General features: G+C 64.6%; 52 protein-coding genes and 2 pseudogenes. 25 read left to right on the top strand and 29 right to left on the bottom strand.

Annotated elements, in window-relative coordinates:
- The first annotated feature begins 96 nt into the window (after positions 1-96).
- The 11 genes and pseudogenes from ubiE (at position 97) to V0R59_RS32010 (ending at position 8,154) form a co-directional block, all read left to right on the top strand.
- A complete protein-coding gene (ubiE, locus tag V0R59_RS19715) occupies positions 97-867 on the top strand; it encodes a bifunctional demethylmenaquinone methyltransferase/2-methoxy-6-polyprenyl-1,4-benzoquinol methylase UbiE (RefSeq protein ID WP_330076054.1) in 771 nt (256 codons plus the stop codon).
- Complete coding sequence (locus tag V0R59_RS19710; RefSeq protein ID WP_330076053.1) at positions 867-1,490, top strand: ubiquinone biosynthesis accessory factor UbiJ; 624 nt, start codon at positions 867-869, stop codon at positions 1,488-1,490. The genes ubiE and V0R59_RS19710 overlap by 1 nt, the downstream gene beginning before the upstream one ends.
- Complete coding sequence (gene ubiB, locus V0R59_RS19705; RefSeq protein WP_330076052.1) at positions 1,487-3,091, top strand: ubiquinone biosynthesis regulatory protein kinase UbiB; 1,605 nt, start codon at positions 1,487-1,489, stop codon at positions 3,089-3,091. Before V0R59_RS19710 ends, ubiB begins: the two co-directional genes overlap by 4 nt.
- Positions 3,092-3,164: 73 nt before the next feature.
- Positions 3,165-3,557 carry a phosphoribosyl-AMP cyclohydrolase gene (hisI, locus tag V0R59_RS19700; RefSeq protein WP_330076051.1) on the top strand — a complete coding sequence of 131 codons (393 nt, stop codon included), beginning with the start codon at positions 3,165-3,167 and terminating at the stop codon, positions 3,555-3,557.
- Between the two features lies 1 nt (position 3,558).
- Positions 3,559-3,894, top strand: a complete 336-nt coding sequence (locus tag V0R59_RS19695) for a phosphoribosyl-ATP diphosphatase (RefSeq protein WP_330076050.1) — start codon at positions 3,559-3,561, stop codon at positions 3,892-3,894.
- A gap of 25 nt (positions 3,895-3,919) precedes the next feature.
- On the top strand, positions 3,920-4,192 hold the full coding sequence (locus V0R59_RS19690; protein WP_330076049.1) for a twin-arginine translocase TatA/TatE family subunit: 273 nt from the start codon (positions 3,920-3,922) through the stop codon (positions 4,190-4,192).
- Between the two features lie 4 nt (positions 4,193-4,196).
- Positions 4,197-4,598, top strand: a complete 402-nt coding sequence (gene tatB / locus V0R59_RS19685) for a Sec-independent protein translocase protein TatB (RefSeq protein WP_330076048.1) — start codon at positions 4,197-4,199, stop codon at positions 4,596-4,598.
- A complete protein-coding gene (gene tatC / locus V0R59_RS19680) occupies positions 4,595-5,386 on the top strand; it encodes a twin-arginine translocase subunit TatC (RefSeq protein ID WP_330076047.1) in 792 nt (263 codons plus the stop codon). Before tatB ends, tatC begins: the two co-directional genes overlap by 4 nt.
- Complete coding sequence (locus V0R59_RS19675; protein ID WP_330076046.1) at positions 5,383-6,090, top strand: 16S rRNA (uracil(1498)-N(3))-methyltransferase; 708 nt, start codon at positions 5,383-5,385, stop codon at positions 6,088-6,090. Before tatC ends, V0R59_RS19675 begins: the two co-directional genes overlap by 4 nt.
- Positions 6,091-6,237: 147 nt before the next feature.
- A pseudogene (locus V0R59_RS32015) lies at positions 6,238-7,299 on the top strand (methyl-accepting chemotaxis protein); the annotation flags it as partial.
- Positions 7,282-8,154 (top strand): methyl-accepting chemotaxis protein, encoded by an 873-nt coding sequence (locus tag V0R59_RS32010; protein WP_375547393.1) that lies wholly within the window; start codon positions 7,282-7,284, stop codon positions 8,152-8,154. The pseudogene V0R59_RS32015 and the gene V0R59_RS32010, both read left to right, overlap by 18 nt.
- Before the next feature lie 90 nt (positions 8,155-8,244).
- Here the strand turns inward: V0R59_RS32010 and V0R59_RS19665 are convergent, their stop codons facing one another.
- The 17 genes from V0R59_RS19665 to hutC form a co-directional block, all read right to left on the bottom strand.
- Complete coding sequence (locus tag V0R59_RS19665) at positions 8,245-8,979, bottom strand: amino acid ABC transporter ATP-binding protein (RefSeq protein ID WP_330076092.1); 735 nt, start codon at positions 8,977-8,979, stop codon at positions 8,245-8,247.
- The gene (locus tag V0R59_RS19660) at positions 8,972-9,934 is read right to left on the bottom strand and encodes an amino acid ABC transporter permease (protein ID WP_330076044.1); all 963 of its coding nucleotides are present in this window, start codon (positions 9,932-9,934) and stop codon (positions 8,972-8,974) included. The genes V0R59_RS19665 and V0R59_RS19660 overlap by 8 nt, the downstream gene beginning before the upstream one ends.
- A gap of 77 nt (positions 9,935-10,011) precedes the next feature.
- Entirely contained in the window at positions 10,012-10,812 is an 801-nt protein-coding gene (locus V0R59_RS19655) for a transporter substrate-binding domain-containing protein (protein WP_330076043.1), read from the bottom strand.
- A 187-nt stretch (positions 10,813-10,999) separates the two neighbouring features.
- On the bottom strand, positions 11,000-13,570 hold the full coding sequence (mdoH, locus tag V0R59_RS19650) for a glucans biosynthesis glucosyltransferase MdoH (protein WP_330076042.1): 2,571 nt from the start codon (positions 13,568-13,570) through the stop codon (positions 11,000-11,002).
- On the bottom strand, positions 13,563-15,302 hold the full coding sequence (locus V0R59_RS19645) for a glucan biosynthesis protein G (RefSeq protein WP_330076041.1): 1,740 nt from the start codon (positions 15,300-15,302) through the stop codon (positions 13,563-13,565). The genes mdoH and V0R59_RS19645 overlap by 8 nt, the downstream gene beginning before the upstream one ends.
- 265 nt (positions 15,303-15,567) lie before the next feature.
- Entirely contained in the window at positions 15,568-16,005 is a 438-nt protein-coding gene (dtd, locus tag V0R59_RS19640; protein ID WP_330076040.1) for a D-aminoacyl-tRNA deacylase, read from the bottom strand.
- Positions 16,002-16,976, bottom strand: a complete 975-nt coding sequence (gene pip, locus V0R59_RS19635) for a prolyl aminopeptidase (RefSeq protein WP_330076039.1) — start codon at positions 16,974-16,976, stop codon at positions 16,002-16,004. Before pip ends, dtd begins: the two co-directional genes overlap by 4 nt.
- Positions 16,977-17,087: 111 nt before the next feature.
- Positions 17,088-17,888: an N-formylglutamate deformylase gene (gene hutG / locus V0R59_RS19630; RefSeq protein ID WP_330076038.1), complete on the bottom strand. Its 801-nt coding sequence runs from the start codon at positions 17,886-17,888 to the stop codon at positions 17,088-17,090.
- A 10-nt stretch (positions 17,889-17,898) separates the two neighbouring features.
- Positions 17,899-19,104 (bottom strand): imidazolonepropionase, encoded by a 1,206-nt coding sequence (hutI, locus tag V0R59_RS19625; RefSeq protein WP_330076037.1) that lies wholly within the window; start codon positions 19,102-19,104, stop codon positions 17,899-17,901.
- A gap of 14 nt (positions 19,105-19,118) precedes the next feature.
- On the bottom strand, positions 19,119-20,654 hold the full coding sequence (gene hutH / locus V0R59_RS19620) for a histidine ammonia-lyase (RefSeq protein ID WP_330076036.1): 1,536 nt from the start codon (positions 20,652-20,654) through the stop codon (positions 19,119-19,121).
- Positions 20,655-20,675: 21 nt separating this feature from the next.
- Complete coding sequence (gene hutH, locus V0R59_RS19615) at positions 20,676-22,196, bottom strand: histidine ammonia-lyase (RefSeq protein WP_330076035.1); 1,521 nt, start codon at positions 22,194-22,196, stop codon at positions 20,676-20,678.
- An 8-nt stretch (positions 22,197-22,204) separates the two neighbouring features.
- Positions 22,205-23,035, bottom strand: a complete 831-nt coding sequence (locus V0R59_RS19610) for a quaternary amine ABC transporter ATP-binding protein (protein WP_330076034.1) — start codon at positions 23,033-23,035, stop codon at positions 22,205-22,207.
- Positions 23,032-23,883 (bottom strand): ABC transporter permease, encoded by an 852-nt coding sequence (locus V0R59_RS19605; RefSeq protein ID WP_330076033.1) that lies wholly within the window; start codon positions 23,881-23,883, stop codon positions 23,032-23,034. Before V0R59_RS19605 ends, V0R59_RS19610 begins: the two co-directional genes overlap by 4 nt.
- Positions 23,884-23,919: 36 nt before the next feature.
- Positions 23,920-24,888 carry an ABC transporter substrate-binding protein gene (locus V0R59_RS19600; RefSeq protein ID WP_330076032.1) on the bottom strand — a complete coding sequence of 323 codons (969 nt, stop codon included), beginning with the start codon at positions 24,886-24,888 and terminating at the stop codon, positions 23,920-23,922.
- Positions 24,889-25,014: 126 nt separating this feature from the next.
- On the bottom strand, positions 25,015-26,694 hold the full coding sequence (gene hutU / locus V0R59_RS19595; protein WP_330076031.1) for a urocanate hydratase: 1,680 nt from the start codon (positions 26,692-26,694) through the stop codon (positions 25,015-25,017).
- Positions 26,695-27,008: 314 nt separating this feature from the next.
- A complete protein-coding gene (locus V0R59_RS19590; protein ID WP_330076030.1) occupies positions 27,009-27,587 on the bottom strand; it encodes a HutD/Ves family protein in 579 nt (192 codons plus the stop codon).
- Positions 27,584-28,294, bottom strand: a complete 711-nt coding sequence (gene hutC / locus V0R59_RS19585) for a histidine utilization repressor (protein ID WP_330076091.1) — start codon at positions 28,292-28,294, stop codon at positions 27,584-27,586. Before hutC ends, V0R59_RS19590 begins: the two co-directional genes overlap by 4 nt.
- 143 nt (positions 28,295-28,437) lie before the next feature.
- Between hutC and V0R59_RS19580 the strand changes: the two genes are divergently transcribed.
- Positions 28,438-29,802 (top strand): formimidoylglutamate deiminase, encoded by a 1,365-nt coding sequence (locus tag V0R59_RS19580; RefSeq protein WP_330076029.1) that lies wholly within the window; start codon positions 28,438-28,440, stop codon positions 29,800-29,802.
- Positions 29,803-29,904: 102 nt separating this feature from the next.
- On the opposite strand, the gene V0R59_RS19575 is transcribed toward V0R59_RS19580, so the two are convergent.
- Together V0R59_RS19575 and bamE are read right to left on the bottom strand one after the other, a co-directional pair.
- Complete coding sequence (locus V0R59_RS19575; RefSeq protein ID WP_330076090.1) at positions 29,905-30,468, bottom strand: lipocalin family protein; 564 nt, start codon at positions 30,466-30,468, stop codon at positions 29,905-29,907.
- Entirely contained in the window at positions 30,468-30,722 is a 255-nt protein-coding gene (gene bamE, locus V0R59_RS19570; RefSeq protein WP_330076028.1) for an outer membrane protein assembly factor BamE domain-containing protein, read from the bottom strand. The genes V0R59_RS19575 and bamE overlap by 1 nt, the downstream gene beginning before the upstream one ends.
- 226 nt (positions 30,723-30,948) lie before the next feature.
- On the opposite strand from bamE, the pseudogene V0R59_RS32005 reads away from it, so the two are divergent.
- Together V0R59_RS32005 and V0R59_RS32000 are read left to right on the top strand one after the other, a co-directional pair.
- Positions 30,949-31,986 (top strand): annotated as a pseudogene (locus V0R59_RS32005) (HAMP domain-containing protein); the annotation flags it as partial.
- Positions 31,987-32,010: 24 nt separating this feature from the next.
- On the top strand, positions 32,011-32,841 hold the full coding sequence (locus tag V0R59_RS32000; protein ID WP_375547392.1) for a methyl-accepting chemotaxis protein: 831 nt from the start codon (positions 32,011-32,013) through the stop codon (positions 32,839-32,841).
- 102 nt (positions 32,842-32,943) lie between these two features.
- On the opposite strand, the gene V0R59_RS19560 is transcribed toward V0R59_RS32000, so the two are convergent.
- From V0R59_RS19560 to V0R59_RS19550, 3 genes are all read right to left on the bottom strand, one after another.
- Positions 32,944-33,540 (bottom strand): DUF924 family protein, encoded by a 597-nt coding sequence (locus tag V0R59_RS19560; RefSeq protein WP_330076026.1) that lies wholly within the window; start codon positions 33,538-33,540, stop codon positions 32,944-32,946.
- Between the two features lie 6 nt (positions 33,541-33,546).
- Positions 33,547-34,557 (bottom strand): class 1 fructose-bisphosphatase, encoded by a 1,011-nt coding sequence (locus V0R59_RS19555; RefSeq protein WP_330076025.1) that lies wholly within the window; start codon positions 34,555-34,557, stop codon positions 33,547-33,549.
- Positions 34,558-34,685: 128 nt separating this feature from the next.
- Entirely contained in the window at positions 34,686-37,136 is a 2,451-nt protein-coding gene (locus V0R59_RS19550; protein WP_330076024.1) for a glycogen/starch/alpha-glucan phosphorylase, read from the bottom strand.
- Between the two features lie 198 nt (positions 37,137-37,334).
- Between V0R59_RS19550 and V0R59_RS19545 the strand changes: the two genes are divergently transcribed.
- Complete coding sequence (locus V0R59_RS19545; protein ID WP_330076023.1) at positions 37,335-37,739, top strand: YkgJ family cysteine cluster protein; 405 nt, start codon at positions 37,335-37,337, stop codon at positions 37,737-37,739.
- Positions 37,740-37,835: 96 nt separating this feature from the next.
- Here V0R59_RS19545 and typA read toward each other — a convergent pair whose 3' ends face one another.
- A complete protein-coding gene (gene typA / locus V0R59_RS19540) occupies positions 37,836-39,659 on the bottom strand; it encodes a translational GTPase TypA (RefSeq protein ID WP_330076022.1) in 1,824 nt (607 codons plus the stop codon).
- 115 nt (positions 39,660-39,774) lie between these two features.
- A complete protein-coding gene (gene thiI, locus V0R59_RS19535; RefSeq protein ID WP_330076021.1) occupies positions 39,775-41,229 on the bottom strand; it encodes a tRNA uracil 4-sulfurtransferase ThiI in 1,455 nt (484 codons plus the stop codon).
- Positions 41,230-41,559: 330 nt separating this feature from the next.
- On the opposite strand from thiI, the gene glnA reads away from it, so the two are divergent.
- The 5 genes from glnA to ntrC all read left to right on the top strand — a co-directional run bounded on the left by glnA (position 41,560) and on the right by ntrC (position 46,942).
- Positions 41,560-42,966 (top strand): type I glutamate--ammonia ligase, encoded by a 1,407-nt coding sequence (gene glnA / locus V0R59_RS19530; RefSeq protein WP_330076020.1) that lies wholly within the window; start codon positions 41,560-41,562, stop codon positions 42,964-42,966.
- A gap of 146 nt (positions 42,967-43,112) precedes the next feature.
- Positions 43,113-43,562, top strand: a complete 450-nt coding sequence (locus V0R59_RS19525; protein ID WP_330076019.1) for a cupin domain-containing protein — start codon at positions 43,113-43,115, stop codon at positions 43,560-43,562.
- 15 nt (positions 43,563-43,577) lie between these two features.
- Positions 43,578-44,063 (top strand): YkgB family protein, encoded by a 486-nt coding sequence (locus tag V0R59_RS19520; protein WP_330076018.1) that lies wholly within the window; start codon positions 43,578-43,580, stop codon positions 44,061-44,063.
- A 360-nt stretch (positions 44,064-44,423) separates the two neighbouring features.
- Entirely contained in the window at positions 44,424-45,509 is a 1,086-nt protein-coding gene (glnL, locus tag V0R59_RS19515) for a nitrogen regulation protein NR(II) (protein ID WP_330076017.1), read from the top strand.
- Complete coding sequence (ntrC, locus tag V0R59_RS19510; RefSeq protein ID WP_330076016.1) at positions 45,506-46,942, top strand: nitrogen regulation protein NR(I); 1,437 nt, start codon at positions 45,506-45,508, stop codon at positions 46,940-46,942. Before glnL ends, ntrC begins: the two co-directional genes overlap by 4 nt.
- A 294-nt stretch (positions 46,943-47,236) precedes the next feature.
- On the opposite strand, the gene V0R59_RS19505 is transcribed toward ntrC, so the two are convergent.
- Positions 47,237-47,677, bottom strand: coding sequence for a hypothetical protein (locus V0R59_RS19505; RefSeq protein ID WP_330076015.1), 441 nt, complete (start codon positions 47,675-47,677; stop codon positions 47,237-47,239).
- Between V0R59_RS19505 and trmL the strand changes: the two genes are divergently transcribed.
- Entirely contained in the window at positions 47,676-48,131 is a 456-nt protein-coding gene (trmL, locus tag V0R59_RS19500; RefSeq protein WP_330076014.1) for a tRNA (uridine(34)/cytosine(34)/5-carboxymethylaminomethyluridine(34)-2'-O)-methyltransferase TrmL, read from the top strand. The genes V0R59_RS19505 and trmL overlap by 2 nt on opposite strands.
- Before the next feature lie 146 nt (positions 48,132-48,277).
- On the opposite strand, the gene secB is transcribed toward trmL, so the two are convergent.
- Genes secB through V0R59_RS19485 form a run of 3 tightly spaced genes read right to left on the bottom strand, consistent with a single transcriptional unit; the run spans position 48,278 to position 49,471 of the window.
- Entirely contained in the window at positions 48,278-48,757 is a 480-nt protein-coding gene (gene secB, locus V0R59_RS19495; RefSeq protein ID WP_330076013.1) for a protein-export chaperone SecB, read from the bottom strand.
- A 41-nt stretch (positions 48,758-48,798) separates the two neighbouring features.
- Positions 48,799-49,053, bottom strand: coding sequence for a glutaredoxin 3 (gene grxC / locus V0R59_RS19490; protein WP_330076012.1), 255 nt, complete (start codon positions 49,051-49,053; stop codon positions 48,799-48,801).
- Position 49,054: 1 nt separating this feature from the next.
- Positions 49,055-49,471, bottom strand: a complete 417-nt coding sequence (locus V0R59_RS19485; RefSeq protein WP_330076011.1) for a rhodanese-like domain-containing protein — start codon at positions 49,469-49,471, stop codon at positions 49,055-49,057.
- A gap of 204 nt (positions 49,472-49,675) precedes the next feature.
- On the opposite strand from V0R59_RS19485, the gene gpmI reads away from it, so the two are divergent.
- The 4 genes from gpmI (at position 49,676) to V0R59_RS19465 (ending at position 54,941) form a co-directional block, all read left to right on the top strand.
- Entirely contained in the window at positions 49,676-51,211 is a 1,536-nt protein-coding gene (gene gpmI / locus V0R59_RS19480; RefSeq protein ID WP_330076010.1) for a 2,3-bisphosphoglycerate-independent phosphoglycerate mutase, read from the top strand.
- 236 nt (positions 51,212-51,447) lie between these two features.
- Entirely contained in the window at positions 51,448-52,758 is a 1,311-nt protein-coding gene (locus V0R59_RS19475) for a murein hydrolase activator EnvC family protein (protein ID WP_330076009.1), read from the top strand.
- Positions 52,759-52,842: 84 nt separating this feature from the next.
- Positions 52,843-54,174, top strand: coding sequence for a S41 family peptidase (locus tag V0R59_RS19470; RefSeq protein ID WP_330076008.1), 1,332 nt, complete (start codon positions 52,843-52,845; stop codon positions 54,172-54,174).
- On the top strand, positions 54,174-54,941 hold the full coding sequence (locus V0R59_RS19465) for a divergent polysaccharide deacetylase family protein (protein WP_330076007.1): 768 nt from the start codon (positions 54,174-54,176) through the stop codon (positions 54,939-54,941). The genes V0R59_RS19470 and V0R59_RS19465 overlap by 1 nt, the downstream gene beginning before the upstream one ends.
- Here the strand turns inward: V0R59_RS19465 and V0R59_RS19460 are convergent.
- Positions 54,932-55,660 carry a substrate-binding periplasmic protein gene (locus V0R59_RS19460; RefSeq protein ID WP_330076006.1) on the bottom strand — a complete coding sequence of 243 codons (729 nt, stop codon included), beginning with the start codon at positions 55,658-55,660 and terminating at the stop codon, positions 54,932-54,934. The two genes, V0R59_RS19465 and V0R59_RS19460, sit on opposite strands and share 10 nt — an antisense overlap.
- Positions 55,661-55,832: the final 172 nt, after the last annotated feature.

The following is a 55,832-nucleotide window of genomic DNA, read 5'->3' as shown; positions in this document are numbered from 1 at the left end:
CGCATTATGCCCCCGCCTCCAGCCGCGACAACCCCGCCAAAGACAAATGCAGCCGCACGCCCTAGAATGGCCAGTAATTTTTCCCGGTGAAGCGATATGAACGAGCAGCGCAAAGGCGATAACGCCGAACCCACCACTCATTTCGGCTACAAGAGCGTCCCGGAAAGCCAGAAGGCCGACAAGGTCGCCGAGGTCTTCCACTCGGTAGCCGCCAAGTACGACCTGATGAACGACGTGCTGTCCGGCGGCATGCACCGCCTGTGGAAACGCTTCGCCATCGAGCTGTCCGGTGTGCGCAGCGGTAACCGGGTCCTGGACATCGCCGGCGGCACCGGCGACCTGACCCGCAAGTTCTCCCACCTGGTCGGCCCCACCGGCCAGGTCGTGCTGGCCGACATCAACGCCTCGATGCTCAAGGTCGGCCGTGACCGCCTGCTCGACCTGGGTGTTGCCGGCAACGTCGAGTTCGTCCAGGCCGACGCGGAAAAGCTGCCGTTCCCGGACAACCATTTCGACTGCGTGACCATCGCCTTCGGCCTGCGCAACGTGACCCACAAGGACGAGGCCCTGCGCTCCATGCTGCGCGTCCTCAAGCCGGGCGGCCGCCTGCTGGTGCTGGAATTCTCCAAGCCGACCAGCAAGCTGATGTCCAAGGTCTACGACGCCTACTCCTTCGCCTTCATGCCGTTGGCCGGCAAGCTGATCACCAACGACTCGGAAAGCTACCGCTACCTGGCCGAATCGATCCGCATGCACCCCGACCAGGAAACCCTCAAGGCCATGATGGTCGACGCCGGCTTCGACCGCGTCACCTACCACAACATGACCAACGGCATCGTCGCCCTGCACCGCGGTATCAAGCCCTGATGCTGCTGGCCGGCCTTCTCGCCAGCGTCGAGCACGGCCTCAACCGTGTCCTGCGCCTGGACAGCACCGCGCTGCCGCGCCTGGCCCCGCTCGACGGCAAGGTAATCGCCATCGACTGCCGCCAGCCGGCCCTGCAACTGTTCGTCCTGCCCAGCGATGAAGGCCTGCTGCTGGCCAGCCAGTGGGCCACGGACGCCGACTGCACCCTGCGCGCCCCGGCCAGCAGCCTGGTGCAACTGGCCCTGAGCCAGGACAAGACCGCCGTGCTGCACAGCCCGCAGGTCGAGCTGGACGGCGACAGCACCGTGCTGCTGGACCTGGTCGGCGTGCTGCAGGACCTGGAGCTGGACTGGGAGTACGAAGTCTCCCGCTGGTTCGGCCCGGTAGCCACCCAGTTGCTCAGCGGCCACCTGCGCAGCCGCGCGCGCTGGACCCGGCAGAGCCTGGCCAGCCTGAGCCGCACCGCCTCCGAATACCTGGCCGAGGAATCCCGGACCCTGGTGGGCCTGCGCGAAGCCGAGGCCCGCTTCGGCGAGCTCGACAGCCTGAAACTCGACATTGAACGCCTTGAGGCGCGCATCGAGCGCCTTGCCCGATCCCTTGAATCCAGCGATAACGCATGAAGCTGCTTGCCGTCCGCCGTCTGTTGCGCATCCAGCGCGTCGTGATCCGCTACCGTCTCGATGACCTGCTGTTCGACCTGCCCCTTCCTTGGTGGCTGGCTTCGTTGCGGCTGCTCATGCCATGGCGCTGGCTGCCCCGGAAAAAGCTCGACCTGAGCCGCGGCGCGCGACTGCGCCTGGCCCTGCAGGACCTCGGGCCGATCTTCATCAAGTTCGGCCAGTTGCTCTCGACCCGCCGCGACCTGCTGCCGGCGGACATCGCCGACGAGCTGATGCTGCTGCAGGACCGCGTGCCGCCCTTCGATCCACAAAAGGCCGTGGCCCTGATCGAAGAGCAGCTCGGCGCCAGGGTCGGGGAAATCTTCTCGCGCTTCGACGTCGAGCCGCTGGCCTCGGCCTCGGTGGCTCAGGTTCACGCCGCACGCCTGAAGAGCGGCGAGGAAGTGGTGGTCAAGGTGGTGCGCCCGGGCCTCAAGCCGGTGATCGCCCAGGACCTGGCCTGGCTATTCCTCATCGCCCGCGGCGCCGAGCGGGTCTCCGCCGACGCCCGCCTGCTGCACCCGGTGGACGTGGTCAGCGACTACGAAAAGACCATCTACGACGAACTCGACCTGCTCCGCGAGGCGGCCAACGCCAGCCAGCTGCGGCGCAACTTCGAAGGCTCGGACATGATGTACGTGCCCCAGGTCTACTGGGACTGGTGCCGGCCCAAGGTACTGGTGATGGAGCGCATCTACGGCATCCAGGTCACCGACCTGGAAACCCTCGCCGACCAGCGCACCGACATGAAGATGCTGGCCGAGCGCGGCGTCGAGATCTTCTTCACCCAGGTGTTCCGCGACAGCTTCTTCCACGCCGACATGCACCCCGGCAACATCTTCGTCAGCACGGTCAAGCCGTGGAGCCCGCAGTACATCGCCATCGACTGCGGCATCGTCGGCAGCCTGACCCCGGAAGACCAGGACTACCTGGCACGCAACCTGTTCGCCTTCTTCAAGCGCGACTACCGTCGCGTGGCGCAGTTGCACATCGATTCCGGCTGGGTGCCGGCGCAGACCAAGCTCAACGAGTTCGAAGCGGCGATCCGCACCGTGTGCGAGCCGATCTTCGAAAAGCCGCTCAAGGACATCTCCTTCGGCCAGGTGCTCATGCGCCTGTTCCAGACTGCACGGCGCTTCAACATGGAAGTCCAGCCGCAACTCGTGCTGCTGCAGAAGACCTTGCTGAACATCGAGGGCCTGGGCCGCCAGTTGTATCCCGACCTCGACCTGTGGAGCACCGCGCAGCCGTTCCTGGAACGCTGGATGCGCGACCGGGTCAGCCCCAAGACACTGTTGCAGAACCTGCACAGCCAGGTCGAGCAAGTCCCGCACCTGGCCAACATGACCCGCGACCTGCTCGAACGCATGTCGCAGCCGCACCTGAGCGACCCTCCGGCGCCGTGGAAGCAGCAGGACCATTGGGCCCTGCGCCTGCTCGGTGCCGCCCTGCTCGGCGGTGGCGCGGTCCTCGCGACCGGTGCGGAGAACTTCGTCGCCACCAGCGTCTGGCCGGCCTGGCTGATGCTGGCGGCGGGGCTCTACCTGGTGGTTCGCCGATAGCCATGGACGCTGGCGGCTGGCACACTAGCCGCCGGCATCGGCGCGGGGCCGTGGCCTGAATTGGGAGTCGAACATGAAAGACTGGCTGGACGAGATCAAGTGGGACAGCAACGGCCTGGTACCGGCCATCGCCCAGGACCACAAGACCGGGCGCGTGCTGATGATGGCCTGGATGAACCGCGAGTCCCTGGCCCTGACCGCCGCCGAGCAGCGCGCCATCTACTGGTCGCGCTCCCGTGGCAAACTGTGGCGCAAGGGCGAGGAGTCCGGCCACGTGCAGAAACTGCATGAGCTGCGCCTGGACTGCGACGCCGACGTGATCATCCTGATGGTCGAGCAACTGGGCCACATCGCCTGCCACACCGGCCGCGAAAGCTGCTTCTACCGCGTCTTCGAAGACGGCCAGTGGAAGATCGTCGACCCGGTCCTGAAGGACCCGAACGCCATCTACAACGCAGGACACTGACATGAGCGACACCCTGGCCCGCCTGGCCGAAGTACTGGAAGCCCGCAAGGGCGCGGCCCCCGACAGCTCCTACGTGGCAAGCCTGTATCACAAGGGCCTGAACAAGATCCTGGAGAAGGTCGGCGAGGAGTCGGTCGAAACCATCATTGCCGCCAAGGACGCCGCCGTCAGCGGCGACTGCAGCGATGTCATCTATGAAACCGCCGACCTGTGGTTCCATAGCCTGGTCATGCTTTCAGCCCTGGGCCAGCACCCACAAGCCGTGCTGGACGAGCTGGAGCGCCGCTTCGGACTTTCGGGCCACGACGAAAAGGCCGCCCGCCAGCCATCGGCGTAACTGAATTCATTCGAGGAATCGCACCATGGGTATTTTTGACTGGAAACACTGGATCGTCCTGCTGGTCGTCGTGGTACTGGTGTTCGGCACCAAGAAGCTGAAGAACTTCGGCAGCGACCTGGGCGAGTCCATCAAGGGCTTCAAGAAGGCCATGAACGAAGACGAAAAGCCGGCGGAGCCAACCGCTCCCACCGCGCAACCGTCCCAGCCGGTCCCACCGCAGTCCGCCCCGCTGAACCAGCCGCACACCTATGACGGCGAGGTCCAGAAGGTCCAGGAACCTGCAAGGAAAGAGTGATCCCATGTTCGGCATCAGCTTCAGCGAGTTGCTGCTCGTCGGCCTGGTCGCCCTGGTGGTGCTCGGCCCCGAGCGCCTGCCCGGCGCGGCACGCACCGCCGGCTTGTGGATCGGGCGGCTCAAGCGCAGCTTCAATTCCATCAAGCAGGAAGTCGAACGCGAGATCGGCGCCGACGAGATTCGCCGGCAACTGCACAACGAGCACATTCTCTCGATGGAGCAGGAAGCCCGGCGCATCCTCAATCCACAGAGCGTGACCCCAGATCCGGCCACCACGCCGGGCAGCCAGCCCGTCGTCGAGCCCGCCCCCGTTGCGCAAGCCACGCCCGTGCCTCCCGTCGCGCCTGAGACAGCACCCGTCACCCCGCCGCCCACCGAACCGAGCCAACCGCCGCGAGCCCCATGAGCGAGATTCCGGAACACGACCAGCCCATGCCGCTGGTGTCGCACCTCACCGAACTGCGGACCCGCCTGCTGCGCTGCGTGGCGGCGGTCTTCCTGATCTTCGCCGGGCTGTTCTCCTTCGCCCAGCAGATCTACACCCTGGTCTCGGCGCCGCTGCGTGCGCACCTGCCGGCCAACGCAACGATGATCGCCACCGACGTGGCCTCGCCGTTCCTGACGCCGTTCAAGCTGACCATGATCGTCTCGCTGTTCCTGGCGATCCCGTTCATTCTCTACCAGATCTGGGGCTTCATCGCGCCGGGGCTGTACCGCCATGAAAAGCGCGTGGCCATTCCCCTGCTGGTCTCCAGCATCCTGTTGTTCTACGCCGGCATGGCCTTCGCCTACTTCCTGGTGTTCCCGCTGATCTTCGGTTTCTTCGCCAGCGCCACCCCCGAGGGCGTGTCGATGATGACCGACATCGCCAGCTACCTCGATTTCGTCATGACCCTGTTCTTCGCCTTCGGCGTGGCCTTCGAGATCCCGGTGGCCGTGGTGCTGCTGGTGTGGATCGGCGTGGTGGACGTGCAGTACCTGCGCAAGATCCGTCCGTACGTGATCATCGGCTGCTTCGTGGTCGGCATGATCCTCACCCCGCCGGACATCTTCTCGCAGACCCTGCTGGCCGTGCCGATGTGGATGCTGTTCGAGATCGGCGTGCTGTTCGGCGGCCTGGTGCGCAAGCGCAGCCAGGAACACGACAGCAGCAACGACACCCCTGACGACCAGCCGCCAGCGACCCAGGCGTGAACCTGCTGCTGCTCGAGGAGGCCGACTTCATCGCGGCCGACCGTGCGGTCCTGAGCGACCGCCGCTTTACCCACATGCAGGAAATCCATCGCGTCGCCGTGGGTGACAGCCTGCGGGTCGGCCGCCTCGGCGGCCTGATGGGCCAGGCCCGGGTCGAGCGCCTGGAGGGTCATGAGGCCGAGTTGTCGCTGAGCTTCGACCAAGCACCGCCGGCCAAGCTGCCGCTGACCCTGGTCCTCGCCCTGCCGCGGCCGAAGATGCTCCGCCGGGTGTTCCAGACCATCGCCACCATGGGCGTGGCCAGGCTGGTGCTGGTCAACAGCTATCGGGTGGAAAAGAGCTTCTGGCAAACCCCCTTCCTCGACCCCGACAACATCCGCGAGAACCTTATCCTCGGCCTGGAACAGGCCCGCGATACGGTGCTGCCGGAAGTCGTCATCGAAAAGCGCTTCAAGCCGTTCGTCGAAGACCGCCTGCCGGCCATCGCCGCCGGCACCCTCGGCCTGGTCGGCCACCCCGGCAACCATCCCCCCTGCCCGCGTGGCGTCGATACGCCGGTGACCCTGGCCATCGGTCCGGAAGGTGGCTGGATCCCCTACGAAGTCGACTTGTTGGGCAAGGCCGGCCTCAACCCCGTGCAGCTGGGCGATCGGATCCTGCGCGTGGAAACCGCTGTCACTGCGCTGCTTGCCCGCCTTTTCTGAGCCAATTCCCATACGGTCTATAAGACTATTGGCTAGCCCCCCAGCCCCGGATTAGACGCATTTGCCATCTTCAGTTTTGTAACGCCGGGCCGATTCAGGAAGACAGCATAAAAAATCTGCCTCGCCTGACAGAACCGGAGTTACCGCATGTACCGTTGGATGGCCCAGCACCTGGGGAATGTGAGCGTCAATCGCAAATTGGGAATCGGCTTCAGCATCGTCCTGCTGCTGACACTGGTCATCACTTTCACCGGCTGGCAAGGCCTTTCCGGCGTGATCAACCGGGGCGACAAGCTCGGCGAGATCTCCGAGGTGTACCAGGCCACCCAGACCCTGCGCATCGCCCGGCAAACCTACGAACACAATCGCGATGCCGCCTCCACGGCCCAGGTGGAAAAGGCCCTGGCGGCGCTGGACGCGACCCTGGAAAAGGTCCGCAAGCGCGTCAGCGAACCGCAGGACAGCCAGCGCCTGACCCAGCAAAGCCAGGCGGTACGCGCCTATGAAAGCGCCTTCGCCGACCTCAAGCGCGCCGCCGACGCCCGCGAGGCGGCTCGCGCCATCCTCGGCAGCAGCGCCGACAAGGCCGCCGCCCTGCTCGACCAGGTCCAGCAGGCGCTGTTGCAGAACGGCGATATCGTCGTGTTCAACAATGCCGTGGAGGCCGCCCGGCTCCTGCAGCAGGCACGCTTCCAGGTCCGCGGCTACACCTACAGCGGCAAGGACGAATACCAGGCCACTGCGCTGACTGCCATCGATGAAGCCCTGGCCCTGATCAAGGTACTCCCGGCAAAAGTCCCGGCGGAACATCAAGGCAACCTGTCCGCGGCGGGCGAAGCGCTCACGGCCTATCGTGGCGCTGTGGTCCAGGTCGGCACGGCCCAGGAATCCAGCGATAAATCCCTGGCCGAGATGGGCAAGCTGGGCACCCGCCTGCTCGACCTGAGCATGGAACTGACCCAGTCGCAGACCCAGCTTCGCGACAGCGAAACCCAGCATGCCAAGTCCATGCTCGGCCTGGCCACCCTGCTCGCCCTGCTCTTCGGCATCGTCGCCGCCTGGGCCATCACCCGGCAGATCGTCGTGCCGCTGCGCCACACCCTGACTGCCGTGGACCGCATCGCCAGCGGCGACCTCAGCCACGACCTCCTCGACCAGCGCCGCGACGAACTGGGCCAGTTGCAACGCAGCATGCAGCGCATGACCGTCAGCCTGCGCGAGCTGATCGGTGGTATAGGCGATGGCGTCACCCAGATCGCCAGCGCCGCCGAGGAACTGTCGGCGGTGACCGAGCAGACCAGCGCCGGGGTCAACAACCAGAAGGTCGAGACCGACCAGGTGGCCACCGCCATGAACGAAATGGCCGCCACCGTGCACGAAGTCGCGCGCAATGCCGAAGAAGCTTCCGAAGCGGCGAAGATGGCCGACAACCAGGCCCGCGAAGGTGATCGCGTGGTCGCCGAGGCGATTGCCCAGATCGAACGACTGGCCAAGGAAGTGGGCAACTCCAGCGAAGCCATGGGCAGGCTCAAGACCGAGAGCGACAAGATCGGCAGCGTACTGGACGTGATCAAGTCGGTGGCCGAGCAGACCAACCTGCTGGCCCTCAACGCCGCCATCGAAGCGGCCCGGGCCGGTGAAGCCGGACGGGGCTTTGCCGTGGTCGCCGATGAAGTGCGCAGCCTGGCCCAGCGCACGCAGCAATCCACCGAGGAAATCGAACAGCTGATCGCCGGGCTGCAAAGCGGCACCCAGCAGGTGGCCGCGGTGATGGACAACAGCCGTAGCCTGACCGACAACAGCGTGCAACTGACCCGCAGCGCCGGGGTGTCGCTGGAGACCATCACCAAAACCGTGTCGTCGATCCAGTCGATGAACCAGCAGATCGCGGCGGCGGCGGAGCAGCAGAGCGCGGTGGCGGAAGAGATCAACCGCAGCGTGATGAACGTGCGGGATGTGTCGGACCAGACGGCGTCGGCGAGTGAGGAGACAGCGGCGTCCAGCGTCGAGCTGGCGCGGTTGGGGACGCATTTGCAGGGGTTGGTGTCGAAGTTCCGGCTGTAACCCTGTGGGAGCGGGTTTACCCGCGATTGCAGCAGTGAATTCACTGACGCAATCGCGGGTGAACCCGCTCCCACAGGGTATGCGTCGCTCTTACAAGACCTGCCGCAGGAACGCCTGGGCCCGCAGGTCCTTCGGGGCAGTGAAGAACTGCTCCGGCGGCGAATCTTCCAGCAACTTGCCGTGATCGAAGAACAGCACCCGGTCCGCCACTTCCCGGGCGAAGCCCATTTCGTGGGTGACGCAGACCATGGTCATGCCTTCCTGGGCCAGGGTCTTCATCACATCCAGCACCTCGCCCACCATCTCCGGGTCCAGCGCCGAGGTCGGCTCGTCGAACAGCATCACCTTCGGATCCATCGCCAACGCCCGGGCGATCGCCACGCGCTGCTGCTGGCCACCGGACAGCCGCGACGGGTATTCATTGGCCTTCTGGCCAATCCCCACCTTCTCCAGCAGTGCCCTGGCCTTGGCCTCGCGCTCGGCCTTACCACGCTTGCGCACGACCTTCTGCGCCAGGCAAAGGTTCTCCAGCACGGTCATGTGCGGGAACAGGTTGAAATGCTGGAACACCATGCCGACTTCGCGGCGATAGGCGTTGATATCGGTCTTCGGGTCCGCCAGCTGCAAACCGTCGATGGCCACGCTGCCGGCATCGAACGATTCCAGGCCGTTCAGGCAGCGCAGGAAGGTCGACTTGCCCGAGCCGGACGGGCCAAGCACCACCAGCACCTCGCCACGGGCCACCTGGGTGGAAACGTTATCCACAGCCCGCACGACCATGCCGCGGGTGTCGAAGACTTTGGTCAGGTCACGGACTTCAATCACTTTGCGCAAGCCTCCGTTCCAGCCGGCTGGCGAAATGCGACAGCGGCAGGTTGATCAGCAGGTACAGCCCGGCGACGCAGAACCAGATCTCGAAGGTCGAGAACGAGGTGGTGATCGCTTCGCGGCCGCTCTTGGTCAGTTCGGTGATGGCGATCACCGAGACCAGCGAGGTGTCCTTGACCAGGCTGATGAATTGCCCGGCCAGCGGCGGCAGCACGCGCTTGAACGCCTGCGGCAGGACCACGTGGCGCATCGACTGGGCCGCATTGAGGCCCAGCGAACGCGCGGCCTCGCTCTGGCCCTTGGCGATGGACTGCACGCCGGCACGGACGATCTCGGCCACGTAGGCGCCGGTGAACAGGGCCAGTGCCGCCACCCCGGCGAACTCGCGGGACAGGTTGAGCACGGTGCCGATGAAGAAGTAGAAGATGAAGATCTGCACCAGCAGCGGCGTGCCGCGCACCAGTTCGACATACACCGTCGACAGGTCGCGCAGGGTCGGGTTGCTGGACAGCCGGCAGAGGCCGGCGAACAAGCCGATCAGCAGGCCGATGGCACCGGACGCCACGGAGATCCACACCGTGGTCCACAGGCCCCAGGCCAGCGGGCCGGCGGCCCAGTGGTGGGTCAGGCCGACCACGTCGCCTTCGGACACGTCATCACCCTTGGACAGCTGCAGGGTGCCCTGCTCGACTTCCACGACCTGCTCATTGCCGTCTTCGTCACGCAGGGTGACCCGCGCCGTGCCGCCTTGGCTGACGATGTCCTGCACCGTGCCATAGGCCGCCGCGCGATGGGCTTCCTCGGCCTGGTAGGCGAAGTACTGCGGTACCCGGTTCCAGCGCCACTCGTAGGAAATCATCGAGGTGGCGAAATACAGACTCAGCGCCAGTCCGACCAGGACCAGCGCGGTCAGCCCGTGCCAGGGCCACTGGGCTTTCTTGTGTTTGATCACGTGAGGCGTTCCGTAAATGAGAACGCGCAGGACATGCCTGCGCGTCGGGTTTCAAGCCTGGCGTGGAGCCGAGGGCCTTATTCCATGTCCTTCAGCCACTCTTTCTTCTTGAACCACTTGTCGTGGATTCGATCGTAGGTGCCGTCGTGCTTGATCTGGTGCAGGAAGTTGTTGATGAAGTTGATGCTGTCGTAGTCGCCCTTCTTCAGGCCGAACGCCAGTGGCTCATAGGTGAACGGCTCGTCCAGGTAGACCAGCTTGCCGTTGCCGACCTTCTCCACCGCGACGACGTTGTACGGCGCGTCATAGACGAAGGCATCGGCCTTGCCGTTGACCACGTCCATCACGCCTTCCTGCTCGTTGTCGTAGCCGTGGTACTGGGCCTTGCCGATCAGCTTCTTGGCAACCATCTCGCCGGTGGTGCCCAGCTTGGAGGTCAGGCGGTATTCAGCGGTGTTCAGGTCCTTGTACGACTTGACCTTGTCCGCCAGCTCCTTGCGGATCAGCAGGGTCTGGCCGACGACGATGAAGGGCTCGCTGAAGTTCAGCTTGAGGTTGCGCTCCTGGGTCAGGGTCATGCCGCTGCCGATCATGTCGAACTTGTTGGTCATCAGCGCCGGGATGATGCCGTCATAGGCGGTGGAGACCAGCTCCAGCTTGACGCCCATGGACTTGGCCATGGCCTTGAGGATGTCGACTTCGAAACCGATGATCTCGCCGCGCTTGTTGGTCATCTCGAACGGCATGTAGGTCGGGTCCATGCCCACCCGCAGGGTGCCGCGCTTGACCGCGTCATCGATCACGCCGGCCTGTGCGGTAGCGACCGCGACGGTGGCCGCGACGCCGGCCAGCAGCATCGACAGATACTTTTTGAACATCACCACTTCCCCCAAACAAGAAAACGCTCGAATTTTATTCTGTGCGCGAAATTTCCTACAGACATCGCGCAATAGTCGGGGTGGGATGCTAACGCATGAGCGGCACGGGACCTAGCGTCCGTGAAGACTTTGTTACTTATTGATACCAGAAACAACAACGGGGCGACTCATGTCGCCCCGTTGCGGGTCAGGCGTTGGCCAGGGCCGGTTGCAGGGCCGGCTCCGGGTGGAGCGGCAGCAGCGGCGAGTGCGGGTCGTTGGCGATCGACGCACGCCAGACGTCCAGCCAGGGCGCGTTGTGCTCGGCCCAGACGCTGTCGTGCAGGCGAGACAGCGCCACCGGGTCGCTCAACAGCGCCAGGCGGGTATTGCCGTCGAGCCCGGACGGGCCGACCTGCAGGGCCTTGGCGATGCGCTCGGCACGCAACGCCTCGATCGGCTCGGCGACACCATGGCGGGCAGTTGCCAGGGCACAGGCCAGGGCGTTCTGCTGCGGATCGACCACGGCCCGGACGAAACCGTCGTGCAGCGCGTGCCAGCGGTTTTCGTGGGTGTACTGGTCGGTGGCCAGCAGTTCCTGCGGGGTCGAGTATTCCTCGGGGATGAGGAACAGCTTCTCGTCCTTGGCACGCAGGCCCAGGTTGACCCGGCTGGAGATCACCGAGACCGGGATCGACAGGGTCAGCGAACCGACGATGGGCACCAGCCACCACAGGAAGCTCGGGTTCAGCCAGGCCACCAGCAGGGCCCAGGCCACGCCCAGCAGGGTCTGCGGACCATGGCGACGCACCGCTTCGCTCCACGGCGTGGAGTCGTCGTCACGCTGCGGCGAATTCCAGGTCGCGGCCCAGCCGAGGAACGCGGCGAGGACGAAGCGGGTGTGGAAGATCATACGCACCGGCGCCAGCAGCATGGAGAACAGCATCTCCAGGAGCATGGACATCGTGACCTTGATCCGGCCACCGTATTCCTTCGCGCCCTTGGCCCAGATCAGGATGACGCTGAGCAGTTTCGGCAGGAACAGCAGGACGATGGTGGTGGAGAACAGGGCGATGGCCTTCTCCGGATGCCACTGCGGCCACAGCGGGTACAGCTGCCGTGGTTCGAGGAAGTACTGCGGCTCCATCAGGGTGTTGGTCGCCAGCAGCGCCGTAGACAGCACCAGGAAGAAGAACCACAGCGGCGCCGACAGGTAGGACATCACCCCGGTGAGGAACACCGCGCGGTGTACCGGGTGCATGCCCTTGACCAGGAACAGGCGGAAGTTCATCAGGTTGCCGTGGCACCAGCGCCGGTCGCGCTTGAGCTCATCGAGCAGGTTCGGCGGCAGTTCTTCGTAGCTGCCCGGCAGGTCGTAGGCGATCCACACGCCCCAGCCGGCACGGCGCATCAGCGCGGCTTCGACGAAGTCGTGGGAGAGGATCGCACCGGCGAAGGCGCCCTTGCCCGGCAACGGCGCCAGGGCGCAGTGCTCGATGAAGGGCTTCATGCGGATGATCGCGTTGTGGCCCCAGTAGTGCGATTCGCCCAGCTGCCAGAAGTGCAGGCCGGCGGTGAACAGCGGGCCATACACGCGAGTGGCGAACTGCTGCATGCGCGCATACAGGGTGTCCATGCCCGAGGCCTTCGGCGCGGTCTGGATGATCCCCGCGTCGGGGTTGGCTTCCATCAAGCGCACCAGGCTGGTGAGGCATTCGCCGCTCATCACGCTGTCGGCGTCGAGCACCACCATGTAGCGGTAGTCGCTGCCCCAGCGGCGGCAGAAGTCGTCGAGGTTGCCGCTCTTGCGCTTCACGCGACGGCGGCGGCGGCGGTAGAAGATCCGCCCGAAGCCCTTGGCCTCGCGGCATACGTCCAGCCAGGCCTGTTGCTCGGCGACGGCGATGTCGGTGTCGTTGGTGTCGCTGAGGACGAAGAAGTCGAAACGGTCGAGGTCACCGGTGGCAGCCACCGACTCGAAGGTCGCGCGCAGGCCGGCGAACACCCGTGGCACGTCTTCGTTGCAGATCGGCATGACCAGCGCGGTACGCGCGCCCTTCTCGATCGGCTCGTTGCCGGCGCTGCTCCCGGAAATGCGGTACTTGTCGCGCCCGGTGAGCAGTTCAAGGAAGCCCATCAGCGCGGTCCAGAAGCCCGCTGAGACCCAGCAGAAGAGGATGCCGAAGAGAACCAGGATGCTGGTCTGCAACGCGTACGGCCAGACCTGGGCCGCGGTTTGCAGCAGCGGCTGGTTCAGGACCTCGTCAAGGTCGACGAACGACCAGCCTTGGTAAGGCAGGATGCCCTTCATGTACCAGCCGGCGACGAGGGTCTGGCCGATCATCAGCGCCAGCAGGATGTAGCGGCGCATCGAACCGACCCAGCGCCAGCGCGCGGCCGGCAGTTCGCGCTTCTCCGGGGCCGGCGCATTGGTGCGCCCGGTCATCCGGCGCCAGGCGCGAATGAGGATGTTGGTCCGCCACGGCTCGGGGATCACCCGGGTCCGGCGGATCGGCGGGGTCGCCTTGAGGCAGACCCGGCCGCTGGCGTCGAGGCCGAGCATCTCGGCCTCTTCCATGTCGGTGGCGCTGAGCAGGTTCAGGCGGCCGCCGACCGAGCCCTGGGCAGGCTCGGCGGCAGCGCCCGACTGTGCGGACAGGCGCTGGTGCAGCTCGCTGAACGAGGAGCAGTCAGCCAGTTCGGCGCGCTGCTCGTCGCTCAGAGGTAGATGGGCCAGGTATTCGGCAAGCGATTCTGGCCGTGCGCAAGAGTTACTCATCGGCTGGCAACTGATAGCTCCAGGTCTCGGTCAGCACCTGTTCGGTGGTGGCCGGGGCCTCGGTGGTGGGCGCCGCTTCGGCGGCTGGCTGTTCGGCTGGCGCTTCGGCTTTCGCGGTTTTGGCGGCGGCCTTGTCGTGCTTCGCAGGTTTTTCCTGTTTCTCTTGCTTGGCAGGTTCGGCCTTGACCGGCTCGACCGGTACGTCGCGAACCAGGGCGGCGCGCATTTCCACAGCCTTGCCCGGATCCTTGACCTTCATCCGCAGGGTCAGGCGCCAGCCCTTGATCTCAGGGTTGTAGCGCAGGTTGTTTTCCACCACCTCGGCGTTGTCGCCGACGCTGATCTGGCTGCGTACCGCGGTGTCTTCCGGCAGCTTGGCCAGGGCCGGGCCTTCGAAGTCGACCAGGAACGCAACGCTGCCGTCCGGCTGGCGGATCAGGTTGGATTGCTTGACGTCGCCGGTGGAACGCATGGTCTGCTTGACCCAGCCGAGGTCCGGCGAGTGGAAGGCCGACTCGTCCATGGTCCAGTGCAGGCGGTATTCGTATTCGATCGGGGTGCCTGGTTCCGGCAGTTTCTCCGGGCTCCAGAAGGCCACGATGTTGTCGTTGGTCTCGTCGGCGGTGGGGATCTCCACCAGGTCGACGGTGCCCTTGCCCCAGTCGCCCTTCGGCTCGATCCAGGTGCTCGGACGCTTCTGGTAGTTGTCATCCAGGTCTTCGAAGAAGCTGAAGTCGCGGTTGCGCTGCAGCAGACCGAAGCCGCGCGGGTTTTCCACGCTGAAGTTGCTCACGGCCAGGTGTTTCGGGTTGTTCAGCGGACGCCACAGCCACTCGCCGTTGCCGGCGTGGATCGACAAGCCTTCGGAGTCGTGCAGCGACGGACGGTAGTTCGGCACGCGGGACGGCTGGTTGCTGCCGAACAGGTACATGCTGGTCAGCGGGGCGATGCCCAGGCGGCTGACGTGGTCACGCAGGAACACCTTGGACTGCACGTCGACGATGGTGTCGGAACCCGGACGCAGGATCAGCTTGTAGGCGCCGGTGGAGCGCGGCGAGTCCAGCAGGGCGTAGATCACCAAGTGCTTGTCGCCGGCGTTCGGGCGTTCGACCCAGAACTCGGTGAAGCGCGGGAATTCCTCGCCGGACGGCAGCGCGGTGTCGATGGCCAGGCCACGGGCGGACAGGCCATAGACCTGGCCCTTGCCGACCACGCGGAAATAGCTGGCGCCGAGCAGGGTCATGATCTCGTCCTGCTTGTCCGCCTTGTTGATCGGATAGAGGACGCGGAAACCGGCGTAGCCCAGTTTCTCGGTGGCCTTGGCATCGAACTGCAGGTCGCCGAAGTCGAAGCGGCTCGGGTCGTACTTGATCTCTTCGACGGTGGTGGCGGTGACTTCGTTGATCTTCACCGGCGTGTCGAAGTGCATGCCCTGGTGATAGAACGACAGCTCGAACGGGGTTTTCTCCCCGGCCCACTCGGCTTTTTCAGCGCGGAAGTGGATCTTCTGGTAGTCGCCGAACTTCATGTCGCGGAAGACGGCCGGCAGGTTGCTTTTCGGTGCTTCGTACTTCTGTCCGGCCAGGTCCTTCGCCTTGGCCGCTACGTCGTCAAGGTTGAACGCCCAAAGCTGGCCGGCGCTGAGCAGGCAGACCAGTGCCGAACCGGCGAGCAGGGCCTTGCGCAACCGACTGGCAGGCGTTCTTGGAGCATCAAAGGGACTAACAATCACGAGCAACCCTCGCCGAAAACAGATCTAAAGAACCAACGGCCAGCGACACATGCCGGGTTGGCGAGCACTGTTCGGACTCCGAAAGGGCTCAATGATTCCCCAAGCGGTTCCGGACAGTTCTCGAGTCAGAGTGAAACAGGCCGTCGAACGCCGGCCCCATGTAGCGCGCGATTATCTAGCAGGCTGCGTTACAACGCATCAGGGCCAACCAACTATTTTTGCTGTAGAACCCCTTGTTTTCCTGCGAACAGGGGGTTTTTTGACGTCATATTTGTAACATAAGTGTTACGGGGCCATCATTGACCAGGTGGACCTGCATGTCGGCACCGAAGCGGCCGCTGGCGACAGTCCCGTGCTTGAGCCTCGCCTGGGCCATCAGGTAGTCGAACAGCTCGGCGCCGAGGGCTGGCGGCGCCGCCGTGGAAAAGCTCGGGCGCAGGCCGCTGCGGGTGTCGGCGGCGAGGGTGAACTGGGATACCAGCAGCAGGCCGCCGTCGATGTCCTTGAGGGACAGGTTCATCTTGCCCTGCGGGTCGCTGAAGACCCGGTAGTTGAGCAATTTGTGCAGGAGCTTGTCGGCATGCTCGGGGGTGTCCCCCGGCTCGACCGCGACCAGCACCAGCAAGCCCTGGTCGATGGAACCGACGATCTCCCCCTCCACTTCCACCCGCGCGCCACGCACGCGTTGCAGCAGGCCTTTCATGCCTCTTCCAGGGGCAGGTCGAGCAGGCGCCGGGCCATCTGGTCGGCGGCGCGCACCAGGGCGTCGGTGATGCCCGGCTCGGACGCGGCGTGGCCGGCGTCGCGGATCACCTTGAGCTCGCTGTTCGGCCAGGCCTGGTGCAGTTCCCAGGCGTTGTCCAGCGGGCAGATCACGTCGTAGCGACCGTGCACGATCACCGCCGGCAGGTGGGCGATCTTCGGCATGTCGCGGATCAACTGGTTTTCTTCGAGGAAGGCGTTGTTGACGAAGTAGTGGCATTCGATTCGGGCGATCGACAGCGCGCGCTGCGGCTCGGAGAAGCGGTCGACCACCAGCGGGTTGGGACGCAGCGTGGCGGTGCGGCCTTCCCAGGTGGACCAGGCCTTGGCGGCGTGCATCTGGGCGATCTGGTCGCTGCCGGTGAGGCGCTTGTGGAAGGCCTGGACCAGGTCGTCGCGTTCATCCGCAGGGATCGGCGCGATGTAGTCCTGCCAGTAGTCGGGGAACAGGCGACTGGCACCACCGGTCTGGTAGAACCACTCGATCTCCTGCGGACGGCAGAGGAAGATGCCGCGCAGGATCAGGCCATGCACGCGCTCGGGGTGGGTCTGGGCGTAGGCCAGGGCCAGGGTCGAGCCCCAGGAGCCGCCGAACAGTACCCACTTCTCGATGCCGAGGTGCTTGCGGATGCGCTCCAGGTCTTCGACCAGGTGCCAGGTGGTGTTGTTTTCCAGGCTGGCATGGGGAGTGGAACGGCCGCAGCCGCGCTGGTCGAAGGTGATGATGCGGTAGACCGTGGGGTCGAAGTAGCAGCGGCTCTGGGCATCGCAGCCAGCGCCGGGGCCACCGTGGATGAACACCACCGGCAGACCTTCCGGGGAACCACTTTCATCGACGTACAGTACATGCGGTGCTTCGACTGCCAGATCGTGCCGGGCGTAGGGTTTGATCTGTGGGTACAAGGTCTGCATTACGCACTCCGTGTGGGAATTATTCTGCCGTGGGGCATCATAAACCCGAATTGCGCTTTGAGCATGCCCCGTTGGGTCAACGAACCAGCGATGCGAACCCGCTCCCACAGGTCAGCGGTACCGAGCTTCAGCCCAGGCCAGGACCTCTTCAAGCAAACCCCGCAACACCACCTGGGTCGGCTCGGCCAGGTCAGGCCGATAGTTGAACGGCTCCACCTCCTCCATGTAGGTGCTCTGCGCCAGCTCCAGTTGCACCGCATGAATGTGATTGGCCGGGTCGCCGTAATGCCGGGTGATATGCCCGCCCTTGAAGCGCCCGTTCAGCACGTGACTGTAATTTCCAGCCTTGGCGCACACCGCTTTCAGCCTTTCGGCCAGTTCTGCATCGCAACTGGCGCCATTGAAGGTGCCGAGGTTGAAATCCGGCAGCTTGCCGTCGAACAGATGGGGCACATGGGAACGGATCGAGTGGGCATCCCACAGCAAGGCATAGCCGAACTCCGCCTTCAGCCGCGCCAGCTCGTTGCGCAGGGTGTCGTGATAGGGGCGCCAGATCGCCTCCAGGTACCCTGCCCGCTCCGCCGCCGACGGCGCCTTGCCGTCCTCGAACAGCGGCTCGCCATCGAACAGCGTTGCCGGGAACAGGCCGGTGGTCGCGCCTGCATATAAAGGCTGGTCGTCCTCGGGCCGGTTCAGGTCGATGACGAAGCGCGAATACTCGGCCGCCACCACGCTGGCGCCCATCTCGCGGACGAAGTCGTACAGCCGGGGAATGTGCCAGTCGGTGTCCGGCAGGCTCTGCGCCGCCGGGACCAGGCCATCACGGACCGCCGGCGTCAGTTGCAGGCCGGCGTGGGGCATGCTGACCAGCAACGGCAGCCTGCCCTGGTGGAAATTCAGAACCTTGTCCATCGTCGTTGCCTCAATCAGTCAGTTCGATGCCGTGGCGCACCACGCGCTTGTCCAGTTCACCGCCAAGCCAGTAGGCAAGGTCGGCCGGACGCTCGATATCCCAGGCGACGAAGTCGGCGACCTTGCCCACTTCCAGCGAACCATGGCTGTCGCCCAGCCCCAGGGCCGTGGCGGCATGCAGGGTGACACCGGCCAGGGCCTCTTCCGGGGTCATGCGGAACAGCGTGCAGGCCATGTTCAGCATCAGCCGCAGCGACAGCGCCGGCGAGGTGCCGGGGTTGAGGTCGCTGGCGATGGCGATCTTCACCCCGTGCTTGCGCAGGGCCTCCATCGGCGGCAACTGGGTCTCGCGCAGGTAATAGAAGGCACCTGGCAGCAACACGGCAACGGTGCCGGCGGCAGCCATGGCGATGGCATCGTCCTCGGTCATGAACTCCAGATGATCGGCGGACAGGCCGTGATACCGCGCCGCCAGGCTGGAACCGGCCATGGGCGACAGTTGCTCGGCATGCAGCTTGACCGGCAGCCCCAGTTCCCGGGCCTTGATGAACACCCGCTCGACCTGCGACGGCGAAAACGCCAGGTACTCGCAGAAGGCATCCACCGCATCCACCAGGCCCTCGGCGGCCAGCGCCGGGAGCATGACGTCGCAGACATGGGCGATGTAATCGTCGCTGCGATCCTTGTATTCCGGCGGCAATGCGTGGGCCGCGAGGCAAGTGGCGCGCACCGTCAGCGGCAGGCTCTCGCCCAGGCGCCGGGCGACCTTGAGCATCTTGCGCTCGTTGTCCAGGTCGAGGCCGTAGCCGGACTTGATCTCCAGGGTGGTCACGCCATCGCGCATCAACGCCCGTACGCGGCGCAGGGCGCTGGCGTACAGCTCATCCTCGCTGGCGGCGCGGGTCGCCCGCACCGTGCTGGCGATGCCGCCGCCCTGGGCGGCGATCTCGGCATAGCTGACACCCTGCAGGCGCTGCTCGAACTCGCCGCTGCGGTTGCCGCCGAACACCGTGTGGGTGTGGCAGTCGATCAGCCCCGGGGTGACCCAGGCGCCGCCCAGGTCGACCTGCGCCTGTACTTCCAGGTCCGGCAGCGCCTGGCGCGCACCGATCCAGGCGATACGCCCGGCCTCGGTGACGATCGCCGCGTCCTCGATGATCGAGTAGCTGCCCTGGGCCATGCTCGCCACGTGGCAGTGCTGCCAGAGGGTCTTCATGCTCGCTTCTCCACTCACGACAGGCTCGGCAGCACGCCCGCCGGCAGCAGCGCGGTCAGGCGGTTCTCGGCCAGCAGCTGCACGGCGATCTCGATGTCCGGGGCGAAGAAGCGGTCCTTGTCGTAGTGCGGCACGCGATCACGCAGGACCTTGCGCGCCTGCTCCAGCTTGACCGAGGTCTTCAGCCCGGTGCGCAGGTCGATGCCCTGGCAGGCACCCAGCCATTCGATGGCGAGGATGCCGCGGGTGTTCTCGGCCATTTCCCACAGGCGCTTGCCGGCGGCCGGGGCCATGGACACGTGGTCTTCCTGGTTGGCAGAGGTCGGCAGGCTGTCGACGCTATGGGGATGGGACAGGGCCTTGTTCTCGCTGGCCAGGGCCGCGGCGGTGACCTGGGCGATCATGAAGCCGGAGTTGACCCCGCCGTTTTCCACCAGGAACGGCGGCAGCTGGGACATGTGCTTGTCCATCATCAGCGAGATGCGCCGCTCGCTCAGCGAACCGATCTCGGCGATGGCCAGGGCCATGTTGTCGGCGGCCATGGCCACCGGCTCGGCGTGGAAGTTGCCGCCGGAGATCACGTCACCCTGCTCGGCGAACACCAGCGGGTTGTCGGAGACGGCGTTGGCCTCGATGGCGAGGACTTCGGCGGCCTGGCGCAGCTGGGTCAGGCAGGCGCCCATGACCTGTGGCTGGCAGCGCAGCGAGTACGGATCCTGAACCTTGCCGCAATGCTCGTGGGAGGCGGAGACTTCAGTACCGTCGGTGAGCAGGTCGCGGTAGCAGGCGGCCGCGTCGATCTGCCCGCGCTGGCCGCGAGCGGCGTGGATGCGGGCGTCGAACGGCGAACGCGAGCCGAGCACCGCTTCCACGGTCAGGCCGCCACAGACGATGGCGGCGGCGAACAGGTCTTCGGCTTCGAACAGGCCACGCAGTGCGTAGGCGGTCGAGGCCTGGGTGCCGTTGAGCAGCGCCAGCCCTTCCTTGGCCGCCAGGGTCAGCGGCTCCAGGCCGGCCACGGCCAGGGCGTCCACCGCCGGCAGCCACTCGCCCTTGTAACGTGCCTTGCCTTCGCCCAGCAGGACCAGCGACATGTGCGCCAGCGGCGCCAGGTCGCCGGAAGCACCGACCGAGCCTTTGAGCGGGATATGCGGATAGACCTCGGCGTTGACCAGGGCGATCAGCGCGTCGATCACCTTGCGCCGGATTCCGGAGAAACCGCGGCTCAGGCTGTTGATCTTGAGCACCATGATCAGGCGCACCATGGCGTCGTCCAGCGGCGCGCCGATGCCGGCGGCGTGGGACAGCACCAACGAGCGCTGCAGGTTTTCCAGGTCGTGGCTGGCGATGCGGGTCGAGGCCAGCAGGCCGAAACCGGTGTTGATGCCGTAGGCGGTGCGGTCCTCGGCGAGGATCTGCTCGACGCAGGCGACGCTGGCGTCGATCTGCGCCGCGGCGCTGGCCACCAGGCTCAGGCGCGCCGGCTTCTCATAGATGCCGCGCAATTCGGCGAGGCTGACCTGGCCGGGGATCAGGTTGAAGACTTGCATGTTCTGGCTCCTTGTCGTTGTTCAGAGCAGCGCCGGCAGCACGTGCCGGGGCAGTTGCGGCTGTTTGAGCAGCGCGGCCGTGGTGGCGATGTCCGGTGCCAGCCAACGGTCCTGCACGTAGGCCGGGACCTGTTCGCGCAGCAGTTGCCAGGCGCGACCGGTGCCCGCGCCGAAGCGCTGCTCCTTGAGAAATTCGAAAGCCTGGGCCGCCAGCAGGTACTCGATGGCGAGGATCTGCGTGCAGTTCTCCAGGGCCCGGTGCAGCTTGAGCGCGGCGCTGGTGCCAAGGCTCAGGTGATCTTCCTGCAGGCCCGAGGTGACGAAGTTGTCCACCACCGCCGGCTGCGCCAGCTGGCGGTTCTCGGCGCACAGCGAGGCAGCGACGTACTGCACGATCATCATTCCGGAGTTGACCCCCGGCTCGCTGACCAGGAACGCCGGCAGCCCGCTGACATGCGGGTTGACCAGGCGATCCAGGCGGCGCTCGGCGATGGAACCGATCTCGGCGACCGCCACGGCCAGCAGGTCGGCAGCCATGGCCACGGACTGGCCGTGGGGGTTGGCCTGGGACATCACCCGGAAGTCGTCAGGCGTGCCCAGCAGCAGCGGGTTGTCGGTGGCCGAGTTGAGTTCGGTCTCGACCTGCCGCGCGGCATGGGCCAGCTGGTCGCGGGAGGCACCGTGTACCTGCGGGATGGAACGGATGCTCAAGGCGTCCTGGGTACGGATGCCCTTGCTGCCGGCGATCACTTCGCTGCCGGCCAGCAGCGCCCGCAGGTTGGCGCCCACCTGCTGCATGCCCGGATGGGGCTTGAGGGCGATGATCTCCTCGTCGAACGCGGCGATCTGCCCGCGCTGCGCCTCGAAGCTCATGGCCGCGATGATGTCGGCCCATTCCAGCAGGTGGCTGGCATCGGCCAGGGCCAGGCAGCTCAAGCCGGTCATGCACGGCGTGCCATTGACCAGGCACAGGCCGTCCTTCGCCCCCAGTTGCACCGGCGCCAGGCCTTCTTCCGCCAGCGCCGCGGCGGCGTCGACCACCTGCCCGCGATAGCTGACCTTGCCCACGCCCAGCAGGCAGATGCCGACATGGGCCATGTGGGTCAGGTAGCCCACCGAGCCCTGGGACGGCACCTGCGGGGTGATGCCGCGCTCCAGCAGGGCCAGCAGCGCTTCCACCACCGGGCGCTGGATCCCCGACTTGCCCTGGCTGTAGTTGACGATGGCGGCGCAGATGATCGCCCGGGTCTGCTCGTCGCCGAGCACCGGGCCGACGCCGCAGGCATGGCTGAGCAGGGTGTTGCGCGACAGCTGGCTGAGCTGCTCGCCTTGCAGGGCGACGTTGCACAGGGCGCCGAGGCCGGTGTTGACGCCATACGCGCGCTCGCCGCTTTCGACGATGCGCCGCACGATGCCCTGGGCATTCTCGATCCGCGCCCAGGCGCTGAACGACAGCTCCAGGCTGGCGCCGTGGCGGGCCACGGCGACGATGTCCTGCCAACGCAGCGGGGCGTCGGCGATCACGACCTTTTCTTGCGGCATGGCGGTCCTCATACGGTGGCGGCGCGGCGCTGGACGAAGCGGTCGACGTATTCGTCGGCCGGCTCATGGAGGATCTCCCGCGGCGTGCCGACCTGGATCAGGCGGCCATCCTTGAGGATCGCGATGCGGTTGCCGATGCGCACGGCCTCATCGAGGTCATGGGTGATGAAGACGATGGTCTTGTGCAGGGTCTTCTGCAGTTCCAGCAACTGGTCCTGCATTTCCGCGCGGATCAGCGGGTCGAGGGCGCTGAAGGCTTCGTCCATGAGGATGATGTCGGTGTCCGCCGCCAGCGCCCGGGCCAGGCCGACGCGCTGGCGCATGCCACCGGAGAGCTGGTGCGGATAGGACTTCTCGTAGCCCTTCAGGCCCACCGTGGTGATCCAGTGCTGGGCGCGCTCGGCACAGACCTGCTTGCTCTCGCCGCGGACCTTGAGGCCGTAGGCGACGTTTTCCAGCACGGTCTTGTGCGGCAGCAGGCCGAAGCTCTGGAACACCATGCTGATCTTGCGCCGGCGGAATTGGCGCAGGGCTTCCATGTCGTACTGCAGGATGTCTTCGCCATCCACCAGGATCGCTCCGCTGGTCGGGTCAATCAGGCGGTTGAAGTGACGCACCAGGGTCGACTTGCCGGAGCCCGACAGGCCCATGATCACGAAGATCTCGCCAGCGCCGATGGACAGCGAAAGGTCGTTGACCCCGACCACGCAGCCGGTCCTGGCCAGCACCTGCTCCTTGGTCTGGGACTCGCCGATCAGTTTCAGCGCCTCTGCCGAGCGCTCGCCGAAGATCTTGAAGACGTTCTTCACTTCGATCTTGTTCAACGCCTGCGTACTCATCTGCTCACCTCATGCCGCGCCCGGCCGTAGGCCTGGGTAATGCGGTCGATCACCACTGCGAGAATCACGATTGCCAGGCCGGCTTCGAGGCCGCGACCGACGTTCAGGGTCTGGATGCCCACCAGCACGTCCTCGCCGAGGCCGCGGGCGCCGATCATCGAGGCGATCACCACCATCGACAGGGCCATCATGGTGGTCTGGTTGATGCCGGCCATGATGCTCGGCAGGGCCAGCGGCAGCTGCACGCCGAACAATTGCTGCCAGCGGTTGGCGCCGAAAGCGTTGATCGCCTCCATGACCTCGCCGTCGACCTGGCGGATACCCAGGTCGGTGAGGCGGATCAGCGGCGGCGCGGCGTAGATCACCGTGGCGAAGATCGCCGGGACCTTGCCCAGGCCGAACAGCATCAGCACCGGGATCAGGTACACGAAGCTGGGCATGGTCTGCATGATGTCGAGCAGCGGCATCAGCACCGCACGCAGGCGGTTGCTGCGCGCCGAGAGGATCCCCAGCGGGATGCCGATCAGCACCGAGATCAGCGTCGCCACCAGCATCAGCGCCAGGGTCTGCATGAGCTTGTCCCACAGCCCCACCGCCCCTACCAGGAACAGCAGGCCGACGATCACCAGGGTGGGCAGCACGCGGCGGGTGGCGTGCCAGGCGATCAGCCCGACCACCGCCAGCATCAGCCACCAGGGCGTGGCCCGCAGCAGGCCTTCGAGGTTGACGATGGCCCAGAGCAGGGTGTCGGAGATCTGCCGGAACACATCACCGTAGTTGGTCACCAGCGCATCGACCCAGCCGTTGACCCAGTCGGCGATGGAGAAGGTAAAGTTTTCGGGGAACATAGGGTTCACTCATCACTCATCAGGTGGAAAGGACGCTCAGAGCGCCGCGTCGATCTTCTTCGCCGCGTCTTCGCTGACCCACGCATGCCAGATTTCAGGATGTTCCTTGAGGAAGGCTTTGGCCAGTTTCGGCGACTCGATGCGTTCCTTGGTCATGCGCGCCAGGTTCTGGTTGAGCAGGTCGATCGGCAGGTTGACCTTTTCCAGCACCGCCACCAGCTCCGGGGCACCTTCGTGGAAGGCCTTGGACAGGCCGACCTTGATGCTCACGCTCTTGTCGACGCCGGGTTTCTCGTCCAGCTTGACCAGGTCTACCTGGCCCATCAGCGGGGTCGGGGTCCAGTAGTAGAAGAGGATCGGCTCGCCGCGCTTGTAGCTCGACAGCACCGCCGCATCCAGGGCCGGGCCGGTGCCCGGGCGGAAGTTGGTGTAGCTGCCTTCCAGGCCGTAGTCCTTGAGCATCTCGCTGTTGTCCAGCTCGCAGGTCCAGCCCGCCGGGCAGTTGTAGAAACGGCCCTTGGACGGTTCCTCCGGATCCTTGAACACCGCCGAGTACTGGCCCAGGTCGGCGATGGCCTTGAGGTTTGGCGCCTTGGCTTCGAGCTTGCGCTTGGCATCGCCCTCGATCACGTAGCGCGGCACGTACCAGCCTTCGATGGCACCGACCACCGGGGCGCCGACGCCCACCACCTTGCCGGCGGCCTCGGCCTTCTTCCAGACCTCGCTGCGGCCAACCCATTCTTCGGCGAAGACCTGGATGTCATTGGTGCTGAGGGCGTTTTCCATGGTGATGGAGTTGCCCGGCAGGCTGTCGGTCTGGCAGCCGTAGCCATTCTTCAGGACGAACTGCATGACGTCGGTCAGCAGCATCCCGCTTTCCCAGTTCAGCCCGGCGAATTTCACCGGCTTGCCGGATTCGCACCAGCCGGCGGCCTGGCTCACTCCCGACAGACTCATGAGGCCAAGGGCACACAGCGACGCAAGCAGGGTCTTGTTGGTTTTCATTGCATGACGCTCCCAAACAGGAAAGTGGATATCGGCAGTTCAGCGGCATTCCCAGCCATGCGTCCGGTCGTCCCTTCCATGAAACGCCGCGGCGGGGGGCCGTTCCCACGGCCCCCGCGACGCGGATCAGCCGGTAATCATCGGCAGGTTCAGGCCCTGCTCTTTGGCACAGTCGATTGCAATCTGGTAGCCGGCGTCGGCATGACGCATCACGCCGGTGCCCGGGTCATTGGTCAGCACGCGGGCGATACGCTCTGCGGCTTCGTCGCTACCGTCGCAGACGATGACCATGCCCGAGTGCTGCGAGAAGCCCATGCCCACGCCACCGCCGTGGTGCAGGGACACCCAGGTGGCGCCGCTGGCGGTGTTGAGCAGGGCGTTGAGCAGCGGCCAGTCGGACACGGCATCGGAACCGTCCTGCATCGCTTCGGTTTCACGGTTCGGGCTGGAGACAGAGCCTGAGTCGAGGTGATCGCGACCGATAACGATAGGCGCGGAAAGCTCGCCGCGACGGACCATTTCGTTGAAGGCCAGGCCGAGCTTGGCGCGCAGGCCCAGGCCAACCCAGCAAATACGCGCCGGCAGGCCCTGGAAGCTGATGCGCTCGCGCGCCATGTCCAGCCAGTTGTGCAGATGGGCGTCGTCCGGGATCAGTTCCTTGACCTTGGCGTCGGTCTTGTAGATGTCTTCGGCGTTACCCGACAGCGCGGCCCAGCGGAACGGCCCGATGCCGCGGCAGAACAGCGGACGGATGTAAGCCGGAACGAAGCCCGGGAAATCGAAGGCATTGGCGACGCCCTCTTCCTTGGCCATCTGGCGGATGTTATTGCCGTAGTCGAAGGTCGGGATGCCCTGCTTCTGGAACTCCAGCATGGCCTGGACGTGCACGGCCATGGATTGCTTGGCGGCCTTGACCACGGCAGCCGGCTCGGTCTTGGCGCGGTCGCGGTACTGCTCCCAGGTCCAGCCGGCCGGCAGGTAGCCGTTGAGCGGATCGTGGGCGCTGGTCTGGTCGGTGACCATGTCCGGGCGAACGCCACGCTTGATCAGTTCAGGCAGGATTTCCGCGGCGTTGCCCAGCAGGGCAATGGAGATGGCCTTGCCTTCGGCGGTGTACTGGGCGATGCGCGCCAGGGCGTCTTCCAGGTCCTTGGCCTGCTCGTCGACGTAGCGGCTGGCCAGGCGGAAATCGATGCGGCTCTGCTGGCATTCGATGTTCAGCGAGCAGGCGCCGGCCAGGGTCGCGGCCAGCGGCTGGGCGCCGCCCATGCCGCCGAGGCCGGCGGTCAGTACCCATTTGCCCTTGAGGTCGCCGTTGTAGTGCTGGCGACCGGCCTCGACGAAGGTTTCGTAGGTGCCCTGGACGATGCCCTGGCTACCGATGTAGATCCAGCTGCCGGCGGTCATCTGGCCGTACATGGCCAGGCCCTTGGCATCCAGTTCGTTGAAGTGTTCCCAGTTGGCCCAGTGCGGCACCAGGTTGGAGTTGGCGATCAGCACGCGCGGGGCGTTGGCGTGGGTCTTGAACACGCCGACCGGCTTGCCGGATTGCACCAGCAGGGTCTCGTCGTCGTTCAGGTTGGTCAGGCTCTCGACGATCTTGTCGTAGCACGCCCAGTTGCGCGCCGCGCGGCCGATGCCGCCATAGACCACCAGCTCTTTCGGGTTCTCCGCCACTTCCGGGTCGAGGTTGTTCATCAGCATGCGCAGCGGGGCTTCGGTCAGCCAGCTCTTGGCGGTGAGCTTGTTGCCGCGGGGGGCGCGGATTTCGACGTCACGGAATTTGTTCAGGTTGTTGTCAGTCACGAAAAGGGCTCCTCAAGCGATCCATCCAATCCCAACCCAGGCAGTGGGCCAGCGGTGTTTACGAACAGCGCGGAGGGGACGGCCTATCCACTCATACGCACACATCTTTACTTGTACATACAAGCATATGCAATTGGATTGCCAACCCGCGAAACGGCCTCATGAAAAAAATCGCGGCATGGCTGTAGCCCTTGTGGAACAAGGCCGGGAAATCTTGCAGAGGGAGGTGGAAGGATCAGGCGGAGGGTGCGGGCAGCAAGGCGGCATTGCGCCACCTTGGGGCATTCGGTAACAAAATGTGCGCGAGTGGTGCGTTACCCGGAAACAGCGATGAGTTCGATCAGGCAGCAGCGACCCGTGATGTCCAGGGTGCGCAACTGATCGTTGTCGTGCAGGTAAAGGCAGTCGTACAGGCCCAGGGTCTGCTCGGCCTGGCCGCTGATGCCGACCTGCTGCGAGGCCTGGGCGCTGAACAGCAGCACGGTGCTGGCGGAGGTGAACACCCGGCTGTGGCCGCTGAACCACTGTAGCCGCGCCCGGTAGCGCTGCGGCGCGTAGATCAGGTTGAAGTCGCGGATCGGCCCGCCCAGCAGGCGGCAACTGACCTGGCTTTCACCGCTGAACACATAGGCATCGAACGGCAGCAGCGCACGGCTTGGCTGACCATCGACCTGCAGGACCATGCCGTCGCCCTGCAGCACGGTGATGATCCGCTGGTAGCCGGCAAAGCTGGAAAAGTCGCCGGACTCGCCGATATCGGCGATCGACAGGCGCCAGCCGAAGCCGTCGAGGCCCTGCCCGGCGTCGCGGGTGATCTCTTCGGTGCTGCCGCCGCCGTTCTTCCACGGCATGCGCGGGTAGTCGGCGGCGCGTAACAGGGTCAACTCGGTCATTTGCTGAAGCGTCCTTCGAGGCGATGGCGGGAACCGGGGTGGATCAGCCGCGCGGCGGTGACCGGCTGGCGGCCGGACCAGGTGCGGCGGCGGATGAGCAGGCAAGGCTCGCTGTGCTCGATCTGCAGCAGGTTGCATTCATAGGCATCGGCAAGGATCGCCTCGACCACGTGCTCGCCTTCGGTCAGCGGTGCGACCTGGGACAGATAGGCGTAGGGCGTCTGCCGGGTGAAATCCTGGTTGAGGTAGTCCGGGGCGATCTGCGCGTTGACGTAGCGGTCCTCGATCTGCACCGCGACGCCGTTCTCGTAGTGCACGATCAGCGAATGGAAGACCCGCTGGCCTTCACGCACGTCCAGGGCCAGGGCACGCTCGGAGCCGGCGGCTTCCTCGGCCAGGGTCACCACCTGGCAGCTGTGCTGGTGACCGCGGGCGGCGATCTCGTCGGCGATGTTGTGCACGTCGAACAGCGCCGAATGGGTCTTCGGCTCGGCGACGAAGGTACCAACGCCTTGCATGCGCACCAGCAGCCCCTCGGCGGTCAGTTCGCGCAGGGCACGGTTGATGGTCATGCGGCTGAAGCCCAGTTCGTTGACCAGCTCGCTTTCCGAGGGCACCCGATGGTGCGGCGGCCAGGTGCCGCTCTCGATCTGCTGCGCGATCATCTGTTTGACCCGGGCATACAGCGGCGCCGGCCCCTCGCCCATCTGGGCAACCAGCTTGGAGACAGGAGGTTTCGGCACAGGAAAAGTCCTTGTTCTATTGAATGAACGGTAGCTTGCCGGAGTTTACCCAGCAGGCAAACGTCTGTATATGTATATACAAATAAACAGAACGAGGTGCCGTGTCGATGTCTGTCTTCTTTGCCGAACGTGCGCTGTTGCCCACTGGCTGGGCTGAAAACGTCAGGATCGAGGTCGGCGCCGATGGCTTGCTGGCATCGATCCAGGCCAACGGATCGTCGGACGGCGCGGAAAAATGCGCCGGACCGCTGCTGCCCGGCATGCCCAACCTGCACTCCCACGCCTTCCAGCGCGCCATGGCCGGGTTGGCGGAAGTGGCCGGCAACCCCAACGACAGCTTCTGGACCTGGCGCGAACTGATGTATCGCCTGGTCGGCAAGATCAGCCCCGAACAGCTGGAGGTGATTGCCCGCCAGCTGTACATCGAGATGCTCAAGGCGGGCTACACCTCGGTCGCCGAATTCCACTACGTGCACCACGCCCCCCAGGGCCAGGCGTACGCCGACCCGACCGAACTGTCCCGGCGCATCAGCGCTGCCGCCAGCCAGAGCGGCATCGGCCTGACCCTGCTGCCGGTGCTCTACAGCCACTCGGGCTTTGGCGGACAAGCGCCGAACGACGGCCAGCGCCGCTTCATCAATGCCACCGAGCAGTACCTCGACCTGCAATCACGCCTCAAGCCCCTGCTCGCCGCGCAACCCGCGCAGGCGCTGGGTCTGTGCTTCCACTCGCTGCGCGCGGTGACGCCGAAGCAGATCGCCACTGTGCTGGCCGCCAGCGACAAGGCCTGCCCGGTGCACATCCATATCGCCGAGCAGCAGAAGGAAGTCCAGGACTGCCTGGCCTGGAGCGGGCGCCGGCCGATCCAGTGGCTGTACGACAACGTCGAGGTGGACCAGCGCTGGTGCCTGGTGCATGCCACCCACGCCGAAGCCGACGAAGTGACGGCGATGGCCAGGAGCCGGGCGATTGCCGGGTTGTGCCTGACCACCGAGGCGAACCTGGGCGACGGGATTTTCCCGGCCGTGGAGTTCCTTGCCCAAGGCGGGCGCATGGGCATCGGCTCGGACAGCCATGTATCGCTGAGCGTGGTGGAAGAGCTGCGCTGGCTGGAATACGGGCAGCGCCTGCGGGACCAGCGGCGCAACCGCCTGTATGGCGCGGCGCAGCCGATGGTCGGGCGAACGCTGTTCGATGCGGCGCTGGACGGCGGTGCGCAGGCGCTGGGACAGCCGGTCGGTGAACTGGCGGTGGGCAAGCGGGCGGACTGGATCGTGCTGGATGGCGCGGATCCGTATATCGCCACGGCGGATGGCGACAGTATTCTCAATCGCTGGCTGTTTGCCGGTGGCGATCGGCAGGTGCGGGATGTGATGGTGAATGGGCAGTGGGTGGTCAGGCAGGGCCATCACGCCGATGAACAGGAAAGCGCCGAGGCGTTTGCCCAGACACTAAGAGAACTGCTGGGCTGATTGGCCCCTTGTGGGAGCGGGTTCACCCGCGATGACGTCGGTGAATCCACTACCGCAATCGCGGGTAAACCCGCTCCCACAAGGGGCGCGCAATCTTGAGGCTCAGGGCTTGCGCGCGATATCCCGATCCGAAACCCGCCACACCAACCGCGTCGTGTCATACCCCTGCTGCCGCGCCTTGGCCAGCAGACTCTCCCGCTCCACCGCCGGCAAGGTCGGGGTCCGCGACAGGATCCACAGATACTTGCGGTCCGGGTTCCCCACCAGCGCCGTCTGGTAGTCGCTGCTCACATACAGCACCCAGTAGTTGCCCTTGGGCGCCCCGGGCAACTTCATGAACCAGTTGTCGAACGTCACCCACAGCTTGTCGGTCTTGCCCGGCACCTGCGGTGTCGCGCTGCCACTGGCCTCCTGCCATTTCCCGTCCAGGGTCAGGCAGCGGTTGAGCACGCCGACGCTGCCATCGCCGCGCAGGTTGTAGTGCACCTCGGATTGCGCGCAATCACGCTGGAAATACATCGGCAGCCGGGCCAGCTCGAACCACTTGCCCTGGTAACGCTTGAAGTCGACGTGATCCACCGTCTTCGGCGGCACCGGCCCGACGTCCTGGGTCGCACAACCGCCCAGCAGCAACGCCACACTCAATGCCAGCAACGAACGACGGATCATTTCAGGCCCTGCCCCGCGTACATCAACACTTTGTCACCTGCGTACTGGACACTGATGAAGGTCTTCTCATCCCCCCAGGTACAGCTGGACACGCCCAAGGCGCCGGAACATTCCGTCGGGCTGCCCAACAGGCTCTCGACCTCGGCCTTGGTCATGCCGGTCTTGAGCTTGGAATAGTTTTCCTGGTTGAGCTTGCTGCACGCAGCCAGCAGCACGCACAGGGACAACAGGGCGAGGGAACGCAACGACATGAAGGGGTACTCCTGGGAATGAAAGTGACAGGGGCCAGACCACTGCCGACAGCTTAGAAGGATAAATCTCACTCCGGTTCCCGAAGGCGCCTGCTTTCAGTCCAGCAAAATCACGGCCTTTGGTCGGTTTGATTGCGGAACCGATTAATCTTTTTCCTATGACGGACGACACAGGAGGCGCTGCGGCGGATTGCCGCGCCTCCTCCGTAGATTGCGTGACCTCGAAATGACCAAAAACCTGAAATTCAGCCACAAGATCCTGCTGGCCGCCGCCCTCGTCGTGGTGGCGGCCTTCACCGGCTTCGTCCTGTTCAACGACTATCGCCAGCGCCAGTCGCTGGAAGTCAGTACCGAAGCCTCGATGCAGGAACTGGGCACCCTGACTGCAGGCAACATCCGCACCTGGCTGGACAGCCGCATCCAGATCCTCGCCTCCTTCGCCCAGCAGGTGGCCGTCGATGGCCCTTCCAGGGACGCGCTGGGCCGCAGCCTGGCGCTGCCGGTGTACAACGCCAACTTCGCCCTCACCTACTTCGGCGGCAAGGACGGCGCCATGCAATCGGTGCCGGCCGGCAATCGCGCCGCCGACTACGACCCACGGGTGCGCGGCTGGTACAAGAGCGCCAGCGCCGCCGGCCAGACCATCGTCACCGAACCCTACATCTCGGCGTCCATGGGCAAGCTGGTGGTGACCATCGCCACCCCGGTGCAGCAGGCTGGGCAACTGATCGGCGTGGCCGGTGCGGACACCGCGCTGGACACCATCAGCGCCATCATCAACTCGCTGAACTTCGACGGCCACGGCCACGCCTTCATCGTCAACGGCGAGGGCAAGATCCTCATCCACCCCAATGGCGAGCTGGCCCTGAAAACCCTGGCGGACGCTTATCCACAGGGTGCGCCGGTGATCGGCAAGGGCCTGAAGGAAGTCGAGGTCGATGGCCGCAAGCAATTCATCGCCTTCACCCACATCGATGGCGTGCCGTCGGCGGACTGGTATGTCGCCCTAGTCCTCGACCAGGACGCCGCCTTCGCCATGCTCGGCGAGCTGCGCAGTTCCGCCGTAGTGGCGACCATCGCTGCGGTGCTGATCATCATCGCCCTGCTCGGCGTCCTGATCCGCGTGCTGATGGAGCCGCTGCACGTGATGGGCCGGGCCATGCACGATATCGCCGAGGGCAAGGGCGACCTGACCCGACGCCTGAACATCCACGCCCACGATGAGTTCGGCACCCTGGGCCAGTCGTTCAACCGTTTCGTCGAGCGTATCCACGAGTCGATCCGCGAAGTGTCCTCGGCCACCGGCCAGGTCAACGAAGTCGCGCTGCGGGTGATCAGCGCGTCCAACGCTTCGATCCACAATGCCGACCAGCAATCCAGCCGCACCAGCAGCGTGGCGGCGGCGATCAACGAGTTGGGCGCTGCCGCCCAGGAAATCGCCCAGAACGCCGCCCTCGCCTCGCAGCACTCCAGTGATGCGCGCAATCTGGCAGAAGACGGCCAGCAGGTGGTCGAGCAGACCATCCAGGTGATGAACCAGCTGTCGGCGAAGATCAGCGACTCCTGCGGCAATATCGAAACCCTGAACGCCAACACGGTGAATATCGGGCAGATCCTCGAAGTGATCGCCGGGATTTCCCAGCAGACCAACCTGCTGGCGCTCAACGCGGCGATCGAAGCGGCGCGGGCTGGCGAGGCGGGTCGCGGGTTCGCGGTGGTGGCGGACGAGGTGCGCAACCTGGCCCACCGCACCCAGGATTCGGCGCAGCAGGTGCAGCGGATCATCGAGGAGCTGCAATCCGGCGCCCAGGTGGCGGTGAACACCATGACCGAGAGCCAGCAGCAGAGCCAGCACAGCATGGGCATCGCCAACCAGGCAGGCGAACGCCTGGGCAGCGTGACCCAGCGTATCGGCGAGATCGACGGGATGAACCAGTCGGTGGCCACGGCGACCGAGGAACAGACAGCCGTGGTGGAGTCGATCAATGTCGACATCACCGAGATCAATACGCTGAATCAGGAAGGGGTTGAGAACCTGCAGGCGACGTTGCGGGCCTGCAATGACCTGGAGAGTCAGGTCGAAAGGCTGAAGCACCTGGTAGGAAGCTTCAGGATTTGACGGGTTGATCGCAATCCGTGTGGGAGCGGGTTTACCCGCGATGACGTTGGTGGTCACACCACCGCAATCGCGGGTAAACCCGCTCCCACATGGTGTTACAAGTCAGAACCGGGAACCCGGCTCCAGCAGGAAATCCATCTCTTCACTGGTGCTCGGCCGCCCCAGCACCAGGTTGCGGTGCGGGAAGCGCCCGAACCGTGCAATCACCCGCTGGTGCTGCTCGGCATAGTCGAGGAAGCCTTCGAACAGACGCCGGTCCGCCGTCGGCTGGGCATCCAGCAGGGTCTGGTAGCGCTCGACGCAGGTGTTCTGCCAGTCCAGCACCTCGGCATGCTCCAGCACCAGCAGGATGAACACCCGCTGCAGCGGCAGCAGCTGGTAGTCCCAGGCCCGGTCCAGGCCCTGCATCACCAGCACCTGGGCGCGACGGTCGCCATCGAAGGCGCGCGGGGTGTCGCGGTAGATCATCCGCGGCAGCTGGTCCAGCAACAGGACCAGCCCCAGCCAGCCCTGCGGGCTTTCCAGCCACTCTTCCAGGCCACCGGCCAGCGCCTGCTCGACCAGCGGGCCGAAGCGCTCCTGCGCCTCGGCGTCGTGCTGCTTGCCGAACCACAGCGTGCTCTTCTCGTCAGCCACGTCCTGGGGACTGGTGCCCCAACCGAACCACCACTCCAGCAAGGGCTGCCAAGGTGCGAGCATGGCGGGTTACTCCTGGTGATAACCGGTGACGCGCTGGACTTCCTCTTTCGAACCGAGGAACACCGCCACGCGCTGGTGCAGGCTTTCCGGCTCGATGTCGAGGATGCGCTGGGTACCGTCGGTGGACGCGCCACCGGCCTGCTCGATGATGAAGGACATCGGGTTGGCTTCGTACATCAGGCGCAGCTTGCCCGGCTTGGAAGGCTCACGGGCATCGCGCGGATACATGAACAGGCCGCCGCGGGTCAGGATGCGGTGCACGTCCGCAACCATCGAGGCGATCCAGCGCATGTTGTAGTTCTTCTTCAGCGGGCCGGTCTCGCCTTCCAGCAGTTCGCCGACGTAGCGCTTGACCGGGGCTTCCCAGTGGCGCTGGTTGGACATGTTGATGGCGAATTCGGCGGTGGTTTCCGGAACCTTGATGTTCTCGTGGGTCAGGACGAAGCTGCCCAGCTCGCGGTCCAGGGTGAAGCCCTTGACGCCGTTGCCCAGGGTCAGGATCAGCATGGTCTGAGGGCCGTAGATAGCGTAGCCGGCGGCGACCTGCTTGGTGCCTGGCTGCAGGAAGGCCTTTTCGTTCAGGCTTTCGTTCTGGCTCAGGTACTCGTTAGGGCAACGCAGTACCGAGAAGATGGTGCCGACGGAGACGTTGACGTCGATGTTCGACGAACCGTCCAGCGGGTCGAAGACCAGCAGGTACGCGCCTTTCGGGTACTTGCCCGGGATCTGGTAGGCGTTGTCCATCTCTTCCGAAGCCATGCCGGCCAGGTGGCCGCCCCACTCGTTGGCTTCGAGCAGGATGTCGTTGGAGATCACGTCCAGCTTCTTCTGGACTTCGCCCTGCACGTTCTCGGTGCCCATGCTGCCCAGCACGCCGCCGAGGGCGCCCTTGGACACGTTGTGGCTGATTTCCTTGCATGCGCGCGCCACCACTTCGATGAGGAAGCGCAGATCGGCAGGGGTGCTGTTGCTACGGGTCTGCTCAATCAGATAGCGACTCAGGGTAACGCGGGACATGTATGGCTCCGGAGGAATGGGGAAAAAATCCCACGCAGTTTACAGGGAGAGCACGGCGCGGGCGAGCAGTAGGACAACCCTGCCCGATCAGACGACACATTCGGCATCTGGTTCCGCGCCGGCGCCGGTCATTCCAGGGCGGTCCAGATTTCCCGGGCGTATTCGCCGATGGTCCGGTCCGACGAGAACCAGCCCATCCGCGCCGTGTTGAGCACCGCCGAGCGCCACCAGCGGTTGGGCTCGTGCCAGAGCTCGTCGACCCGCCGCTGCGCTTCCCAGTAGGCGTCGAAGTCGGCGCACAGGAGGAAGCGGTCGTAGGCCACCAGCGAGTCCACCAGGCCGACGTAGCGCGCCGGATCGTCCGGCGAGAAAACCCCGCCGCGGATCGCCTGGAGCACGTCGTTGAGCCGGTGCGAGGCGCCGATGGTCGGGCCGGCGGCGAAATCGCCATTGCGCTTGCGGCCTTCCACCTGCTGCGCGGTGAGGCCAAAGATGAACATGTGCTCGGCCCCGACCTGCTCGCACATCTCCACGTTGGCGCCGTCGAGGGTGCCGATGGTCAGCGCACCGTTGAGGCCGAACTTCATGTTGCTGGTGCCCGAGGCCTCGTAGCCGGCGGTGGATATCTGTTCGGACAGGTCCGCCGCCGGGATGATGCTTTCCGCCAGGCTGACGTTGTAGTTGGGCAGGAACACCACCTTGAGCAGGCCGCGCACGGTGGGATCGTTGTTGACCACCTTGGCGATGTCGTTGGCCAGCTTGATGATCAGCTTGGCCTGGTGATAGCTGGCTGCCGCCTTGCCGGCGAAGATCTTCACCCGTGGCACCCAGTCGGTGCCCGGCTCGGCGCGGATCGCCTGGTAGAGGGCGACGGTGTGCATCAGGTTGAGCAACTGGCGCTTGTACTCGTGGATGCGCTTGACCTGGACATCGAACATCGCCTCCGGATTGACGGTGATGCCCAGGCGCTCCTGGATGATGCTGGCCAGGGCACGCTTGCTGTGCAGGCGCTGCTCGGCGAATTTCTTGCGGAACGCGGCCTTGTCGGCGAAGGGTTCGAGCCCGCGCAGCCTGGTCTCGGGGTTGTCCAGCAGGTCCGGCCCCAGGGCATCCACCAGCATCGCGGTGAGCTGCGGATTGGCCTGGTAGAGCCAGCGGCGGAAGGTGATGCCGTTGGTCTTGTTGTTGATGCGTTCGGGATACAGCTTGTGCAGCTCGGAGAACACCGTGCTGCGCATCAGCTTGGTGTGCAACGCCGACACGCCGTTGACGCTGTGGGAGCCGAGGAACGCCAGGTTGCCCATGCGTACCCGGCGACCGTTGTCTTCCTCGATCAGCGACACCGCGCGCAGCACGTCGAAGTCATGGATGCCTTTGGCCCGCAGGGCATCGATATGGTAGGCGTTGATCAGGTAGATGATCTGCATGTGCCGCGGCAGCATGCGCTCCATCAGGCCCACCGGCCAGGTTTCCAGGGCCTCGGGCAGCAGGGTGTGGTTGGTGTAGGCCAGGGTGCCCACGGTCAGGCGCCAGGCGGCGTCCCACGGCACTTCGTGCTGGTCCACCAGCAGGCGCATCAGCTCGGCCACGGCGATCGACGGGTGGGTGTCGTTGAGCTGGATGGCGGCCTGCTCGGGCAGGTTGAGCAGGGTGTCGTGCATGTTCAGGTGACGGCGCAGCAGGTCCTGCAGCGAGGCCGAGACGAAGAAGTACTCCTGGCGCAGGCGCAGCTCCTGGCCGGCCTCGGTGCTGTCGGCCGGATACAGGACCCGGGAAATGCTCTCGGCGCGGGCCACCTCGGCGACGGCGCCGAGGTGGTCGCCGGCGTTGAAGCGCTCCAGATGCAGTTCTTCCAGGGCCCGCGCCCGCCACAGGCGCAGGGTGTTGACGCTGGCGCCACGCCAGCCGACCACCGGGGTGTCGTAGGCCACCGCACGCACGGTTTCCGCCGGCCACCAGACCTGGCGTGGCTCGCCCTCACCGACGCTGATGGTCTCGACCCGGCCGCCGAAGCTGATCGGGTAGATCACCTCGGCGCGCTCGAACTCCCAGGGGTTGCCGAAATCCAGCCAGTTCTCGGTCTGCTCCTGCTGCCAGCCATCCACCACCGCCTGGCGGAACAGGCCGTGTTCATAGCGGATGCCGTAGCCGTGGGCGGCGATGCCGAGGGTCGACATGCTTTCCATGAAGCACGCCGCCAGGCGGCCGAGGCCACCGTTGCCCAGTGCCGCGTCCGGTTCCAGCAGGCGGATGCGCTCAAGATCGACGTCCAGCCCTTCCAGCGCCTCGCGGGCCACGTCCAGCAGGCCGAGGTTGCTAAGGCTGTCGTAAAGCAGGCGACCGATGAGGAATTCCAGGGAGAGGTAATAGACCCGCTTCTGGCTGCTGCGGTAGATCTGCCGGGTGTGGTCCATCCAGTGATCGACCATGTGATCCCTGGCGGCCAGGGCGATGGCTTCGAACCAGTCGTGGTCGAAGGCGTGTTCCGGGTCCTTGCCGACCGCATAGGTCAGTTTTTCCAGTACGGCGGTGCGAAACGCGGCCACCTCTGCGTCACGAGCGTTCGTTTCCTGAGACATGCGGTGTCCTCGGGCGAGTTTGACGATTGCGGATGGAGATCTGACAGCCTAGACGGTTCGACACAGCGCGTCGGAGCTGGTTCGCCGGTTGTGCTGCAAAAGCGGGACCGGTGTGGGCGATTTCGCAAATGGTTGTTCACATTTTGATCAACTCCGGTATGATCGCGCGCCTTCCTATACCTATATGCCTGACCCCTGATGAAACCGACCCTGATCGCCGCCGCCGAGCTCGACCGTCTCGAAACGTGGCAGAAATACGCCAGCCACATGTGCGGCGGCTGCATGTCCACCTGCTGCACCTTGCCGGTGGAAGTGAAGTTGAAAGACCTGATTCGCATCGGCGTGGTGGACGAATTCGAAGTCGGCGATCCGCCGAAGAATATCGCCAAGCGTTTGCAGAAGGATGGCATCGTCGAGCGCTTCAACCAGAAGTCGGGGATCTTCACCCTGACCCGCATGAGCAACGACGACTGCCTCTATCTGGATCGCAAGACCCGGCTGTGCACCATTTACGACAAGCGCCCGGATACCTGCCGCAATCATCCGCGGGTGGGGCCACGGCCGGGGTATTGTGCGTACAAGCCGAAGCCGGTGAGCCGTTAGTCCAGGCCGACCCGCTCCCACAGGGGCCGCGTCGCTCTTCAGGCAAAAAAAAGCCCCCGGCCTTTCGACCGGGGGCTTTTTCATTTCAAGCCGGGCTTAGTTGGCCTTGGCTTTCTTGGCAGCGCGGGTACGCTCGCCTTCGTCGAGGATCTTCTTGCGCAGACGGATCGACTTCGGAGTCACTTCGCACAGCTCGTCGTCCTGGATGAATTCCAGGGCCTGTTCCAGGGTGAAACGAACCGGCGGAACCAGGGCGATGGTCTCGTCCTTGCCCGAAGCACGCATGTTGTCGAGCTTCTTGCCTTTGGTCGGGTTCACGCCCAGGTCGTTGTCACGGCTGTTCAGACCGACGATCTGACCGTTGTAGATCTCCTGGCCGTGCTCGACGAACAGCTTGCCGCGCGCCTGCAGGGTTTCCAGGGAGTAGGTCAGGGCCTTGCCGGTCTCGACCGAAACCAGGACGCCGTTCAGGCGGCCGGACATGTGGCCGGACTTCATGGTGTCGTAGCGATCGAAGATCGAGGTCAGGATGCCAGCACCGTTGGTCAGGGTCAGGAACTGGTTACGGAAACCGATCAGACCGCGAGCAGGGATGTTGTACTCCAGACGTACACGGCCCTTGCCATCCGGCGCCATGTTGGTCAGGTCGCCCTTACGCAGACCCATTTCTTCCATGACCTTGCCCTGGGATTCTTCAGGGATGTCGATGGTGACGTTTTCGAACGGCTCGTGCTTGGCGCCGTTGACTTCGCGGATGATCACTTCAGGACGGCCAACGGCCATCTCGAAGCCTTCGCGACGCATGGTTTCGATCAGTACCGAGAGGTGCAGCTCACCACGGCCGGAAACCTTGAACTTGTCGGCGGAGTCGCCTTCTTCAACGCGCAGTGCAACGTTGTACAGCAGTTCCTTGTCCAGACGCTCCTTGATGTTGCGGGAGGTCACGAACTTGCCTTCTTTACCGCAGAACGGCGAGTCGTTCACCTGGAAGGTCATGGAAACGGTCGGCTCGTCGACGGTCAGCGGCTTCATCGCTTCCACGGCGTCCGGGGAGCACAGGGTGTCGGAGATGAACAGCTCGTCGAAACCGCTGATGCAGACGATGTCGCCAGCCTGGGCTTCTTCGACGTCGACGCGGTGCAGGCCGTGGTGGCCCATCAGCTTCAGGATCCGGCCGTTGCGGCGCTTGCCGTCGGTGTCGATGGCGACGACCGGGGTGTTTGGCTTGACGCGACCACGGGCGATACGGCCAACACCGATGACACCCAGGAAGCTGTTGTAGTCCAGAGCGGAGATCTGCATCTGGAACGGACCATCACGGTCAACGGCCGGTGCTGGCACGTTGTCGACGATCGACTGGTACAGCGGGGTCATGTCTTCGGCCATCTCGGTGTGGTCCAGACCGGCGATGCCGTTCAGGGCCGAGGCGTAGACGACTTTGAAGTCCAGCTGTTCGTCGGTGGCACCGAGGTTGTCGAACAGGTCGAAGATCTGGTCCAGGACCCAGTCAGGACGCGCGCCCGGACGGTCGACCTTGTTGATCACGACGATCGGCTTCAGACCGGCTTCGAAGGCCTTCTTGGTCACGAAGCGGGTTTGCGGCATAGGGCCGTCCTGGGCGTCGACCAGCAGCAGCACGGAGTCGACCATCGACATCACGCGCTCTACTTCACCGCCGAAGTCGGCGTGGCCGGGGGTGTCGACGATGTTGATGTGGTAGCCATTCCAGTTGATGGCGGTGTTCTTCGCCAGAATGGTAATGCCGCGCTCTTTTTCCTGGTCGTTGGAGTCCATGACGCGCTCGTCGTTGAGCTCGTTACGCTCCAGGGTGCCGGACTGGCGCAGGAGTTTGTCGACCAGGGTGGTTTTACCATGGTCAACGTGGGCGATGATGGCGATGTTGCGCAGATTCTCAATCACTGTGTGTATCTCGATCTCAGGTATTCGGTGCCGCCGCCAGGGCAGCGGGTTTCAGTAAACGGAGCAGGAAATCCGGTCGGGAGGACGATGGCGAGAACGGTCGCCATCGTGCTTCCTAGGCGGGGCGATAAACGCGCACATTGGCGTGTCCCTCACTGAGCAGGTGATGAGCATGCAGGCGGCTCATGACACCTTTATCGCAATAGAGCAAATATTGACGGTTGGCATCCAGGTGCTTGAAGCGGCTGTTCAGGGCGTAGAACGGCACGGCCTGGACTTCGATGCCGTCGAGCTGCAGCGGTTCGTCTTCCTGGGCATCCGGGTGGCGGATGTCGATGACGATCTGGCCCGGCAGGGCTTCGCTCAGCTCTTCGACCTGGATGTCCTGGCCCAGTTCGTCGATCACGTTGTCGATGGAAATGTAGCGGGCGCGCTCCAGGGCGCGGTCCAGCACTTCCATGTCGAACTGCTTCTCTTCGTGGTCGACGCGATGGCGCTTGGCGCAGGTGGTCGGGTTCACCGAGATCACGCCGCAGTATTCCGGCATGTGCTTGGCGAACTCGGCGGTGCCGATTTCATTGGCCTGGTCGATGATGTCCTGCTTGTGGCTGGCCAGCAGCGGGCGCAGCACCAGCTTGTCGGTGGCCGAGTCGATCACCGCGAGGTTCGGCAGGGTCTGGCTGGAAACCTGGGAAATCGCCTCGCCGGTGACCAGCGCATCGATTTCAAGGCGGTCGGCCACTCGTTCAGCGGCGCGCAGCATCATGCGCTTGAGGGTCACGCCCATGTAGCTGTTGTCGACCTTGCCGAGGATCTCGCCGACCACTTCCTCGAACGGCACGCTGACGAACAGCACGCGCTGGCTGCTGCCGTACTTCTTCCACAGGTAGTGGGCGACTTCCATCACCCCCAGCTCGTGGGCGCGGCCGCCGAGGTTGAAGAAGCAGAAATGGGTCATCAGGCCGCGGCGCATCATCTGGAAGGCGGCGACGGTGGAGTCGAAGCCACCGGACATCAGCACCAGGGTCTGCTCCAGCGCACCCAGCGGGTAGCCGCCGATGCCCTTGTGCTGGTTGTGGATCACGTAGAGGCGCTTGTCGCGCACTTCGATACGCACTTCCACTTCCGGATTGCGCAGGTCGATGCCGGCGGCACCGCACTGCTGGCGCAGCTGGCTGCCGACATAACGGTCGACGTCCATCGAGGTGAAGTCGTGATGCCCGCCGCGCTTGCAGCGCACGGCGAAGCGTTTGCCGGCCAGCAGGTGGCCGAAGTGCGTCTTGCACTTGGCGACGATGTCGTCGAAGTCGCCCAGCGGGTATTCGTCGACCTGCAGGAAATGCGCGATCCCCGGCATGCAGGTCAGGCGCTCGGTCATCTCGCGCAATACTTTCTCGTCCTCGATGCGGGTGACCACTTCGAGGTTGTCCCAGACGCCGTCGACCTTGACCTCAGGGTCCAGCTCGCGCAGCACCGCACGGATGTTACGGCCGAGCTGGCGGATGAACCGCTTGCGGACCGGGCGGCTCTTGATGGTGATTTCTGGAAAGACTTTGACGATCAGTTTCATGGAAAACAGCGCGCGAGCGGCCAGCCGAAAAAGGGGGGCGCGGATTATAGCGGAAATTGCTCAAGGTTTGACCAACTTTTGTCCGACCGCTTTATCACGCACCAATTTGGTTCATTTCTGCTTTTCGACGCATCCAAAGGGTGCATAAAAAATCGATATTTCCTACAGAAAGGGCTGAAACGCGAGAAAACGGGGCATAAATCCCATTTCCGGGCACTGGCATGCAATTTGCTCCCTTGTGATGCAGGTTGCCCTGGCCGACTATTCGCGCCCGGCATCACCCAAATTGAAGGGCTGCACAGGCACGCTCTACCCCACCCGGAGGACACTATGTCGAAGTCGGTTCAACTCATCAAAGATCATGACGTCAAGTGGATTGATCTGCGCTTCACCGATACCCGCGGCACTCAGCACCACGTGACCATGCCAGCTCGTGACGCGCTGGATGATGACTTCTTCGAAGTCGGCAAGATGTTCGACGGTTCCTCCATCGCTGGCTGGAAGGGCATCGAAGCCTCCGACATGATCCTGATGCCGGTCGACGACACCGCCGTCCTGGACCCGTTCACCGAAGAGCCGACCCTGATCCTGGTCTGCGACATCATCGAACCTTCCAGCATGCAAGGCTACGATCGCGACCCACGTGCGATCGCCAAGCGCGCCGAGGAATACCTGAAGAGCACCGCCATCGGTGACACCGTCTTCGCCGGTCCCGAGCCAGAGTTCTTCATCTTCGACGAAGTGAAGTTCAAGTCCGACATCTCCGGCTCGATGTTCAAGATCTTCTCCGAGCAAGGTTCCTGGATGTCCGACCAGGACGTCGAAGGCGGCAACAAAGGCCACCGTCCAGGCGTCAAGGGCGGCTACTTCCCGGTTCCGCCGTTCGACCACGACCACGAAATCCGTACCGCCATGTGCAACGCACTGGAAGAGATGGGCCAGGTCGTCGAAGTTCACCACCACGAAGTGGCGACTGCCGGCCAGAACGAAATCGGCGTCAAGTTCAACACCCTGGTGAAGAAGGCTGACGAAGTCCAGACCCTGAAGTACGTCGTGCACAACGTTGCCGATGCCTACGGCCGCACCGCGACCTTCATGCCGAAGCCTCTGTACGGCGACAACGGCTCGGGCATGCACGTGCACATGTCGATCTGGAAAGACGGCAAGAACACCTTCTCCGGTGAAGGCTATGCCGGCCTGTCCGACACCGCCCTGTACTTCATCGGCGGCATCATCAAGCACGGCAAGGCCCTGAACGGTTTCACCAACCCGTCGACCAACTCCTACAAGCGTCTGGTCCCAGGCTTCGAAGCCCCGGTCATGCTGGCCTACTCGGCTCGCAACCGTTCCGCCTCGATCCGTATTCCTTACGTCGGCAGCCCTAAGGCCCGTCGTATCGAAGCCCGCTTCCCGGATCCGGCTGCCAACCCGTACCTGGCCTTCGCTGCACTGCTGATGGCCGGCCTGGACGGTATCCAGAACAAGATCCACCCAGGCGATGCAGCGGACAAGAACCTGTACGACCTGCCACCAGAAGAAGCCAAGGAAATCCCGCAAGTGTGCGGCAGCCTGAAAGAGGCCCTGGAAGAACTGGACAAAGGCCGTGCGTTCCTGACCAAGGGCGGCGTGTTCTCCGACGACTTCATCGATGCCTACATCGCGCTGAAATCGGAAGAGGAAATCAAGGTCCGTACCTTCGTGCACCCACTGGAATACGAGCTGTACTACAGCTGCTGATCCAGTGACGCTCGCGCAAGCGGCGTAGCATGTGGAAAAGGCCTCCTTCGGGAGGCCTTTTTCGTACTGACTCCTGCGAAACACCCGATATTTTCTGCCTCTGCCTCCGTCCATGCTAGCTCGCTCTTCATTCAAGCGAGGTTCACATGGTCCGCCCAATTGCTCTGCTCGCCCTGCTGCTTCCCCTGGCCGGTTGCAGTACTCCAGTCGTCGATGGAAAACCCGAAACCACCGTTCTACTCCAGGCCAGCCAGGCTTGGGACGGAACGCGCTACCAGTCATATCCCGGCGGCCAGCCACAGCTGACCCTGTTGAAAATCCTCATCCCACCTCGCACCACCCTCGACTGGCACCAGCATCCCATGCCGAATGCCGGCTACCTTCTGGCCGGTGAATTACTGGTAGAGACCCACGATGCAAAACACCTGACCCTGCTCAAGGCCGGCGACGCACTGGCCGAAACTGTCGGTCGCACCCATCGCGGAAGGACCGGCGAGCAAGCCGCCGAGCTGATCGTGTTCTACGCCGGCAACACGACACTGCCACTGAGCCAGGCAGACCCCGACCAAGCATCGGCCCCGCACGTCAGTCCATGAAAGAGAACCCTTCGAATGCTCTCACCTGCTTTGAAACAACTGCTCACCAGCGACCTGGAAGTCCGCATCATGCGCTGGGTACTGGTGCTGATCTTCGCCATCTTCGGATACAGCAAATGGTTTCCCTATGAAGCCCAGGGGTTGCTGCCACTTATCGGCAACAGCCCGCTGCTTTCCTGGATGCATCAGTTGTTTGGCATACAGGGGGCAAGCTATGCGCTCGGTGTCGCCGAATGGGCGATCGCGCTGGGGCTCGCCATTGGTGCATGGCTACCCAGGGTATCGGTCGTTGCGGCAGCGGCTTCTTGCCTCACCTACCTGACCACCCTGACTCTCATCTTCAGTTCGCCCAACGCATGGGAAGCTTCTGCGGGCGGCTTTCCGGCGATGGGCGGCTCCACGTCGTTCCTGATCAAGGATGCGGTGCTGCTGGCGGGTTCGATCTTGCTGCTCAAGAGCGGCCTGCTGCAGGTCACCGGCACCTGCCCGAAACACAAATAGAAAGCCTCCGCGTCGGGGCTGGAGAGTGATTCCAGCCCCGACATGCAAAGCCCCGCTCTTTCCCCCGATTCACGCCAATGGCGATTTCCAGCCAGGTAACCCCTCCGAAGCCATTGCTCTATATTGGTGCGCTATAAAAGCAATACAGGGCATGCGTATCCCATTTTGGGTCACCAATACCCTCCGGCCCGGCCGTTTCCTAGCCTTTTTCGGGCAGATTCAGTGTTTTCTCCGGGTTTTCCGCTTCTTTTTGGAGCCTTGGTTTGCTTTTTGCATTTTCCCAGGATCAGCGAATGACCAACGTTCGCGCCCCCGGCCCCTAGCAGGTCGACATGTGCCAAAAGAGGTCAAAGACGCCACATGACCATCAGCGATGCACTGCACCGGTTACTACTGGACAACCTGACCACCGCCACCATCCTGCTCAACGCCGAACTGCGCCTTGAGTACATGAACCCGGCGGCGGAAATGCTCCTGGCCATCAGCGGCCAGCGCAGCCATGGCCAGTTCATCAGCGAACTCTTCACCGAGTCCAGCGAGGCCCTCAACTCCCTGCGCCAGGCGGTGGAACACGCCCACCCCTTCACCAAGCGCGAAGCCCAGCTGACCTCGCTGACCGGCCAGAGCCTGACCGTCGACTACGCCGTCACGCCGATCCTCAACAACGGCCGCACCCTGCTCCTGCTCGAAGTCCACCCCCGTGACCGCCTCCTGCGCATCACCAAGGAGGAGGCCCAGCTGTCCAAGCAGGAAACCACCAAGATGCTGGTGCGCGGCATGGCCCACGAAATCAAGAACCCCCTCGGCGGTATCCGCGGCGCAGCCCAGTTGCTGGCCCGCGAGCTGCCCGACGACGGGCTCAAGGACTACACCAACGTCATCATCGAAGAGGCCGACCGCCTGCGGAACCTGGTGGACCGCATGCTCGGCTCGAACAAGCTGCCGCTGCTGGCACCGACCAACATCCACGAAGTGCTGGAACGGGTCTGCAGCCTGGTCGAGGCGGAAAGCCAGGGTGGCATCACCCTGGTGCGCGACTACGACCCGAGCCTGCCCGACGTGCTGATCGACCGCGAACAGATGATCCAGGCAGTGCTCAACATCGTGCGCAACGCCATGCAGGCGATCAGCGGCCAGAACGAGCTGCGCCTGGGCCGCATCACCCTGCGCAGCCGGGCCATGCGCCAGTTCACCATCGGCCATGTGCGCCATCGCCTGGTGGCCAAGATCGAGATCATCGACAACGGCCCGGGCATTCCTGCGGAACTGCAGGACACCCTCTTCTATCCCATGGTCAGCGGCCGCCCGGACGGCACCGGGCTGGGCCTGGCCATCACCCAGAACATCATCAGCCAGCACCAGGGCCTGATCGAGTGTGACAGCCACCCGGGCCACACCACCTTCTCGATCTTCCTGCCACTGGAACAAGGAGCCGCTTCCTCATGAGCCGTAGTGAAACCGTCTGGATCGTCGACGACGACCGCTCCATCCGCTGGGTTCTGGAAAAAGCCTTGCAACAGGAAGGCATGACCACCCAGAGCTTCGACAGTGCCGATGGCGTCATGAGCCGCCTTGCCCGCCAGCAGCCGGACGTGATCATCTCGGACATCCGCATGCCCGGGGCCAGCGGCCTCGACCTGCTGGCGCAGATCCGCGAGCAGCATCCGCGCCTGCCGGTGATCATCATGACCGCCCACTCCGACCTGGACAGCGCGGTGGCGTCCTACCAGGGCGGTGCCTTCGAGTACCTGCCCAAGCCGTTCGACGTCGACGAGGCGGTATCGTTGGTCAAGCGCGCCAACCAGCATGCCCAGGAGCAGCAGGGCATGGACGTCCCGCCGACCCTGACCCGCACCCCGGAGATCATCGGTGAAGCCCCGGCGATGCAGGAGGTGTTCCGCGCCATCGGCCGCCTCAGCCATTCCAACATCACCGTGCTGATCAACGGCGAGTCCGGGACCGGCAAGGAACTGGTGGCCCACGCCCTGCACCGTCACAGCCCGCGCGCGGCAGCGCCGTTCATCGCGCTGAACATGGCGGCGATCCCCAAGGACCTGATGGAGTCCGAGCTGTTCGGCCATGAGAAAGGCGCCTTCACCGGCGCGGCCAACCTGCGCCGTGGTCGCTTCGAGCAAGCCGACGGCGGCACCCTGTTCCTCGACGAGATCGGCGACATGCCGGCCGACACCCAGACCCGCCTGCTGCGGGTGCTGGCCGATGGCGAGTTCTACCGCGTCGGCGGCCATACCCCGGTGAAAGTGGACGTGCGCATCATCGCCGCGACCCACCAGAACCTGGAAACCCTGGTCCAGGCCGGCAAGTTCCGTGAAGACCTGTTCCACCGCCTGAACGTGATCCGCATCCATATCCCGCGCCTGGCCGACCGCCGCGAGGACATCCCGACCCTGGCCCGCCACTTCCTTGGCCGCGCGGCCCAGGAGCTGGCGGTGGAACCGAAGCTGCTCAAGGCGGAAACCGAGGAGTTCATCCGCAACCTGCCGTGGCCAGGCAACGTGCGCCAGCTGGAAAACACCTGCCGCTGGATCACCGTCATGGCCTCCGGCCGCGAAGTGCATATCGGCGACCTGCCACCGGAGCTGCTGAGCCTGCCGCAGGACGCCGCACCAGTGACCAACTGGGAGCAGGCGCTGCGCCAGTGGGCTGACCAGGCCCTGACCCGAGGCCAGTCGAGCCTGCTGGACAGCGCAGTGCCGAGCTTCGAGCGGATCATGATCGAGACCGCCCTCAAGCACACCGCCGGCCGCCGTCGCGACGCCGCGATATTGCTGGGCTGGGGCCGCAACACCCTGACCCGCAAGATCAAGGAACTGGGCATGAAGGTGGACGGTGGCGACGACGGGGACGACGAAGAGTCCTGATTCGCCAGCGCAAAGAACGCGGGGCCGGCGCCTGTCACGAGCGATTCGTGAGCAGGCCCGGCCCCGCGGTCGTTTCAGCCGAGTGGCGGCATGATTGCCCCATTCCTGAACCGAAACGAGCCCCGACGCACCGCCGCAAGGCAAAAACCTTGCAAATCCCCCCTGAAAACCCTGCCTGATACGCTGAAAGCCTTGTTTTCACTGGCTTTCGCAAAGTTGGCACAGGGCCTGCATTAATACAGATATCTCCAGTTTTGGGGACCTTGGTACAGGCAGGCCGGGGAATCCCCTCTTTTATTCGTGCAGTCTCACCTGCACTCGCCAGCGGTCCTCCACTGACTCGCCCGCCCAGCGGGCTTGCAGTGGACGGGCCGCCACCAGGCTCAGCAGCAAACCTCCATCCGTCTTGCGCAGTCGCCAGCTCACCGGCTTCCCGTCGTAGCTCAGCTGGCCTTTCTGACCCTTCCCCTGCGCATCGAACAACAGCGCCACGGTGCCATCCACCATCTCGCCGTGCAGCTTGGGTTCTTCGTTGAACCACAGGTCCAGGCCACCGGCGACCACCTCGATGCGTTCCAGCTCGCGAGGCTCGGGTGCGGTCAGGCGACCGATCATCAGCCCCACCAGCATGCCGAACAGGGCCAGGGAAAACAGGACCCGCGGCCAGTATTTCGAGCGCGGGTCCGGCTCCTCAGGAGTAGAATGCGCGTCATCTTTATGCTCGGAGCCGTGCATGTTTCACGTGATCCTTTTTCAACCAGAAATTCCGCCGAATACCGGCAACATTATCAGGCTCTGCGCCAACAGCGGCTGCGACCTGCACCTGATCGAGCCCCTGGGCTTCGAACTGGACGACAAACGCCTGCGCCGCGCGGGCCTGGACTATCACGAGTACGCCACGCTCAAGCGCCATGCCGACCTGGCCTCGTGCCTGGAGAGCCTTGGGCAGCCGCGCCTGTTCGCCTTCACCACCAAGGGTTCGCAGCCCTTCCATGAAGTGGCGTTCGAACCGGGAGATGCTTTCCTGTTCGGGCCGGAGAGCCGTGGACTGCCGACGGAGGTGCTGGATGCGCTGGAAAGCGGGCAGCGCCTGCGCCTGCCGATGCGGCCGGGGTGCCGCAGCCTGAACCTGTCCAATACCGTCGCTGTGGCGGTTTACGAGGCCTGGCGCCAGCAAGGTTTCACCTGACGCGGACCTGTGGGAGCGGGTTCACCCGCGATTGCGATGCTGAACCCACTGCAGCAATCGCGGGTGACCCCGCTCCCACAGGGTCCGCGTCCAGCTTTCCGCCATAAAAAAACGCCCCGAAGGGCGCTTTCTCATACCACCAACGCTTACTGCAGCGAAGGCGCTTCGCCAGCTTCCTGCATGCGCTGCATTTCCTGCGCGTACAGAGCGTCGAAGTTGACCGGGGACAACATCAGCGCCGGGAACGAACCACGGGTGACCAGGCTGTCCAGGGCTTCGCGAGCGTAAGGGAACAGGATGTTCGGGCAGAACGCGCCCAGGGTGTGGCTCATCGAGGCCGCATCCAGGTTCTTGATCAGGAAGATACCGGCCTGCTGGACTTCAGCGATGAAGGCCACTTCGTCAGCGTTCTTCACGGTGACCGACAGGGTCAGGACCACTTCGTGGAAGTCGCCTTCCAGGCCTTTCTGCTTGGTGTTCAGGTCCAGGGAAACGCTCGGCTCCCACTGCTGGCGGAAGATCGCCGGGCTTTTCGGCGCTTCGAACGACAGGTCACGCACATAGATGCGCTGCAGGGAGAATTGTGGTGCGTTGTCTTCGGCAGCGCCGTTGTTTTGCTCGGTCATGGCAGATCCTTCCTTGCAGGGTCTTTAGAGGGTTTGGGAGTTCAAGCGTTGAGCAGGGCGTCCAGCTTGCCGGCGCGCTCCAGCGCATAGAGGTCGTCGCAACCACCGACGTGGGTAGTACCGATCCAGATCTGCGGCACCGAGGTGCGGCCGGCCTTCTGGGCCATGTCCGCGCGCACCTGGGGCTTGCCGTCGACCTTGATTTCTTCGAAGGCCACGCCTTTGCTCGACAGCAGCTGCTTGGCGCGCATGCAGTAAGGGCAGTAGTCGCTGGAGTAGATGGTGACCTGGGTCATATCACTTCACCAGCGGCAGGTTGTCGGCTTTCCAGCTCGACACGCCACCGGACAGCTTGGCAGCGGTGAAACCGGCCTTGAGCAGGTCGCGGCACACGGCGCCAGCATGCTGGCCCATGTTGTCGACCACGATCAGGGTCTTGCTGCCCTTGTGCTTTTCCAGCTCGCCGATACGGGCGGCGAACTTGTCCTGCGGGATGTTCAGCGCACCGACGATATGGCCGGCGGAGTATTCCTTGCTCGAACGGATGTCGATCACCACGCCCTTGTCGCCGTTGACCAGCGCGGTCAGCTCGCCGTTGCTCAGGCTGCGGCCGCCCTTGCGCGCTTCGGTGACGATCAGCAGGACCAGCAGAACCAGGAAGATAGCAACCAGCAGGTAGTGATTTGTCGCGAATTCAATCAGATGAGCAACCATCGGAGGGTGTTCCAGGTCATAGAAAATGGCGGCCAGTATACACAGCAGCCATTGGCCGCCAAACCCCGTCGACAGGGGTTGCCGACAGTAATTCTCATCTCGCCGCTGCAGCCCGTCGGCCAGGCGATACGCGGAATTCGTCACGACTGGCCAATTTGCCCTAAAATGCGGTCCTTTCTCATCTACAACCGTGAGTAGATTTTGATGACGAGCACGCCCAAGCCTTTGGTCCTGATCATCCTGGATGGTTTCGGTCACAGCGAAAGCCCCGAGTACAACGCCATCTTCGCCGCCAACACCCCGGTCTACGATCGCCTGCGCGCCACCCAGCCGCACGGCCTGATCTCCGGGTCCGGCATGGATGTCGGCCTGCCCGACGGGCAAATGGGCAACTCAGAGGTCGGCCACATGAACCTCGGCGCCGGCCGGGTCGTGTACCAGGACTTCACCCGGGTGACCAAGGCCATCCGCGACGGCGAGTTCTTCGAAAACCCGGTGCTCACCGGCGCAGTAGATAAGGCAGCGAGCGCCGGCAAGGCCGTGCACATCCTCGGCCTGCTCTCCGACGGCGGCGTGCACAGCCACCAGGACCACATCGTGGCCATGGCCGAACTGGCCGCGCAGCGCGGTGCCGAGCGCATCTACCTGCACGCCTTCCTCGACGGCCGCGACACCCCGCCGCGCAGCGCGCAATCCTCCATCGAACTGCTCGACGCCACCTTCGCCAGGCTGGGCAAGGGCCGCATCGCCAGCCTGATCGGCCGTTACTACGCAATGGACCGCGACAATCGCTGGGACCGCGTCAGCGCCGCCTACAACCTGATCGTCGACAGCGTCGCCGAGTACAGCACCGACACCGCCCTGGCCGGCCTGGAAGCGGCCTACGCCCGTGACGAGAGCGACGAATTCGTCAAGGCCACCCGCATCGGCGAGGCAGTGAAGGTCGAGGACGGCGACGCCGTGATCTTCATGAACTTCCGCGCCGACCGCGCCCGCGAGATCTCCCGCGTGTTCGTCGAGCCCGACTTCAACGAATTCCCGCGCGCGCGCCTGCCCAAGCTGGCGGCCTACATCGGCCTGACCCAGTACTCGGCGAAGATCCCGGCGCCGGCGGCCTTCGCCCCGTCCAGCCTGCACAACGTGCTCGGCGAATACCTGGCGAACAACGGCAAGACCCAGCTGCGCATCGCCGAGACCGAGAAATACGCCCACGTCACCTTCTTCTTCTCCGGCGGGCGCGAAGAGCCGTTCGAAGGCGAAGAGCGCATCCTGATCCCGTCGCCGAAGGTCGCCACCTATGACCTGCAGCCGGAAATGAGCGCGCCGGAAGTCACCGACCGTATCGTCGAGGCCATCGAACAGCAGCGCTACGACGTGATCGTGGTCAACTACGCCAACGGCGACATGGTCGGCCATACCGGCGTGTTCGAGGCTGCGGTCAAGGCGGTCGAGGCCCTGGACGGCTGTGTCGGCCGCATCACCGAGGCGCTGGACAAGGTCGGCGGCGAGGCCCTGATCACCGCAGACCACGGCAACGTCGAGCAGATGGAAGACGAGTGCACCGGCCAGGCGCACACTGCCCACACCACCGAACCGGTGCCGTTCATCTATTACGGCAAGCGTGACCTCAAGGTCCGTGAGGGCGGCGTGCTGGCCGATGTGGCACCGACCATGCTGACCCTGATGGGCATGGAGATTCCGGCGGAAATGACCGGCACCTCGATCCTGGTCAAAGCCTGATTTACCGACGCTGGACTCGTTGACCAGCGCAGACTTGTGGGAGCGGGTTCACCCGCGATTGCGTCAGTGGATTCACCATTGCAATCGCGGCGGTCCGGCGTCCCGGTGAACCCGCTCACAAGGTCCGCGTCGCCCAATGGGCCCTTGTTCCAGACCAATGCCCCATCGGGGCGTTTTTTTTGCCGCCAGCGGCGGGCATACTAGACCGGTCTCCATCCCCTGGTTATCGCCATTCCATGCTCCGCGCCCTGATCGTTCTAGCCCTGACCTGCCTGCTCGGCCCGGCCTTCGCCGACGAGCGCGCGCAAACCCAGCAGCAACTGGACGCCACGCGCCAGGACATCGCCGAGCTGAAAAAGAAGCTCGGAGCGCTGCAGGAAGAGAAATCCGGCGTGCAGAAAGACCTGCGCGGCACAGAAACCGATATCGGCAAGCTGGAGAAGCAGGTGGAGGACCTGCAGAAAGAACTAAAAAAGAGCGAGGGCGAACTGGAGCGCCTCGACACTGAAAAGAAAAAACTCCAGTCCGCCCGCACCGAACAGCAACGACTGATCGCCATCCAGGCCCGCTCCGCCTACCAGAACAATGGCCGCGAGGAATACCTCAAGCTGCTGCTCAACCAGCAGAACCCGGAGAAATTCGCCCGGACGCTCACCTATTACGACTACCTGAGCAAGGCCCGTCTCGAACAGCTGCGCAGCTTCAACGAGACCCTGCGCCAGCTGGCCAACGTCGAGAAGGACATCGCCCAGCAGCAGGCCCAGTTGCTGGTCCAGCAAGGCACCCTCGACGCCCAGCGCCAGGAGCTGGAAAAGGTCCGTGCCGAGCGTCAGGAAATCCTCGCCAGACTCAACAGCAACCTGAAGAACAACGACCAGAAGCTCGCCGCCCGCGAACAGGAACAGGCCGAGCTGGGCAAGGTGCTCAAGACCATCGAGGAAACCCTCGCCCGCCAGGCCCGGGAAGCCGAGGAAGCACGCCAGCGTGCCCTGCTGGCCGAGCAGGAGGCCGAGAAGAAACGCCAGCGCGAGGCCGCCCTGGCCGCTCGCGAAGCCCGCGAGCCACGCAACGACGACGAACCGAAAAAGCCGGTACGCACCCCTGGCCCGCTGGTTTCCAGCGACGGCGCGGTGTACGGCGGCGCATTTTCCGCGGTGCGGGGAAAACTTCCATGGCCGGTCAATGGTCGATTGTTGGCACGCTTCGGTGAAAGCCGCGGCGAGGATTCCCGGGCCAAATGGGACGGCGTGATGATCAGCGCTTCGGCCGGCAGCCAGGTGCATGCGGTGCACGGCGGACGCGTGGTGTTCGCCGACTGGTTGCGCGGGGCTGGACTTCTGGTCATTCTCGACCATGGTAACGGTTACCTCAGCCTGTACGGTCACAACCAGACCCTGCTCAAGGGCGCTGGCGACATCGTCAAGGCTGGCGAGGCAATCTCCACCGTCGGCAACAGCGGTGGACAGAGCACCCCGGCGTTGTACTTCGCCATCCGCCAGCAGGGTCAACCCACCGACCCCACGCAGTGGTGCCGCGGTCAAGGATAGGCTTTACCTTTTTTCACGCGCCGCCCGTAGTGTTCGGCGCGAGGCTCCTCACGGGGCACACACAGGATCAGGAGTTCGTTCGACATGCTGCATTCGCCTCGCCTTACTTCGCTGGCCCTGGCCGTCGCATTGGTCAGCGGCGCGTCCCTGGCCTTCGCCGCCGAGCCGGCCAAGCCCGCCGCGGCGGTCGCGCCGACCACGGTGACGGCCAAGGCGCCGCTGCCGCTGGACGAGCTGCGCACCTTCGCCGAGGTGCTGGACCGGGTCAAGGCCGCCTATGTCGAGCCGGTGGATGACAAGACCCTGCTGGAAAACGCCATCAAGGGCATGCTCAGCAACCTCGATCCGCACTCCGCCTACCTCGGCCCGGAAGATTTCCAGGAGCTGCAGGAAAGCACCAGCGGCGAATTCGGCGGCCTCGGCATCGAGGTCGGCATGGAAGACGGCTTCGTCAAGGTGGTCTCGCCGATCGACGACACCCCGGCGTCCCGCGCCGGCATCGAGGCCGGCGACCTGATCGTGAAGATCAACGGCGCCCCGACCCGCGGCCAGACCATGACCGAAGCCGTGGACAAGATGCGCGGCAAGATCGGCGAGAAGATCACCCTGACCCTGGTCCGCGACGGCGGCACGCCGTTCGACGTGACCCTGGCCCGCGCCACCATCCAGGTGAAGAGCGTGAAGAGCCAGTTGCTGGAATCCGGCTACGGCTACATCCGCATCACCCAGTTCCAGGTCAAGACCGGCGAGGAAGTCGGCAAGGCCCTGGCCAAGCTGCGCAAGGACAACAACGGCAAGCTGCGCGGCCTGGTCCTCGACCTGCGCAACAACCCCGGCGGCGTGCTGCAGTCGGCGGTGGAAGTGGCCGACCACTTCCTGACCAAGGGCCTGATCGTCTACACCAAGGGCCGCATCCCCAACTCCGAGCTGCGCTTCTCCGCCGACCCGGCCGACGCCAGCGAAGGCGTGCCGCTGGTGGTGCTGATCAACGGTGGCAGCGCCTCGGCGGCGGAGATCGTCGCCGGCGCCCTGCAGGACCAGAAACGCGGCGTGCTGATGGGCACCGACAGCTTCGGCAAGGGCTCGGTACAGACCGTGCTGCCGCTGAACAACGACCGCGCCCTGAAGATCACCACCGCGCTGTACTACACCCCCAACGGCCGCTCGATCCAGGCCCAGGGCATCGTCCCGGACATCGAGGTCAGCCGGGCCAGGATCACCCGCGAGCAGGACACCGAGAACTTCAAGGAAGCCGACCTGCAGGGCCACCTGGGCAACGGCAACGGCGGCGCCGATCGTCCGTCCGCCAGCAAGGCCAGCGGTGCGAGCAAGAAGGAGCGTCCGCAGGACGATGACTTCCAGCTCAGCCAGGCCCTCAGCCTGCTCAAGGGACTGAGCATCACCCGCGACAAGTGATGCGCGCGTTCTGCCTCGCCTTCTTCTGCCTGCTGGCCGGCGCCGTTCACGCGGCACCGGCCACGGCGCAGAAAGCCTACCTGAGCATCATCATCGACGACCTTGGCCAGAGCCCGGCCAAGGATTCTCGCACCCTGGCCCTGCCCGGCCCGGTGACCATGGCGATCATGCCCGACACCCCGCACGCCACCGACTTCGCCCGCCAGGCCCACAAGGCCGGGCGCACGGTGATCCTGCACATGCCCATGGACCCGGCCACCGGCCCCTACGCCTGGCACCCGGGCACGCCGCTGCCGGAACTGGAGCAGCGCCTGGATGCCGCGCTGGCCAAGGTCCCCTATGCCGCCGGGGTCAACAACCACATGGGTAGCCGCATGACCGCGCAACCGGAGGCCATGGCCTGGCTGATGGGCGAGTTACAGCGGCGTGACCTGTTCTTCGTCGACAGCCGCACCAGCGCCGCCACCGTGGCGGCGGCCAAGGCCCAGGCCATCGGCTTGGCCAGCGTGTCGCGGGATGTCTTCCTCGATGACGAGCGCACGCCCGAGGCGATTGCCGGGCAACTGCGCCTGGCCGTGGAGACAGCCCGCAAACAGGGCACTGCAGTGGCGATCGGGCACCCTTATCCACAGACCCTGGAGGTGCTGGAGCGCGAACTGCCCAGGCTCAAGGCCCAGGGCGTGGAGCTGATCGAATTGCGGCAGATGATCGGCGAGCGCAGCAACCGCGCCATGCCCGCCCACGGCAAGGGCGGGATCTACAGGTAGCGGGCGAAGGTGGCGTCGACGAAGCCGTCTTCGCGCATCTGGTTCAGGCTGTCCTGGAGCTTCTTCACCACCTCGTCCGGCACGCTCTTGTTCAGCGCCAGGTAGAGCTGCGTGCCGTTGAAGCGAAGCACGGTCTTGAACGCGGTCATGCCGATCTGCCGCGCCAGGTAGCGGCCGGCGGGGTCACCGGTGGCCCAGAGGTCGATTTCACCGCTGGAGAGCTTCTTCGCGTTGTCCTGGTCGCGCAGCACCAGCACGGGTTTCAGCCCACTCTTCTGCAGGCTTTCGGCGATGGCGTCGCCCTTGTAGGCGCCGATGCGCAGGCCCTTGGCCTGTTCCAGGTTGTCCAGCTGCAGCGTGCTGCCGGCACGGGCCAGCAACACCCAGTCGTCCGGGCCCAAGGGGCCGACCCACTTGAACAATGGTTCGCGGTCCGGCTGGCGGGCGAGGACGAAGACGCCGTGGTTGGGGGTGTCCTTGGCCTGTTGATAAACCCGGGTCCAGGGGAAGCGCAGGGTCATGCTGTAGGGAACATCGGCGCGGCGGAACATCTCGCGCACCAGGTCGGCGGCAATGCCCTGGATTTCCGTCTCGCGGGCGAAACTCCTGCCGTCGCTGGACATGTTGTAGGGCGGGAAGTTTTCGGTGAGCAGGACCAGGGGTTCGCTGGCGTGGGCGGCCGTGGTCAGGGAGAGCAGGAGGAGGAGTCGGGCAAGCATGGGGAGACCTTCAAAGATCAGAGCACATCCGCACTGCCACGCGATGCACTTTGTGGGAGCGGGTTTACCCGCGATTGCGATAGTGAATTCACCGCCGCAATCGCGGGTGAACCCGCTCCCACAAGTTCCCAATGAATCAATGAGTTAGGCGGTGCTCCATGAGAGCGGGTCT

The organism is Pseudomonas ulcerans (assembly GCF_036324125.1).
Taxonomy (GTDB): Bacteria; Pseudomonadota; Gammaproteobacteria; order Pseudomonadales; family Pseudomonadaceae; genus Aquipseudomonas; species Aquipseudomonas ulcerans.
This window is presented reverse-complemented; position numbering and strand designations above follow the sequence as displayed.

What these genes read in the sequence shown, in the direction of transcription:
- ubiE (WP_330076054.1), top strand. Translation starts at nt 97, where the DNA reads ATGAACGAGCAGCGCAAAGGCGATAACGCCGAACCCACCACTCATTTC.
- V0R59_RS19710 (WP_330076053.1), top strand. Translation starts at nt 867, where the DNA reads ATGCTGCTGGCCGGCCTTCTCGCCAGCGTCGAGCACGGCCTCAACCGT.
- ubiB (WP_330076052.1), top strand. Translation starts at nt 1,487, where the DNA reads ATGAAGCTGCTTGCCGTCCGCCGTCTGTTGCGCATCCAGCGCGTCGTG.
- hisI (WP_330076051.1), top strand. Translation starts at nt 3,165, where the DNA reads ATGAAAGACTGGCTGGACGAGATCAAGTGGGACAGCAACGGCCTGGTA.
- V0R59_RS19695 (WP_330076050.1), top strand. Translation starts at nt 3,559, where the DNA reads ATGAGCGACACCCTGGCCCGCCTGGCCGAAGTACTGGAAGCCCGCAAG.
- V0R59_RS19690 (WP_330076049.1), top strand. Translation starts at nt 3,920, where the DNA reads ATGGGTATTTTTGACTGGAAACACTGGATCGTCCTGCTGGTCGTCGTG.
- tatB (WP_330076048.1), top strand. Translation starts at nt 4,197, where the DNA reads ATGTTCGGCATCAGCTTCAGCGAGTTGCTGCTCGTCGGCCTGGTCGCC.
- tatC (WP_330076047.1), top strand. Translation starts at nt 4,595, where the DNA reads ATGAGCGAGATTCCGGAACACGACCAGCCCATGCCGCTGGTGTCGCAC.
- V0R59_RS32010 (WP_375547393.1), top strand. Translation starts at nt 7,282, where the DNA reads ATGCAGCGCATGACCGTCAGCCTGCGCGAGCTGATCGGTGGTATAGGC.
- V0R59_RS19655 (WP_330076043.1), bottom strand. Translation starts at nt 10,812, where the DNA reads ATGTTCAAAAAGTATCTGTCGATGCTGCTGGCCGGCGTCGCGGCCACC.
- mdoH (WP_330076042.1), bottom strand. Translation starts at nt 13,570, where the DNA reads ATGAGTAACTCTTGCGCACGGCCAGAATCGCTTGCCGAATACCTGGCC.
- dtd (WP_330076040.1), bottom strand. Translation starts at nt 16,005, where the DNA reads ATGAAAGGCCTGCTGCAACGCGTGCGTGGCGCGCGGGTGGAAGTGGAG.
- pip (WP_330076039.1), bottom strand. Translation starts at nt 16,976, where the DNA reads ATGCAGACCTTGTACCCACAGATCAAACCCTACGCCCGGCACGATCTG.
- hutG (WP_330076038.1), bottom strand. Translation starts at nt 17,888, where the DNA reads ATGGACAAGGTTCTGAATTTCCACCAGGGCAGGCTGCCGTTGCTGGTC.
- hutI (WP_330076037.1), bottom strand. Translation starts at nt 19,104, where the DNA reads ATGAAGACCCTCTGGCAGCACTGCCACGTGGCGAGCATGGCCCAGGGC.
- hutH (WP_330076036.1), bottom strand. Translation starts at nt 20,654, where the DNA reads ATGCAAGTCTTCAACCTGATCCCCGGCCAGGTCAGCCTCGCCGAATTG.
- hutH (WP_330076035.1), bottom strand. Translation starts at nt 22,196, where the DNA reads ATGCCGCAAGAAAAGGTCGTGATCGCCGACGCCCCGCTGCGTTGGCAG.
- V0R59_RS19610 (WP_330076034.1), bottom strand. Translation starts at nt 23,035, where the DNA reads ATGAGTACGCAGGCGTTGAACAAGATCGAAGTGAAGAACGTCTTCAAG.
- V0R59_RS19605 (WP_330076033.1), bottom strand. Translation starts at nt 23,883, where the DNA reads ATGTTCCCCGAAAACTTTACCTTCTCCATCGCCGACTGGGTCAACGGC.
- V0R59_RS19600 (WP_330076032.1), bottom strand. Translation starts at nt 24,888, where the DNA reads ATGAAAACCAACAAGACCCTGCTTGCGTCGCTGTGTGCCCTTGGCCTC.
- V0R59_RS19590 (WP_330076030.1), bottom strand. Translation starts at nt 27,587, where the DNA reads ATGACCGAGTTGACCCTGTTACGCGCCGCCGACTACCCGCGCATGCCG.
- hutC (WP_330076091.1), bottom strand. Translation starts at nt 28,294, where the DNA reads ATGGGCGAGGGGCCGGCGCCGCTGTATGCCCGGGTCAAACAGATGATC.
- V0R59_RS19580 (WP_330076029.1), top strand. Translation starts at nt 28,438, where the DNA reads ATGTCTGTCTTCTTTGCCGAACGTGCGCTGTTGCCCACTGGCTGGGCT.
- bamE (WP_330076028.1), bottom strand. Translation starts at nt 30,722, where the DNA reads ATGTCGTTGCGTTCCCTCGCCCTGTTGTCCCTGTGCGTGCTGCTGGCT.
- V0R59_RS19560 (WP_330076026.1), bottom strand. Translation starts at nt 33,540, where the DNA reads ATGCTCGCACCTTGGCAGCCCTTGCTGGAGTGGTGGTTCGGTTGGGGC.
- V0R59_RS19555 (WP_330076025.1), bottom strand. Translation starts at nt 34,557, where the DNA reads ATGTCCCGCGTTACCCTGAGTCGCTATCTGATTGAGCAGACCCGTAGC.
- V0R59_RS19550 (WP_330076024.1), bottom strand. Translation starts at nt 37,136, where the DNA reads ATGTCTCAGGAAACGAACGCTCGTGACGCAGAGGTGGCCGCGTTTCGC.
- V0R59_RS19545 (WP_330076023.1), top strand. Translation starts at nt 37,335, where the DNA reads ATGAAACCGACCCTGATCGCCGCCGCCGAGCTCGACCGTCTCGAAACG.
- thiI (WP_330076021.1), bottom strand. Translation starts at nt 41,229, where the DNA reads ATGAAACTGATCGTCAAAGTCTTTCCAGAAATCACCATCAAGAGCCGC.
- glnA (WP_330076020.1), top strand. Translation starts at nt 41,560, where the DNA reads ATGTCGAAGTCGGTTCAACTCATCAAAGATCATGACGTCAAGTGGATT.
- V0R59_RS19525 (WP_330076019.1), top strand. Translation starts at nt 43,113, where the DNA reads ATGGTCCGCCCAATTGCTCTGCTCGCCCTGCTGCTTCCCCTGGCCGGT.
- V0R59_RS19520 (WP_330076018.1), top strand. Translation starts at nt 43,578, where the DNA reads ATGCTCTCACCTGCTTTGAAACAACTGCTCACCAGCGACCTGGAAGTC.
- glnL (WP_330076017.1), top strand. Translation starts at nt 44,424, where the DNA reads ATGACCATCAGCGATGCACTGCACCGGTTACTACTGGACAACCTGACC.
- ntrC (WP_330076016.1), top strand. Translation starts at nt 45,506, where the DNA reads ATGAGCCGTAGTGAAACCGTCTGGATCGTCGACGACGACCGCTCCATC.
- trmL (WP_330076014.1), top strand. Translation starts at nt 47,676, where the DNA reads ATGTTTCACGTGATCCTTTTTCAACCAGAAATTCCGCCGAATACCGGC.
- V0R59_RS19505 (WP_330076015.1), bottom strand. Translation starts at nt 47,677, where the DNA reads ATGCACGGCTCCGAGCATAAAGATGACGCGCATTCTACTCCTGAGGAG.
- secB (WP_330076013.1), bottom strand. Translation starts at nt 48,757, where the DNA reads ATGACCGAGCAAAACAACGGCGCTGCCGAAGACAACGCACCACAATTC.
- grxC (WP_330076012.1), bottom strand. Translation starts at nt 49,053, where the DNA reads ATGACCCAGGTCACCATCTACTCCAGCGACTACTGCCCTTACTGCATG.
- V0R59_RS19485 (WP_330076011.1), bottom strand. Translation starts at nt 49,471, where the DNA reads ATGGTTGCTCATCTGATTGAATTCGCGACAAATCACTACCTGCTGGTT.
- gpmI (WP_330076010.1), top strand. Translation starts at nt 49,676, where the DNA reads ATGACGAGCACGCCCAAGCCTTTGGTCCTGATCATCCTGGATGGTTTC.
- V0R59_RS19475 (WP_330076009.1), top strand. Translation starts at nt 51,448, where the DNA reads ATGCTCCGCGCCCTGATCGTTCTAGCCCTGACCTGCCTGCTCGGCCCG.
- V0R59_RS19470 (WP_330076008.1), top strand. Translation starts at nt 52,843, where the DNA reads ATGCTGCATTCGCCTCGCCTTACTTCGCTGGCCCTGGCCGTCGCATTG.
- V0R59_RS19465 (WP_330076007.1), top strand. Translation starts at nt 54,174, where the DNA reads ATGCGCGCGTTCTGCCTCGCCTTCTTCTGCCTGCTGGCCGGCGCCGTT.
- V0R59_RS19460 (WP_330076006.1), bottom strand. Translation starts at nt 55,660, where the DNA reads ATGCTTGCCCGACTCCTCCTCCTGCTCTCCCTGACCACGGCCGCCCAC.